The 51,490-nt window shown below is 66.8% G+C and carries 42 protein-coding genes and 3 pseudogenes; 37 read left to right on the top strand and 8 right to left on the bottom strand.

The window, feature by feature from the left end:
- The first annotated feature begins 28 nt into the window (after window positions 1-28).
- The gene (gene serS / locus VKG81_RS02885) at window positions 29-1,288 is read left to right on the top strand and encodes a serine--tRNA ligase (protein WP_324389518.1); all 1,260 of its coding nucleotides are present in this window, start codon (window positions 29-31) and stop codon (window positions 1,286-1,288) included.
- Window positions 1,289-1,296: 8 nt separating this feature from the next.
- On the opposite strand, the gene VKG81_RS02880 is transcribed toward serS, so the two are convergent.
- Window positions 1,297-1,641, bottom strand: a complete 345-nt coding sequence (locus VKG81_RS02880; protein WP_324389510.1) for a hypothetical protein — start codon at window positions 1,639-1,641, stop codon at window positions 1,297-1,299.
- Window positions 1,638-3,188, bottom strand: coding sequence for an MBL fold metallo-hydrolase (locus VKG81_RS02875; protein ID WP_324389508.1), 1,551 nt, complete (start codon window positions 3,186-3,188; stop codon window positions 1,638-1,640). The genes VKG81_RS02880 and VKG81_RS02875 overlap by 4 nt, the downstream gene beginning before the upstream one ends.
- Window positions 3,189-3,265: 77 nt before the next feature.
- Here VKG81_RS02875 and VKG81_RS02870 point away from each other — a divergent pair, with 77 nt between their 5' ends.
- The 3 genes from VKG81_RS02870 to VKG81_RS02860 are packed head-to-tail and all read left to right on the top strand — an operon-like array spanning window position 3,266 to window position 5,639.
- On the top strand, window positions 3,266-4,045 hold the full coding sequence (locus VKG81_RS02870; protein ID WP_324389506.1) for a 1-acyl-sn-glycerol-3-phosphate acyltransferase: 780 nt from the start codon (window positions 3,266-3,268) through the stop codon (window positions 4,043-4,045).
- 6 nt (window positions 4,046-4,051) lie between these two features.
- On the top strand, window positions 4,052-4,801 hold the full coding sequence (locus tag VKG81_RS02865; protein WP_324389504.1) for a lysophospholipid acyltransferase family protein: 750 nt from the start codon (window positions 4,052-4,054) through the stop codon (window positions 4,799-4,801).
- 22 nt (window positions 4,802-4,823) lie between these two features.
- Entirely contained in the window at window positions 4,824-5,639 is an 816-nt protein-coding gene (locus VKG81_RS02860; protein ID WP_324389502.1) for an HAD family hydrolase, read from the top strand.
- 1 nt (window position 5,640) lies between these two features.
- Here the strand turns inward: VKG81_RS02860 and VKG81_RS02855 are convergent, their stop codons facing one another.
- A complete protein-coding gene (locus tag VKG81_RS02855; RefSeq protein ID WP_324389500.1) occupies window positions 5,641-7,272 on the bottom strand; it encodes an N-acetylmuramoyl-L-alanine amidase in 1,632 nt (543 codons plus the stop codon).
- Window positions 7,273-7,376: 104 nt separating this feature from the next.
- The gene (locus VKG81_RS02850) at window positions 7,377-8,312 is read right to left on the bottom strand and encodes a hypothetical protein (protein ID WP_324389498.1); all 936 of its coding nucleotides are present in this window, start codon (window positions 8,310-8,312) and stop codon (window positions 7,377-7,379) included.
- 243 nt (window positions 8,313-8,555) lie between these two features.
- Here VKG81_RS02850 and glf point away from each other — a divergent pair, with 243 nt between their 5' ends.
- From glf to VKG81_RS02705, 29 genes and pseudogenes are all read left to right on the top strand, one after another.
- On the top strand, window positions 8,556-9,752 hold the full coding sequence (gene glf, locus VKG81_RS02845; RefSeq protein ID WP_324389496.1) for a UDP-galactopyranose mutase: 1,197 nt from the start codon (window positions 8,556-8,558) through the stop codon (window positions 9,750-9,752).
- Complete coding sequence (locus VKG81_RS02840; RefSeq protein ID WP_324389495.1) at window positions 9,749-11,677, top strand: glycosyltransferase; 1,929 nt, start codon at window positions 9,749-9,751, stop codon at window positions 11,675-11,677. The genes glf and VKG81_RS02840 overlap by 4 nt, the downstream gene beginning before the upstream one ends.
- Complete coding sequence (locus tag VKG81_RS02835; protein ID WP_324389493.1) at window positions 11,674-12,195, top strand: phosphatase PAP2 family protein; 522 nt, start codon at window positions 11,674-11,676, stop codon at window positions 12,193-12,195. The genes VKG81_RS02840 and VKG81_RS02835 overlap by 4 nt, the downstream gene beginning before the upstream one ends.
- Entirely contained in the window at window positions 12,192-13,106 is a 915-nt protein-coding gene (locus VKG81_RS02830) for a decaprenyl-phosphate phosphoribosyltransferase (RefSeq protein WP_324389491.1), read from the top strand. Before VKG81_RS02835 ends, VKG81_RS02830 begins: the two co-directional genes overlap by 4 nt.
- A gap of 52 nt (window positions 13,107-13,158) precedes the next feature.
- Entirely contained in the window at window positions 13,159-15,093 is a 1,935-nt protein-coding gene (gene zomB / locus VKG81_RS02825) for a flagellar motor control protein ZomB (RefSeq protein WP_324389489.1), read from the top strand.
- Between the two features lie 151 nt (window positions 15,094-15,244).
- The gene (locus VKG81_RS02820) at window positions 15,245-16,204 is read left to right on the top strand and encodes an esterase family protein (protein WP_414685121.1); all 960 of its coding nucleotides are present in this window, start codon (window positions 15,245-15,247) and stop codon (window positions 16,202-16,204) included.
- Between the two features lie 131 nt (window positions 16,205-16,335).
- Window positions 16,336-17,337: an alpha/beta hydrolase family protein gene (locus VKG81_RS02815; protein WP_324389487.1), complete on the top strand. Its 1,002-nt coding sequence runs from the start codon at window positions 16,336-16,338 to the stop codon at window positions 17,335-17,337.
- Window positions 17,338-17,482: 145 nt separating this feature from the next.
- The gene (locus VKG81_RS02810; RefSeq protein WP_414685123.1) at window positions 17,483-18,352 is read left to right on the top strand and encodes an esterase family protein; all 870 of its coding nucleotides are present in this window, start codon (window positions 17,483-17,485) and stop codon (window positions 18,350-18,352) included.
- A 124-nt stretch (window positions 18,353-18,476) separates the two neighbouring features.
- Window positions 18,477-18,893, top strand: coding sequence for a DUF732 domain-containing protein (locus VKG81_RS02805; RefSeq protein ID WP_324389484.1), 417 nt, complete (start codon window positions 18,477-18,479; stop codon window positions 18,891-18,893).
- Window positions 18,894-18,902: 9 nt separating this feature from the next.
- Entirely contained in the window at window positions 18,903-19,913 is a 1,011-nt protein-coding gene (locus VKG81_RS02800; protein WP_324389482.1) for a cutinase family protein, read from the top strand.
- Between the two features lie 206 nt (window positions 19,914-20,119).
- Window positions 20,120-22,021, top strand: a complete 1,902-nt coding sequence (gene fadD32, locus VKG81_RS02795; protein WP_324389480.1) for a long-chain-fatty-acid--AMP ligase FadD32 — start codon at window positions 20,120-20,122, stop codon at window positions 22,019-22,021.
- 27 nt (window positions 22,022-22,048) lie between these two features.
- Window positions 22,049-27,295 (top strand): polyketide synthase Pks13, encoded by a 5,247-nt coding sequence (gene pks13 / locus VKG81_RS02790; RefSeq protein ID WP_324389478.1) that lies wholly within the window; start codon window positions 22,049-22,051, stop codon window positions 27,293-27,295.
- The gene (locus VKG81_RS02785) at window positions 27,295-28,845 is read left to right on the top strand and encodes an acyl-CoA carboxylase subunit beta (protein ID WP_324389476.1); all 1,551 of its coding nucleotides are present in this window, start codon (window positions 27,295-27,297) and stop codon (window positions 28,843-28,845) included. The genes pks13 and VKG81_RS02785 overlap by 1 nt, the downstream gene beginning before the upstream one ends.
- A gap of 5 nt (window positions 28,846-28,850) precedes the next feature.
- On the top strand, window positions 28,851-29,942 hold the full coding sequence (locus VKG81_RS02780; RefSeq protein WP_324389474.1) for an amidase family protein: 1,092 nt from the start codon (window positions 28,851-28,853) through the stop codon (window positions 29,940-29,942).
- A 944-nt stretch (window positions 29,943-30,886) separates the two neighbouring features.
- Window positions 30,887-31,795, top strand: coding sequence for a slipin family protein (locus VKG81_RS02775; RefSeq protein WP_324389514.1), 909 nt, complete (start codon window positions 30,887-30,889; stop codon window positions 31,793-31,795).
- A gap of 474 nt (window positions 31,796-32,269) precedes the next feature.
- Window positions 32,270-33,298, top strand: coding sequence for an NAD-dependent epimerase/dehydratase family protein (locus tag VKG81_RS02770; protein WP_324389472.1), 1,029 nt, complete (start codon window positions 32,270-32,272; stop codon window positions 33,296-33,298).
- On the top strand, window positions 33,295-33,636 hold the full coding sequence (locus VKG81_RS02765) for a hypothetical protein (RefSeq protein WP_324389470.1): 342 nt from the start codon (window positions 33,295-33,297) through the stop codon (window positions 33,634-33,636). The genes VKG81_RS02770 and VKG81_RS02765 overlap by 4 nt, the downstream gene beginning before the upstream one ends.
- 54 nt (window positions 33,637-33,690) lie before the next feature.
- Entirely contained in the window at window positions 33,691-34,566 is an 876-nt protein-coding gene (locus VKG81_RS02760; RefSeq protein WP_324389468.1) for an SDR family NAD(P)-dependent oxidoreductase, read from the top strand.
- A gap of 21 nt (window positions 34,567-34,587) precedes the next feature.
- Window positions 34,588-34,794 carry a hypothetical protein gene (locus VKG81_RS02755; RefSeq protein WP_324389466.1) on the top strand — a complete coding sequence of 69 codons (207 nt, stop codon included), beginning with the start codon at window positions 34,588-34,590 and terminating at the stop codon, window positions 34,792-34,794.
- A gap of 242 nt (window positions 34,795-35,036) precedes the next feature.
- Complete coding sequence (locus VKG81_RS02750) at window positions 35,037-35,702, top strand: HAD-IA family hydrolase (protein WP_324389464.1); 666 nt, start codon at window positions 35,037-35,039, stop codon at window positions 35,700-35,702.
- 72 nt (window positions 35,703-35,774) lie between these two features.
- A complete protein-coding gene (locus tag VKG81_RS02745) occupies window positions 35,775-36,989 on the top strand; it encodes a sedoheptulose 7-phosphate cyclase (RefSeq protein ID WP_324389462.1) in 1,215 nt (404 codons plus the stop codon).
- A 4-nt stretch (window positions 36,990-36,993) separates the two neighbouring features.
- The gene (locus VKG81_RS02740) at window positions 36,994-37,863 is read left to right on the top strand and encodes a class I SAM-dependent methyltransferase (RefSeq protein WP_324389460.1); all 870 of its coding nucleotides are present in this window, start codon (window positions 36,994-36,996) and stop codon (window positions 37,861-37,863) included.
- Window positions 37,864-37,889: 26 nt separating this feature from the next.
- Entirely contained in the window at window positions 37,890-39,221 is a 1,332-nt protein-coding gene (locus VKG81_RS02735) for an ATP-grasp enzyme (RefSeq protein WP_324389512.1), read from the top strand.
- Between the two features lie 16 nt (window positions 39,222-39,237).
- On the top strand, window positions 39,238-40,281 hold the full coding sequence (locus VKG81_RS02730; protein ID WP_324389458.1) for a D-alanine--D-alanine ligase: 1,044 nt from the start codon (window positions 39,238-39,240) through the stop codon (window positions 40,279-40,281).
- Window positions 40,263-41,033, top strand: coding sequence for a TauD/TfdA family dioxygenase (locus VKG81_RS02725; protein ID WP_324389456.1), 771 nt, complete (start codon window positions 40,263-40,265; stop codon window positions 41,031-41,033). The genes VKG81_RS02730 and VKG81_RS02725 overlap by 19 nt, the downstream gene beginning before the upstream one ends.
- A 781-nt stretch (window positions 41,034-41,814) precedes the next feature.
- Window positions 41,815-42,198 carry a hypothetical protein gene (locus VKG81_RS02720; RefSeq protein ID WP_324389454.1) on the top strand — a complete coding sequence of 128 codons (384 nt, stop codon included), beginning with the start codon at window positions 41,815-41,817 and terminating at the stop codon, window positions 42,196-42,198.
- 693 nt (window positions 42,199-42,891) lie between these two features.
- The gene (locus VKG81_RS02715) at window positions 42,892-43,128 is read left to right on the top strand and encodes a type II toxin-antitoxin system prevent-host-death family antitoxin (protein WP_324389453.1); all 237 of its coding nucleotides are present in this window, start codon (window positions 42,892-42,894) and stop codon (window positions 43,126-43,128) included.
- Window positions 43,125-43,550: a type II toxin-antitoxin system VapC family toxin gene (locus tag VKG81_RS02710; RefSeq protein ID WP_324389451.1), complete on the top strand. Its 426-nt coding sequence runs from the start codon at window positions 43,125-43,127 to the stop codon at window positions 43,548-43,550. Before VKG81_RS02715 ends, VKG81_RS02710 begins: the two co-directional genes overlap by 4 nt.
- Window positions 43,551-43,867: 317 nt before the next feature.
- Window positions 43,868-44,129, top strand: a pseudogene (locus VKG81_RS02705) (IS3 family transposase); the annotation flags it as partial.
- 135 nt (window positions 44,130-44,264) lie between these two features.
- On the opposite strand, the gene VKG81_RS02700 reads toward VKG81_RS02705, so the two are convergent.
- Window positions 44,265-45,071, bottom strand: a complete 807-nt coding sequence (locus tag VKG81_RS02700; protein ID WP_324389449.1) for an alpha/beta hydrolase — start codon at window positions 45,069-45,071, stop codon at window positions 44,265-44,267.
- A 68-nt stretch (window positions 45,072-45,139) separates the two neighbouring features.
- Here VKG81_RS02700 and VKG81_RS02695 point away from each other — a divergent pair, with 68 nt between their 5' ends.
- The 3 genes from VKG81_RS02695 to VKG81_RS02685 all read left to right on the top strand — a co-directional run bounded on the left by VKG81_RS02695 (window position 45,140) and on the right by VKG81_RS02685 (window position 47,062).
- Complete coding sequence (locus VKG81_RS02695) at window positions 45,140-45,466, top strand: alkyl sulfatase C-terminal domain-containing protein (RefSeq protein ID WP_324389447.1); 327 nt, start codon at window positions 45,140-45,142, stop codon at window positions 45,464-45,466.
- An 85-nt stretch (window positions 45,467-45,551) separates the two neighbouring features.
- A complete protein-coding gene (locus VKG81_RS02690) occupies window positions 45,552-46,874 on the top strand; it encodes a cytochrome P450 (protein WP_324389444.1) in 1,323 nt (440 codons plus the stop codon).
- A complete protein-coding gene (locus tag VKG81_RS02685; RefSeq protein WP_324389443.1) occupies window positions 46,871-47,062 on the top strand; it encodes a ferredoxin in 192 nt (63 codons plus the stop codon). Before VKG81_RS02690 ends, VKG81_RS02685 begins: the two co-directional genes overlap by 4 nt.
- Window positions 47,063-47,385: 323 nt before the next feature.
- Here VKG81_RS02685 and VKG81_RS02680 read toward each other — a convergent pair.
- The 3 genes and pseudogenes from VKG81_RS02680 to VKG81_RS02670 form a co-directional block, all read right to left on the bottom strand.
- Window positions 47,386-48,838, bottom strand: a pseudogene (locus tag VKG81_RS02680) (DUF1254 domain-containing protein).
- Window positions 48,839-49,449: 611 nt separating this feature from the next.
- Complete coding sequence (locus VKG81_RS02675) at window positions 49,450-50,112, bottom strand: RES family NAD+ phosphorylase (protein WP_414685122.1); 663 nt, start codon at window positions 50,110-50,112, stop codon at window positions 49,450-49,452.
- Window positions 50,097-50,687 carry a DNA-binding protein gene (locus tag VKG81_RS02670; RefSeq protein ID WP_324389439.1) on the bottom strand — a complete coding sequence of 197 codons (591 nt, stop codon included), beginning with the start codon at window positions 50,685-50,687 and terminating at the stop codon, window positions 50,097-50,099. The genes VKG81_RS02675 and VKG81_RS02670 overlap by 16 nt, the downstream gene beginning before the upstream one ends.
- Before the next feature lie 341 nt (window positions 50,688-51,028).
- Here VKG81_RS02670 and VKG81_RS02665 point away from each other — a divergent pair.
- Window positions 51,029-51,490 (top strand): annotated as a pseudogene (locus VKG81_RS02665) (NADP-dependent oxidoreductase); the annotation flags it as partial.

Here is a 51,490-nt window from a genome sequence, read left to right as displayed (position 1 = left end):
GATCCGGCCCGAAAGTAGGGTTGCGGCCGTGATCGACCTGAAGCTGCTGCGGGAGAATCCGGACGCGGTGCGCGAGTCGCAGCGCGCCCGCGGCGAGGATCCCGGGCTCGTCGACGCGCTGCTTCGGGCCGATGCCGCTCGCCGGGCGGCGATCTCGGGGGCCGACAACCTGCGCGCGGAGCAGAAGGCGGCGAGCAGGCAGGTCCGGTCTGCCCCACCCGCCCAACGGCCGGCGTTGCTGGAGCGCGCCAGGCAACTCGCCGCCGACGTGAAGAACGCCGAGGCCGGACAGGCCGGCGCAGAGGCCGCCTTCGAGGCGGCGCAGGCGGCGATCTCCAACGTGATCATCGCCGGGGTGCCCTCGGGCGGCGAGGACGACTACGCCGTGCTCGACACGGTCGGATCGCCGTCGGCCGTCGAGAACCCCAAGGACCACCTCGAGCTGGGCGAATCGCTGGGCCTGTTGGACATGGAGCGCGGCGCCAAGGTCTCAGGCTCGCGGTTTTACTTCCTCACCGGCCGCGGCGCGCTGCTGCAGTTGGGCCTGCTGCAACTGGCGACACGACTGGCGGTGGACAACGGCTTCACGCTGATGATCCCGCCCGTGCTTGTCCGGCCCGAGATCATGGCGGGCACGGGTTTCTTGGGCGCGCACTCTGAAGAGGTCTACCGGGTGGAGGCCGATGATCTCTACCTTGTCGGTACGTCGGAGGTGCCGCTCGCCGGGTACCACGCCGGCGAGATCATCGACCTGTCCGGCGGGCCGCTGCGATACGCCGGGTGGTCGTCGTGCTTCCGCCGCGAGGCTGGCAGTTACGGCAAGGACACCCGGGGCATCATCCGCGTGCACCAGTTCGACAAGGTCGAGGGGTTCGTCTATTGCCGGCCCGCCGACGCAGAGGTCGAGCATGAGCGGCTGTTGGGCTGGCAACGCGAGATGTTGGCCGAGATCGACGTGCCGTATCGCGTGATCGACGTGGCCGCCGGTGATTTGGGTGCCTCGGCCGCACGGAAGTTCGACTGCGAGGCGTGGATCCCGACTCAGCAGGCCTACCGCGAGCTGACCTCGACGTCGAACTGCACAACCTTTCAGGCGCGCCGGCTTTCGATCCGCTACCGGGACGAGCAGGGCAAGCCGCAGACCGCCGCCACGCTGAACGGGACGCTGGCCACGACACGCTGGCTGGTCGCGATCCTGGAGAACCATCAGCAGCCCGACGGCAGCGTCCGCGTGCCCGAGGCGCTGGTGCCGTATGTCGGCGTGCGGGTGCTGGAGCCCAAGGGCTGATGCCGGCCCTATGGGTAGCGCTTGTCCGTCAGCGCGTCGAGCACCTCGAGGAATCGGTCCGGATCCGTGGGCGTGAGCGCGGGCTTCGGCCACGTGCCGGGCACGTCGAGCGTGATCAACGTCGACTTCAACGGCCGGCGCCCGTCCAGCGGCAGCCAGCGGATCAGGTCGGAGGTGCCCCAGATCCGGAACCGCTGGACTAGCAGTCCCAACGGGCTGACGCTGTAGCCCCGCACCGACCGCAGCGGGATGACCTTCGCGGTACCCGACGGAAAGTGATAGCGCCGCAACGTGATCGCCTCGCGATCGAGTTGGATCAGCCCGTCGTCGTAGTACATGTACGGCGTTGTCATGCCCGCTCGCTGCGCAGCTCGTGACCTCTCGATGTCAGGCAGCGGCCCGTCTCCAGGTCCCACTGCCAGCCATGCAGATTGCACGTCAGCGTTTTGCCTTCCACCACACCGAACTTCGACAGGTCAGCCTTCAGGTGCGGGCAGCGGCGTTGTACTTCCCACCCGTCGAGCACCACCGACGCGGTGTCGTCGTGCGCCTCGGCGAACCAGCCGTCGGCGTAGGCGATCCGCTCGTCGCTCAGGCACTTGAAGAACGTGTACAGGAACTCGTTGTAGCCCCCGACCCGCCAGGCCCGGAACCTGGTCGACAGGAAGATCGTGTTGACCCAGTCCGGCTCGTTGTCCCGCAAAACCGTGCGCACCAGCTCAGGCGCGATTGCGAAGCCGTAGCGAAACTTCTCCTCGGCAACGGGCTCCCGCACGGCACGCTTGGGGAAGTCCAGCACCACCGTTTCGGGCCCGAGCCGCAGCTCCACCGGATAGCCGATGCCGTCGCAGATCTGGTCGCTCCGGCTCATGATCGGTTCGAACACCGCCCGCAGCGGCTCCAGCAGCGGCTCACCCGCGGCCGGTGCCCACGACGCCTTCTCCGCCGCCAGCACCGGTGCCATCCGCTCGGCGTAGTCGGCGATGTAGGACGCCTTCTTGGTGGTGAAGAGCGCCTCCACCTCGTCGTCGGGCAGCGGATGACGCAGCGAATCCAACGATGAGCCCGAGAACGACGCCACCGAGCCGGGGATCATCAGCAGCCCCCGGTCGTGGCCGTGGCCGCGCATCTGCTCGAGGAACACCATCTGGTCGGGGAAGATGTTCGCCGCATCGCCGTGATCGTCGTTCAGGTCGCGCAGCTCTGGGTCCAGGAAGCACGGCGGGCCCGCTGACGGGATCACCCAGCTGGCCCCGACGGCAGCGATGTACTGCCTGCAGCGGTCCATCTGCCGCTGACGCTTCTGCCTGCCGAACGCGGCCTTGGCGCGTTCGGGCATGTCGTAGACCATCGGATACCAGATCGCCCCCGAGTACTGCAGCATGTGCACGTCGACCTGACCGAAGTCGGCGTGCACAACGTCGAGATCCACCGGACGGGCGTCGTTCATGTTGAACGCCACCGTGTCTCCGTCGTCGACCACCAGGCTGGAGTCACCGATCGGGCCGTCGGCCGGGGCCCGCAGCGCGATGATCATCACGTCGAGCTCGCCCTTCGGGCCGCCGACCCTGTGCTTCACCGAATCCGTGGTTTCGAGGAACCGGTGAAAGCCGAGGTTCTCCAACTCGCGGCGCAGATCCGGCACCGGATAGTCCGGCAGCAACACGACCGCGTCCTTGTTGACGTGCTCGCCCAGGTTTTTCGGGTCGAAGTGATCGCGGTGTAGATGCGACACGTAGAGGTAGTCGCACTCGCCGAGCGCAGCCCAGTCCAGCTCGCTGTTGTCGGGGAACGGGAACCACGAGCCGAAGTAGGCCGGGTTGACCCATGGGTCGCACAGGATGCTTCCGGCACGCGTGTCGATGCGGAACCCGGCATGTCCGATGCTCGTAACCTGCACGGGCCCGAGCTTAGCGGGAACGCGGTGTCGCCAGCCGCCACAGCCGCTGGCTGGCCACGCCCATTAGTCTCGACGGTGTGGAACCGGTTTACGCGACTGTGATCCAGACCGCCCGGCTGATCTGGCGGTTGCAGGGCCTTACCTTCAAAGTCAGCGGAGTCGAGAACCTGCCCGCCACCGGCGGGGCGGTCATCGCGATCAACCACACCAGCTACTTCGACTTCACGTTCGCCGGGCTGCCGGCCTATCGGCAGGGGCGGGGCCGCAAGGTCCGGTTCATGGCCAAGAAGGAAGTGTTCGACCACAACATCTCCGGGCCGATCATGCGCAGTCTGCGCCACATCCCGGTCGACCGCGGGAGCGGCGCCGAGTCGTACGCGAAGGCCTGCGAGATGCTCGCGGCGGGCGAACTCGTCGGCGTTTACCCGGAGGCCACGATCAGCCGCAGCTTCGAGATCAAGGAGTTCAAGTCGGGCGCGGCGCGGATGGCGCTTCAAGCCGGTGTGCCCATCGTCCCGCACATCGTCTGGGGCGCTCAACGGATCTGGACCAAGGGCCACCCGAAGAAGTTGTTGCGCCCCAAAGTCCCGATCAGCGTCGCCGTCGGGGAGCCGATCCCGCCGACATTGCCGGCCCCCGAGCTGACCGCGCTGCTGCGTTCCCGGATGCAGCACCTGCTGGAACGCGTGCAGGACGAATACGGCCCGTACCCGCCCGGCGAGTACTGGGTGCCGCATCGGCTCGGCGGTGGCGCCCCCACGCTCGCCGAGGCTGCGCGAATGGATGCCGACGAGGCGGCGGCTAAGGCGGCCCGCCGCGCCGACAGACAGTCCGGACAGGCCGGACAACGGGAGTGAGCAGCGATGGCCGAACCGGTCTTTCGGACCCTGGAGAGCCTGGTCAAGATCGCGGTCGCCGCGGCCGGGACGAAAATCGCCTACCACGGCCTGGAGAACATTCCCGAACAGGGCGGCGCGGTTGCCGCGATCAACCACACCAGCTACATCGACTGGCTCCCGGCCGCGCTGGCCGCCCATTACCGTCACCGCCGGATGCGGTTCATGATCAAAGAAGAGATGCGGCAGGTGCAGTTGGTCAGCTACCTGATCAGGCACACCGGCACGATCCCGGTGAACCGCAGCGCGGGGGCGCACGCATACGCGGTTGCCGTTGAGCGGCTCAAAGCCGGCGAGCTCGTCGGCGTCTACCCCGAAGCGACGATCAGCCGCGCCTTCGAGCTGAAGGAGTTCAAGTCGGGCGCGGCGCGCATGGCGCGGGAGGCCCGCGCGCCGATCATCCCGATCATCGTGTGGGGCGCGCAGCGGATCTGGACGAAGGACCATCCGAAGAACCTGCGCCGCAGAAAGATTCCGTTGACCGTTCATGTCGGCGGGCCGCTGTACGCCGACGACTCGGTCGAGCACACCGACGCCGTGCTGCGGGAGTCGATGACGGCTCTCCTGCAACGGGCGCAACAGGAGTACCCGCATCCGGCCGGCGCGTTCTGGGTGCCCCGCCGGATGGGCGGCAGCGCGCCGACGCTGCTCGAGGCCAGGGCGCTCGACGATGCCGAGTTGGCGGAGCGGGCAAGAAAACGGGCGGAGCGCGCGTGATTTCAGCGAGAAGCGTAGGCAGATGAGCCTGCCCGTCATGATCGCCAGCGACGTGGACGGGACCCTCCTCGACGAGGACGAGACGGTCACCGAACGCACCAGGGCCGCGGTGCGCGCCGCGGTGTCCTCGGGAGTGACGTTCGTGCTGGCGACCGGCCGCCCGCCCCGCTGGATCGGGCCGGTCGTCGACGCACTCGGGTTCGCCCCGATGGCGGTGTGCGCCAACGGCGCGGTCGTGTACGACCCGGACGCCGACCGGATCGTCTCGGCACGCACGCTGTCGCCCGAGGTCCTGAGCGAGCTGGCCGAGATCGCCGCCCGTGCGATCCCCGGTGCCGGGCTGGCCGTCGAACGGGTCGGTCGCAGCGCACACGATGCCGCCACTCCACAGTTCGTCAGCTCACCGGGCTACGAACACGCCTGGCTGAACCCGGACAACACCGAGGTGTCGTTGGCGGACCTGCTGAGCGCTCCCGCTGTCAAGCTGTTGATCCGCAAGGCCGGCGCGGGCAGCGCCGACATGGCGGCCGTGTTGCGCAACCACGTCGGCGTCGAGGGCGACATCACCTACTCCACGAACAACGGCCTGATCGAGATCGTCCCGCTGGGCATCAGCAAGGCGACCGGCATCCAGGAGATCGCCGCGCCGCTCGACATTGCCGCCGACGACGTGGTCGCGTTCGGCGACATGCCCAATGATGTGCCGATGCTGATCTGGGCCGGCCACGGCGTCGCGATGGGCAATGCCCATCCCGAGGCGGTGGCCGCGGCCAACGAAGTCACCGCGCCCAACACCGACGACGGCGTGGCCCGGGTGCTCGAGCGCTGGTGGCTGTGACTTACGGCTTCACCAGGGCCGAGAACCGCTCCAGCTGAGCGGGCGGCCCGTCCGGTGAGGGCGGCGGCAGTTCCAGCGCGACCCCGTCGATCACCCGCATCACGTTGGACGTTTCACGGTCGAAGTTCAGGGTGCCGTGCGCGAAGTTCTGCACGATCCACTCGGGCTCCTGGATCTCGCCGCTGGTCGGCAGTCCGAGGGGGCCCCGCTCGAAGCCCTGCCCCGCCCACGCGTCGTAGATCGCGCCGGTCACCGGGGCCGCGCCGGTCTCGGGGGACCAGTAGATCGCCCCGTGATTGAACCGGACGTAGCGGGTCGATCCGTCGCCGGACGTCTCCGGGGTGGTCGGCGCGCCCAGCGGGCCGGTCGGGCCACCGGTGGCCTGCCAGCGGTCGTAGATCGCGCCACCCCGCAACGAGTCGGCCAGATCCTTGGGCCCGACGGGCTGGTTGAACTTGGCCGCGATCTCGCGGATCTCGGGCAGCGCGGCATAGCCCGCGTTGCCCGGGCAGTCGGTGTTGCCGGTGTCGCGGTGAGCGAAGATGGTCGGCAGCGTCGGCCTCGCGCCCGCCGGGAAGAAGGTGAACGGGCCGCCCTCCGAGGTCAACTGCACCGTCCCCTTGGGGTCGACGCCGTCCATCGCGAGACGCCAGCCCAGCAGCCGGCCGACCGAGCGGATCAGCGGCTCCGTCGGCGGCACCGTTTCGAAGTCACCGATCATTGCCACCCCGAAGGTGTTCTTGTTGAACCCGCCGGTGTGAGAGCCCTGCACCGCGCGGGTGATGCCGCCGAAGTGGCCTTCGAACACCTGGCCGTACTTGTCGACCAGTGCGTTGTAGGCGATGTCGCACCATCCGAGCGTGCGGGTGTGGTACGCGTAGATCGCCCGGATGATCTCTGCGGAATCCTCTGGCGAGTAGTCGTTGCTGCCGGCGGTGTGGTGCACGATGGCGGCGCCAACTCCGTTGTCGTACACCGTATTTCCGCACCGCATCGATTCGTCGGCGCCCCACTGCGCACGGCTGATGATGTTCGGCGGCTGCCCGGGTGCGGCGACGGCGGTCGGCGGTGACCACGTGGTGTCGGCCGGAGCCTGCGGGGGAGTGATCAATACCGCGTTGAGGTTCTGCCCGAACGGCGCTTCGACGTTCGCGGGCACATATCCGAGGCTCGGCGCACCGGCTTTCGGTGCGGTGGTGGGTGGTGGGGGACCGCTGGGCGCGCCGGGGCGGGTGATCGCGATCTGAACGTCGGTGGTGCGGCCCACGAACACCGGTTCGGTGCCGCGCGGGCCGCGGTCGCCCTCGGATGGCCCGTCGGATTCGACCGCCTCGGCCTTGTACCACGGTCCCCACGACCCGTCGGCGCGCTTCGCGCGCACCTGCGCGGTCGTGCCGGTCAGATCCGCGGCCGTCAGCGCCACCATCGAAAACGGTGTTGCCTTACTGACTTCGCGGATCGTGACACCGGCGCCTACCCCGGTCAGCGGCTGCTCGGACAATTCCGCCTGAGCCGTGGCGGCGGGACGCTTGTCGTCGCCGCGAGGGATGCCGTCAACCGCCCATGGCAGCAGCACGACAGTCGCCGCGACCGCTGTGAACAGGATCGACGGCGCTGGGCGACGACACGGCACGGCCTGATGTTACGTATGGGACCATTGGTACCGGTGGTGCGACACGCAACGGCACCGCAGAGCCGAGGGGGGCGTGCCCTGCGGTGCCGTTCTTCCGGCAGGTCTTATCCGCTCGCCGGGGGCGGCGGCGGTGCCGGAGCGGGTGCCGGCGCCGGAGCGCCGCCCTTGATGGCCTGCATGATCGACGGCATCAGAACCCCTTTGAGCAGGTCGATGCCTTGGCTGACGCCGAGCTGGTTCGCGGCCTGCGACAGGTCGTTCATCAGGCCGCCCCCGCCCCCGCTCCCGCCCCCGAGGCCGGACGGCGGAGCGGCCAGCGACGGATCGCCGCCGCCCAGGATCGGATAGGTCTGCCCGAGTCCGGGGTCGCCGATCGGCGCGCTGATCGGCACTTCGCCAGGGGCCCCGCCGAGGCCGGGGGCCAGACCCGCCGGGCTGGTCAGCGCCGGGTTGGGGGCCCCGAGCCCAGGCGTCAACCCCGCCGGGGTCGTCAACCCGGGCGCGGTCGGGCTGGTCAGCGCCGGGCTGGTCAGCGCCGGGCTGGTCAGCGACGGGTCGGTCAGCGCCGGCGTGGTCGCCCCGGGTGGAGTAAGACCCGGCGCAGCGGCCGGCGTCGTCAGCCCAGGCGTCGTCAGCCCCGACGCCGGTGGCGTCAAGCCCGGCGTCGTCAACCCCGGCGTCGTCAAGCCGGGCGTCGTCAAGCCAGGCGTCGTCAGCCCCGGTGACGTCAGGCTCCCGGGCGTGGTCAACGCGCTGCCCGGCGTCGACGATCCCATGATGCTGGACGGCATGTTGGGAACAACGATCCCGAACTGCGACAGCCCCTGCTGAAGCGCGGACATCACCTCGCTGGGCAGGTCGGTGATCTGTGCGGCCTGAACGAACTGGTGTTGCTGCGGCGCGGGCTTGTCCCCCGCAAGCGGGAGGTGCCCCCCACCCGCCAGGTCAGACACAGCGATGACTGCGAATGGACTTGCGACGGCCAGGGCGGCGACCGCGCTCATGGCTGTCGAGAGCCTGCGTCGACGTCGGTTCGGCACGGGAAGTCTCCTCAATCTTGACTACATGTCTGCTGGAACGCTGCGTTGGTACGTGCGAATAACCGCCTTGCGCCGGCACCCGCCTATCCCAACGCTTCCGATGGTACTGATGGGACTCATGAGGCTAGAGTGACGAGACCGAATTGTGAGGCAATTGCGACCTTGGCAGGTTGACGACAAGGGTCGTACCCAGCGGCTGCGGCGCGGTCGCAAGTCCAGCGTGGTCGGATACCCTAGCTGCCGATGACAGCTCGTTTTGACCTTTTCGTCGTCGGTTCCGGCTTTTTCGGTCTGACGATCGCTGAACGGGTGGCCACCCAGCTGGACCAGCGGGTTCTGGTGGTCGAGCGGCGGCCGCACATCGGCGGCAACGCCTACTCCGAGCCCGAGCCGCAGACCGGCATCGAGGTGCACCGCTACGGTGCGCACCTGTTCCACACGTCCAACCAGAAGGTGTGGGACTACGTCAACCAGTTCACCGAGTTCACCGGCTACCAGCACCGCGTCTTCGCGATGCACAACGGGCAGGCCTACCAGTTTCCGATGGGGCTGGGCCTGGTGTCGCAGTTCTTCGGCCGCTATTTCAGCCCCGACGAGGCCCGCAGGCTGATCGCCGAGCAGGCCGCCGAGATCGACACCGAGGACGCGCAGAACCTCGAGGAGAAGGCGATCTCGTTGATCGGCCGGCCGCTCTACGAGGCGTTCGTCAAGGGCTACACCGCCAAGCAGTGGCAGACCGACCCCAAGGAGCTGCCGGCGAGCAACATCACCCGGCTGCCGGTGCGCTACACCTTCGACAACCGCTACTTCAACGACACCTACGAGGGCCTGCCGGTCGGCGGCTACACCTCGTGGTTGGAGAACATGGCCGCCGACGAACGCATCGAGGTGCGGCGCAACACCGACTGGTTCGACGTGCGCGACCGGCTACGGGCGGACAACCCCGGCGCCCCGGTCGTCTACACCGGCCCGCTGGACCGCTACTTCGATTACGCTGAGGGCCGGCTCGGTTGGCGCACACTGGATTTCGAGGTCGAGGTGGTGCGCACCGGTGACTTCCAGGGTACGGCGGTGATGAACTACAACGACCTCGACGTTCCGTATACCCGGATCCACGAGTTCCGCCACTTCCACCCGGAGCGTGACTACTACCCGACCGACAGGACGGTGATCATGCGGGAGTATTCGCGGTTCGCTGAAGACGACGACGAGCCGTACTACCCGATCAACACCGAGGCCGACCGGGCGCTGCTGACGGCATACCGGGCGCGCGCGAGGGCGGAGACCGCGTCGGCCCGGGTGCTGTTCGGCGGCCGGCTGGGCACATACCAGTACCTCGACATGCACATGGCGATCGCGAGCGCGCTCAACATGTACGACAACGTGCTGGCGCCGCACCTGCTCGATGGCGTGCCGCTCGACGAGAGCAACAGGGTATGACGGCCGTCAGCCTGCTGGCCCGCGTGATTCTGCCGCGGCCGGGCGAACCCCTCGACGTGCGGAAGCTGTACCTCGTGGAGTCGCTGACCAACGCCCGCCGCGCGCACGCGACGACGCGCACCTCGCTGCAGATCGGCGGCGAATCGGAGGTGTCGTTCTCGACGTACTTCAACGCGTTCCCGGCCAGCTACTGGCGGCGCTGGTCGACGCTGACCTCGGTGGTGTTGCGCGCCGAGTTGACCGGCACGGGTCGCGTCGACGTTTACCGCACCAAGGCAAGCGGAGCGCGGATCCTCGTGGAGGGCCGCGGTTTCGCCGGGGGTGACGAGCCCGAGGTGGTGGAGTTCGAGATCGACCTGGGCCCGTTCGAGGACGGCGGGTGGATCTGGTTCGACATCACCACCGACAGCGCCTGCACGTTGCACGCCGCGGGCTGGTACGCGACCGGGCCCGCGCCCGGCGTCGCGAACGTCGCGATCGGAATGCCGACATTCAACCGGCCGGGCGACTGCGTGAACACGCTGCGGGCGCTGACCTCGGATCCTTTGGTCGACAAGGTGATCGGCGCGGTGATCGTGCCCGACCAGGGCACGGCGAAGCTGCGCGGGCATCGAGGGTTCGCCGAGGCGGCCGCGCCGCTGGGCGACCGGCTCTCGATTCACGACCAGCCGAATCTGGGTGGCTCCGGCGGCTACAGCCGGGTGATGTACGAGGCGCTGAAAAATACTGATTGCCAACAGATCCTGTTCATGGACGACGACATCCGCGTCGAACCCGACTCGGTGCTGCGGGCATTGGCGATGAGCCGGTTCGCCAAGAAGCCGATGCTGGTCGGCGGTCAGATGCTGAACCTGCAGGAGCCGTCGCACCTGCACATCATGGGCGAGGTCGTGGACCGGTCCACGTTCATGTGGACCTCCGCTCCGCACACCCAGTACGACCACGACTTCGCGCGATACCCGCTGAACGACAACAATCCCGACAGCAACCTGCTGCACCGCCGGATCGACGTCGACTACAACGGCTGGTGGATGTGCATGATCCCGCGCCACGTCGCCGAGGAACTGGGCCAGCCGCTCCCGCTGTTCATCAAGTGGGACGACGCCGACTACGGGCTGCGCGCAGCCGAGCACGGCTATCCGACCGTGACGATGCCCGGCACCGCGATCTGGCACATGGCGTGGAGCGACAAGGACGACGCGATCGACTGGCAGGCCTACTTCCACCTGCGCAACCGGTTGGTGGTCGCGGCCATGCACTGGGACGGCGACGTCCGCGGACTGCTGCGCAGCCACCTGAAGGCGACGCTGAAGCACCTGCTGTGCCTTGAATATTCCACGGTCGCCATCCAGAACAGGGCGATCGACGACTTCCTCGCCGGGCCTGAGCACATCTTCTCGATCCTTCAGTCCGCACTGCCGCAGGTACACCGCATCCGGCGCGACTACCCGGACGCGGTGGTGCTGCCCGCTGCCACCGAGCTTCCGCCGCCATCGGGCGTGGTCGGGGCGGTGGGCGAGCCCGCGACGACCGCCGCCAAGGTGGTCCGGCTGGCCCGCGGGGTGTTGCACAACCTGACGAAGGCGGATCCGGCGCACCACGGGCGCCCACAGCTCAACGTGCCGACGCTCGACGCCCGATGGTATTTGCTCTGCAACGTCGACGGGGTCACCGTCACCACCGCGGACGGCCGCGGCGTGGTCTACCGGCAGCGCGATCGCGCGAAGGCGTTCTCGCTGCTGCGACAGTCGCTGCGGCGACAGCGGCGCCTGGCCAGGCGCTTCGACCACATGCGCCGGGCCTACCGCGAGGCCCTGCCGGTGCTGTCCAGCAAGCAGAAGTGGGAGTCGGTGCTGTTTGCCGCCGGCGGGCCGGCGCGCAGCGACTCGGGGATCGGCACCGCCGCGGAGCGCTCCGGCACATGACCGAGACCGCTGCGCCTCATGGCGAAGTCGCCGTGCTGGTAGCCGTGCAGTCGGCGCTGGCCGGCCGCCCGGGTGTGCTCGCCACCGCGCGGGCGATGTCGCGTTTTGGCGAGCACAGCATCGGCTGGGTGGCGGTGTCCGCGCTGGGCGCGGTGCTGCAGCCCCGGCGCCGGCGGGACTGGCTGATCGCGGGCGCCGGCGCGTTCGCCGCGCACGTCTCGGCGGTGGTGATCAAACGCGTGGTGCGCAGGCGACGTCCCTGCCATCCGGCGGTCGCCGTGAACGTCGGCACGCCCAGCGAACTGAGTTTCCCGTCCGCGCATGCCACGTCGACCACGGCGGCATCGGCTCTGCTGGTCCCGCTGACCGGACTGCCGCTGCCCGCGCTTCTGGTGCCGCCGATGGCGTTGTCCCGCTTGGTCCTCGGCGTGCATTACCCCAGCGACGTCGTTGCCGGTGTGGCGGTGGGTGCGGTCGTGGCCAAAGCAGTGGAAAAGCTCTCAGGGAGTACACGATGAGTGAGGAAGCGGCACCGGTCACAGGTCCGCCGAGCAATCTGGCCGCCGGGATCGTCAAGGCGATCCGGCCTCGGCAATGGGTCAAGAACCTGCTGGTGCTCGCCGCACCGCTGGCCGCGCTCGGCGGCGGCATGCGGTACGACTACCGAGACGTGCTGATCAGGGTGCTGATCGCGTTCGTCGTGTTCAGCCTCGCGGCGTCGGCGGTGTATCTCATCAACGACGTGCGCGACGTGGAGGCCGACCGCGCGCACCCGACGAAGCAGTTCCGGCCCATCGCCGCCGGCGTGGTGCCGGAGTGGATGGCCTACACGCTCGCCGCGGTGCTGGGTGTGGCGTCCCTGGCGATCGCGTGGATGGTGACGCCGAACCTGGCACTGGTGATGGCCATCTACATCGCGATCCAGCTGGCCTACTGCTTCGGCCTGAAGCACCAGGCCGTGATCGACCTGTGCATCGTGTCGTCGGGTTTCTTGATCCGGGCGATCGCCGGTGGTGTGGCGACCGATATCCCGCTGTCGCAATGGTTCCTGCTGGTGATGGCGTTTGGGTCGTTGTTCATGGCGGCAGGCAAGCGCTACGCCGAACTGCAGCTGGCCGAACGCACCGGCGCCAAGATCCGCAAGTCCCTGGAGAGCTACACCGGTACGTATCTTCGGTTCGTGTGGACCATGTCGGCGACGGCGGTGGTCCTCTGCTACGGCCTCTGGGCGTTCGAGCGGGACCGCTCCTCGGGGTCGTGGTTCGCGGTGTCGATGATCCCGTTCACGATCGCGATCCTGCGGTACGCGGTCGACGTCGACGGGGGCATGGCGGGCGAGCCCGAGGAGATTGCACTGCGTGACCGGGTACTGCAACTACTGGCCCTGGCCTGGATAGGAACGGTCTGTGCGGCCGTCGCCTTCAGCTAGCGCCACCCGGCGCATTCCCCGGCCGTCGGCGTGGCCGGCGTACCCGTACGACATGACCGTGCGGCTCAGCCTCTGGGTCGGCGTGCTGGCGGTCGCGCTGCTGTTCGGCTGGGGAGCTTGGCAGCGCCGCTGGATCGCCGACGACGGGCTCATCGTGCTGCGCACCGTGCGCAACCTGCTGGCGGGCAACGGCCCGGTGTTCAACGCCGGGGAACGTGTCGAATCCAACACCTCGACGGTGTGGACGTACCTGCTCACGCTGGGCGGCTGGGTCGGCGGCCCGACGCGGCTGGAATACGTCGCGCTGGCACTGGCCCTGATCCTGTCGGTGCTCGGCGTCGTGCTGTTGATGCTCGGGTCGGCGCGGCTGTACGCGCCGGGCCTGCTGGGGCGGCGCGCCGTGATGGTGCCCGCGGGTGCGCTCGTCTACGTCGCGGTGCCCCCTGCCCGCGACTTCGCGACCTCCGGCCTGGAGAACGGGCTGGTGCTGGCATATGTCGGGTTGCTCTGGTGGATGATGGTGTGCTGGTCGCAGGCGCTGCGTGCGCGTCCGCCGGGCCCGGGGGGCAATGTGGTGGGCGCGTGGTTCACCGGCGCGCTCGCGTTCGTCGCCGGCCTGAGCGTGCTCGTCCGCCCGGACCTGGCCCTGCTCGGCGGTCTCGCGCTGATCATGATGCTGATCGCCGCGCGCGGGTGGCGGCACCGGCTGCTGATCGTGGTGGCCGGCGGCCTGCTGCCGGTGGCCTGCGAGATCTTCCGGATGGGCTACTACGGCCTGCTGGTGCCCGGCACCGCACTCGCGAAGGACGCCTCCGGCAACAAGTGGCCGCAGGGGTTCATTTATCTCGCCAATTTCAACCGGCCCTACCTGTTGTGGGTGCCCGCGGTCCTGTTGGTCGTGCTCGCCGTGCTGGTGCTGAGGATGCGTACCCGGCCCTGGTGGATCCGGCGTGCCGCACCGACGGGCTACGGGAGGCTGGCCAGGATGGTGCAGAGCCCACCCGCGGTGGTCGCGTTCATCGTCGTCGGCGGCCTGCTGCAGGGCGTGTACTGGATCCGGCAGGGTGGCGACTTCATGCATGGCAGGGTTTTGCTGACGCCGTTGTTCTGCCTGCTGGCTCCTGTCGCGGTGATTCCCGTGGTCCTTCCCGACGGAACGAAATTCTCACGCGAGGGCGGCTACCTCCTGGCCGGCGCCACCGCCGTCGCGTGGCTCGCCGTCGCGGGCTGGTCGTTGTGGGCCGCGAATTCGCCCGGCATGGGTTCCGACGCCACCAGGGTCACCTACTCCGGCATCGTTGACGAGCGCCGGTTCTACGCGCAGGCGACCGGACACGCCCATCCGCTGACCGCCGCCGACTACCTCGACTATCCGCGTATGCGCGCGGTGCTCGAGGCCATCGACAACACGCCCGTCGGCGCGTTGCTGTTGCCTTCTGGCAACTACACGCAATGGGATGTGGTGCCCGCGATACCGCCACCGCAGCCGGCACCGGGGGTGCCGCCGGACCCGAGGGCGACGCAAAATGTTCCGCATACGGTGTTTTTCACGAACCTCGGCATGCTGGGCATGAACGTCGGGCTCAACGTGCGGGTGGTCGACCAGATCGGGCTGGCAAACCCGCTGGCGCAGCACACCGCGCGAATCGAAGACGCCCGCATCGGGCACGACAAGGACCTGTTCCCGGACTGGGAGGTGGCTCAGGGGCCGTTCCTGAAGCGCCGCCCGTTCCTGCCGCCCTACCTCGACGAGGACTGGGTCGCCCAAGCCGGGGCCGCGCTGAAATGCCCGGCCACTGAGGACGTGCTGAATTCGATCCGCGCGCCGATGGGGCTGCGGCGGTTCGCCTCCAACTTCCTGCACTCCTACCAGTTCACCCGCTACCAAATCGACCGGGTGCCCGAGTACGAGCTGATTCGTTGCGGCTTGAGCGAGCCGCCGTTAAGTGGTACCCCTTACACTGGCTTACCGGCAACGGGGCCGTAGCCGGTCGGCGTCGAGTTAGCTGACCGCTGGCCGCGTTTGGTAACGCCGCAGTCCTGGCGCGGCGATAGCCCAATCGAGTGCCTCGAGCGCTCACCGCGAGCAGTGCCCGACATTGATCACCGGACATGTGAACGGATGGTTGAACCAACTGATGCGTAGAGCCTTGCGCCTCGCTGTCGCGATGGCCGCACTCTTGATGCTGTCGGCGTTCGTGACCACAACCGGCGCAGCGCCGCCGGCCAGGGCGTTCAGCCGCGATGGCCTGCCGGTCGAATACTTTGATGTGCCGTCCCCGTCGATGGGCCGCAACATCCGCATCCAATTCCAGGGGGGCGGCCCGCACGCGCTGTATCTGCTCGACGGGCTGCGTGCCCAGGACGACTTCAACGGCTGGGACATCAACACCCCGGCCTTCGAGTGGTTCTACCAGTCCGGCATCTCGGTGGTGATGCCCGTCGGCGGGCAGTCCAGCTTCTACTCCAACTGGTACAAGCCGGCGAAGGGCAAGAACGGCACTCTCACCTACAACTGGGAGACCTTTCTCACCCAGGAGCTGCCTTCGTGGCTGGCCTCCGACAAGCAGATCTCGACGACCGGCAATGGTGTGGTCGGCCTGTCGATGTCCGGCGGCGCCGCGTTGATCCTGTCGGCGTATCACCCGCAGCAGTTCATCTACGCGGGCTCCCTGTCGGGCTTCCTGAATCCGTCGGCGTTGTTCATGACCCAGGCCATCCGGTTCGCGATGTTGGACGCGGGCGGCTTCAACCCCGATGACATGTGGGGCCCGCCGTGGGATCCGGCGTGGAAGCGCAACGACCCGCTCAAGCAGGTTGCAACGATCGCGAACAACGGCACCCGGCTGTGGGTGTACTGCGCGCCGGGCGGGCAGACGGACCTGGACGCCAACGCCGACCCGAGCCAGCAGTTCAACGCCAACAGCCTGGAGTCGATGGCGATCAAGGGCAACAAGGATTTCGAGGACGCCTACACCAAGGCCGGAGGACACAACGCCACCTTCAACTTCCCGCCGTCCGGCAACCACTCGTGGCCGTACTGGGGAGCCCAGCTGACGGCGCTCAAGCCTGACCTGATCGCCACGTTGAACCGATAACTGAAACCGATAACTGAACCGATAACTGAAAACGTGGTCGGGGGCTCGATTCGCCAAGACCACACCCCGGTGTGGTTGACTACCCAGGGCATCGCGTGCGGTGCGGCTTACCGAAAGGGATGGACAGATTTATGAAGTTCGTTGAGAAGATGCGGGGCCGATGGGCGCGCAGGCTGACGGTTGCCGCCGCGGCGGCTGCCCTGCTGCCGGCCCTTGTCGGCGTCGTGGGGGGCTCGGCGACTGGGGGGGCATTCTCCCGGCCGGGCCTGCCGGTCGAGTACCTGATGGTGCCGTCGCCGTCGATGGGCCGCGACATCAAAATTCAGTTCCAGAGCGGCGGACCCAACTCCCCCGCCGTGTACCTGCTCGACGGCCTGCGCGCGCAGGACGACTTCAACGGCTGGGACATCAACACGCCCGCCTTCGAGTGGTACTACAACTCCGGCCTCTCGGTGATCATGCCGGTCGGTGGGCAGTCCAGCTTCTACAGCGACTGGTACAAGCCGGCCTGCGGCAGCAGCGGCTGCTCGACCTACAAGTGGGAGACCTTCCTGACCAGCGAGCTGCCGCAGTGGCTGGCCGCCAACAAGCAGGTCAAGCCGACCGGCAGCGCCGCCGTGGGCCTGTCGATGGCCGGCTCGGCGGCCCTGGTCCTGGCGATCTACCACCCGGATCAGTTCCCGTATGCCGCGTCGCTGTCGGGCTTCCTGAACCTCTCCGAGGGCTGGTGGCCCACGCTGGTGGGCGTGTCCATGGGTGACGCCGGCGGCTACAAGGCCGCGGACATGTGGGGCCCATCGAGCGATCCGGCGTGGAAGCGCAACGACCCGATGGTCAACATTCAGAAGCTGATCGACAACAACACCCGCATCTGGATCTACTGCGGTAACGGCAACCCGTCCGACCTGGACGCCGGAACGAGCGCGGGCAACCTGTTCAACGCGAAGTTCCTCGAGGGCTTCACGAAGCGCACCAACATCACGTTCCGCGACACCTATCTCGCCGACGGCGGCAAGAACGGGGTGTTCAACTTCCCGGAGAACGGCACCCACAGCTGGGGCTACTGGGGCGCGCAGCTGCAGCAGATGAAGCCGGACATCCAGCGGACGCTGGGCGCGACGCCCACCGCGTAGCGACTGAAAAAAGGCGGACGGCGGCGATCCTCTTCGGGGGTCGCCGCCGTCGGTCGTTTCGGAGCAGGCCCCTGCGGTGATGTGGTTCACTACAACGCGGAGCGGGGTCAGTCGGGACGTGAGGTGGGGTATGGCGCGTGGGTTGATGCTGCGGATGATCTCGGCCGCGATATTGGCCGTCGGGGTGTGGACGGGCACGACCGCCGCCAGGGCCGCCGACGTCGAATATCTGATGGTCCCCTCGGGCGCGATGGGCCGCGACATTCCGGTCGCGTTCATGGGCGGCGGCCCGCACGCGGTCTACCTGCTCGACGCGTTCAACGCGGGCGATACCGTCAGCAACTGGGTGACCGCGGGCAACGCGATGAACACGCTGGCCGGCAAGGGCATCTCCGTGGTGGCCCCGGCCAGTGGCGCCTACAGCTTCTACACCAACTGGGAGCAGGACGGCAGCCGCCAGTGGGAGACGTTCCTGTCCAGCGAACTGCCCGACTGGCTCGCCGCAAACAAGGGCCTGGCACCCAACGGCCACGCGGCGGTCGGCGCCGCCCAGGGCGGCACCGGCGCGATGATGCTCGCCGAGTTCCACCCGGACCGGTTCGGCTACGCCGGCTCGATGTCGGGCTTCCTGTATCCGTCGGCCACCACCGTCAACGGGGCGATCACCGACGGCCTGATGCGCTTCGGCGGCGTCGACACCCGCAACATGTGGGGCCTGCCCCAGCTGGGCCGCTGGAAGTGGCACGACCCCTGGGTGCATGCGGCGCTGCTCGCCGACAACAACACCCGGATCTGGGTGTTCAGCCCGCAGACGCTGACGGCCAGCGACCCGGCCGCGATGATCGGCTACCCCGACCAGGCGCAGGGCACCAACCGGATGTTCTACCAGCAGTATCGGGCGGTCGGCGGCCACAACGGGCACTTCGACTTCCCCACCGGCGGGGATCACGGATGGTCCTCGTGGGGACCGCAGCTGGCCGCGATGTCCGGCGACCTGGTCGCGGCCATCAAGTAGCCGCCGCACGTGGGCACGACGCGTTAGCAAACCGCAACGTCGGCGCACAGGGGCGGCATTCGCGAGCCGGTACCTTGGAGGGGTGCATCCGACGGCGAGGCGGGCGACCCGGTGTTCCACCGCGGTGACCGTCGCATTGGCCGCGACGATGCTGTCGGGCTGCGCGGCAACCGACGGCCTGATGTCGAGCGTCGCGCTGCCGAACGACCGCAGCAGCACGTCGGCTTCCCCCGGCGACGATCCCGACATCACCCCGCTACCGGCGCCGCCCGGCTCGGCAGGCACCGCATCCAGCAAGTTGGTGGTGACCCTGCAGCAACGCGCATACCTGGACGCGCTCGACGCGGCGGGCGTGCACCCGTCCAGTGACCTGAGGGCATTGAGCATCGGCTCCTACGTCTGCCAGGCACGGGCGGCCGGGCAGAGTCCGCAGGCGGTGTGGGACTTCGTGCATCCGCTCGTGGCCGGGGATGTGCACGATTCCGACGTCGACGCCGCCACCCGGAACTACATCCGCGTTGCAACCGACCGACTCTGCTAACAGGAGAACATGGCGAACAACACTCGGCGCGGGCGCCGCCACCGGGTTTTGGGCCTGGCCGCGGCCGGCGCGGTCGTCCTTGCCGTGGCGCTGGTCATCACCGTGCTGGTGGTGATGATCCGGACACCACAGCCGCCGACGGCGCCGATTCCTCCGAACGCGCAGCCGCCGACCACCACCACCGGCCCGAAGAAGGCGCGCCCGGATTCTCAGCCCGCCAGCTGCCCTGACGTGCAGATGATCTCGATTCCCGGCACCTGGGAGTCGTCGGACCAGGACGACCCGCTGAACCCGACGCAGTTCCCGAATGCGTTGCTGCTCAATGTGACTCGGCCCATCACTCAGCAGTTCGACGCCAGTCGCCTGGCGACCTACACCGTTCCCTACACCGCGCAGTTTCACAACCCGCTGTCCAATGACAAGCAGATGTCCTACAACGACAGCCGCTCGGAGGGCACCCATGCCGCCGAGCAGGCGATTTCGGACATTGCCGCCAAGTGCCCGCTGACCAGCTACGTGATCGTCGGCTTCTCCCAGGGCGCGGTGATCGCCGGTGACCTGGCCAATGAGATCGGCAACGGGAACGGCCCGGTCGACCAGGACCTCGTGCTGGGTGTGACGTTGATCGCCGACGGGCGTCGCGAGACCGGGGTGGGCCGGGACGTCGGCCCCAACCCGCCGGGTGAGGGCGCGGAGATCACGCTGCACGAAGTGCCGATGCTGTCGTCGATGGGCCTGACGATGACCGGCCCCCGGCCGGGCGGGTTCGGCGCCCTGAACGACCGCACCTACGAGATCTGCGCGCCGGGTGACCTGATCTGCGCCGCGCCCGAGGAGGCGTTCAACATCACGAACCTGCCGAAGACCCTCGACGTGCTCGCGGGCGGGGCGGGCCAGCCGGTGCATGCGATGTATGCGACGACCCAGTTCTGGTCGCTGGACGGCCAGCCTGCCACGGTGTGGACGCGGGACTGGGCGCAGAACCTGGTCGGCAATGCGCCGCACCCCGACCACGGGTGAGGGTCGTCAAAATTTGGCCGCCACTTCCATGTCGCCTAACATTAAGAAAAAACTAAGAGCAACAGCCGTTCTGAGCCGCGAATAAGCAGGTCAGCGCGCATCCCAATTCCGCGTGGCGGTGGGCTGTACCATCTTGGAGGTTTGGGCTTCGCAGCGCAGAACAGGCGGGCCCGACCGCGAGTGTGCTTCGACAGGAGAGTTACGACGTGGCGGTATTCGTCAACCCGTTCATCGACAAGAAGACGGGACGCATCAGGTTTCCCGAAGGCGCCAGCCTCGTTCGGCACGTCGAGCGCTGGGCAGGCACCCGCGGCGAGCACCTGGTGTACCGGTTCCTCGACTTCTCGACCGAACGGGACGGCGTCGCACGGGATCTGACGTGGTCGCAGTTCAGTGCCCGTAACCGCGCGATCGCCGCCCGGCTGCAGCAGGTCACCCAGCCGGGTGACCGGGTCGCGATCCTGTGCCCGCAGAGCCTCGACTACCTCACCGCGTTCTACGGCGCGATCTACTCCGGCCGGATCGCGGTGCCGCTGTTCGACCCGGCCGAGCCCGGCCACGTCGGCCGGCTGCACGCGGTGCTCGACGACTGCACCCCGTCGACGATCCTCACCACGACCGCATCGGCGGAGGGCGTGCGCAAGTTCTTCCGCAACCGCCCGGCCAAGGAGCGGCCACGCGTGATCGCCGTCGACGCGGTGCCCGACGAGGTGGCCGACACCTGGGCGCGGCCCGAGACCCCCACCGAGGACACGATCGCGTACCTGCAGTACACCTCCGGGTCGACCCGCACCCCGGCCGGCGTGCAGGTCACCCATCTCGGCGTTGCCACCAACATCATGCAGGTCATCACGGCGCTGCAGGTCGAGGAGGGGCAGCGCGGCGTCACCTGGCTGCCGTTCTTCCACGACATGGGCCTGATCACGGTCATGCTGCCGTCGATCATCGGCCGGTACGTCGCGTTCATGACCCCGGCCGCGTTCGTGCGCCGGCCGATCCGGTGGATGCGCGAGCTCGGTGTCACAGGCGACGACCACGGGCCGACGTTCTCGGTGGTGCCGAACTTCGCGTTCGAGCACGCCGCCCTGCGCGGCGTGCCCAAAGACGGTGACCCGGATCTGGATCTGACCAATGTGCTGGCCATCCTCAACGGCAGCGAGCCCGTGTCGGAATCGTCGATGCAGAAGTTCTACCAGGCGTTCGCGCCGTACGGCCTGTCGCCGACGGTGATCAAGCCGTCGTACGGCCTTGCCGAAGCGACGCTGTTCGTGTCGATGACCAACGTGAAGAAGCCGCCGGCGATCATCTACCTCGACCGCCACGAGCTGAACAACGGCAGGCTGGTCAAGGTCGGCAAGGACTCGCCCAGGGCGGTGCCGCAGGCCTCCTGCGGCGAAATCGGCCTCGACGAGTGGGTTGCGATCGTGGACGCGGACACCGCCACCGAGCTTCCCGACGGCCAGGTCGGCGAGATCTGGGTGCACGGCAACAATGTCGGCTCCGGCTACTGGAACCGCGAGCAGGAGACCCAGGAGACGTTCCGCAACATCCTCAAGTCGAGGACCAACCCGTCGCACGCCGACGGCGCGCCCGACGACGCGATGTGGATGCGCACCGGTGACCTCGGCGCGTTCCTCGGCGGGGAGTTCTATGTCACCGGCCGCGTCAAGGACCTCGTGATCATCGACGGCCGCAACCACTACCCGCACGACCTGGAGTACACCGCGCAGGAGTCGACCCGCGCGGTTCGGCCCGGCTTCGTCGCGGCGTTCTCGGTGCCGGCCAACCAGTTGCCGCAGACGGTGTTCGACGACCCGCACGCCGGGCTGAGATATGACAAGGATGACAGCTCCGAGCAGCTGGTGATCGTCGGCGAGCGCGCCGCGGGCACGCACAAGCTCGACCCCGAGCCGATCGCCGACGACATCCGCGCCGCGATCGCGGTGCGCCACGGCGTGACGGTCCGCGACGTGCTGCTGATGCCGGCCGGGACGATCCCGCGGACCTCGAGCGGCAAGATCGGCCGCCGGGCCTGCCGGGCCGCGTATATCGACGGCAGCCTGCGCGGCGGCACCGCTGATGTCGGCGCGTTCGCCACGGATCAGTAGGCACAGCGCTTGCGCGAAGAACAGATGATGACTGAACCCGTTCGCAAACCCGACATGACCGTCGCCGAGATGCGCGCGTGGCTGCGCAACTGGGTGGGCAACGCCACCGGCGTTTCGCCGGACACGATCGACGAGACCACCCCGATGATCGAACTGGGGCTGTCCTCCCGCGAGGCGGTGGCGATGGCGGCCGACATCGAGGACGTGACCGGCGTCACGCTGTCGGCCACCGTCGCGTTCCGGCACCCGACGATCGAGTCGCTGGCGACACGAATCGTCGAGGGCGAGCCCGATGTGGTCGAGTCCGGCGACGACGAGGACTGGTCGCGGGACCGCGAGGTCGCCGACATCGCGGTGGTGGGCCTGTCGACACGCTTCCCCGGCGACATGAACACCCCCGAAGAAACGTGGCGGGCGCTGCTGGACGGCCGCGACGGGATCACCGACCTGCCGCCGGGCCGCTGGTCGGAGTTCCTCGAGGAGCCGCGCATCGCCGAACGGGTCGCGAAAGCCCGTACCCGCGGCGGCTACCTGAAGGACATCAAGGGTTTCGACGCCGAGTTCTTCGCGCTGTCGAAGATGGAGGCCGACAATCTCGACCCACAGCAGCGGATGGCGCTGGAGCTGACGTGGGAGGCGCTTGAGCACGCTCGCATCCCGGCGTCGAGCCTGCGCGGCCGAAGCGTCGGCGTGTACATCGGTGCGTCCAACAACGACTACCAGTTCCTGGCGGTCTCGGACCCGACCGTCGCGCACCCGTACGCGATCACCGGTACGGCGAGTTCGATCATCGCCAACCGGGTGTCGTATTTCTACGATTTCCGCGGCCCGTCGATGGCCATCGACACCGCGTGCTCGAGCTCGCTGGTGGCCGTGCACGAGGGCGTGAAAGCGTTGCGTGCCAAGGAAACCGACCTGGTACTGGCCGGCGGCGTCAACGCGCTGATCACCCCGCTGGTGACCATCGGGTTCGACGAGGTCGGCGGCGTGCTGGCCGCCGACGGGCGGATCAAGTCGTTCAGCTCGGACGCCGACGGCTACGCCCGCTCCGAGGGCGGCGGCATGTTGGTGCTCAAGCGCGTCGAGGACGCGCGACGCGATGGCGACCAGATCCTGGCCGTGATCGCGGGCAGCGCGATCAACCACGACGGCCGCTCCAACGGCCTGCTGGCGCCCAACCCCGACGCGCAGGCCGACGTGCTGCGCCGCGCGTACAAGGACGCCGGCATCGACCCGCGCACGGTCGACTACATCGAGGCGCACGGCACCGGCACCATTCTGGGCGACCCGATCGAGGCCGAGGCGCTGGGCCGCGTCGTCGGCAAGGGCCGTGCCGCCGACAGGCCGGCGCTGCTCGGCGCGGTGAAGTCCAATGTCGGTCACCTGGAATCGGCGGCAGGCGCGGCCAGCCTGGCGAAGATGGTGCTGGCCCTGCAGCACGACAAGCTGCCGGCGTCGATCAACTACGCGGGCCCCAACCCGTACATCGACTTCGACGCGGTGCGGCTCGAGGTGGCCGACACCGTCACCGACTGGCCCCGTTACGGCGGCTACGCGGTCACGGGCGTGTCCGGGTTCGGGTTCGGCGGCGCCAACGCGCACCTGGTGCTTCGTGAGGTGCTGCCGCGCGACGTGATCGAGAAGCAGGCGGAGCCGGAGCCCGCGGTCGAGGACGCCACCGAGACGTTCCCCCGCGAGCAGGAGGTACCCCCGGTGGGTGCCGTGCGCTTCGACGAGTACGGCGATATTGGCGACGTCCCGCCCGCGCAGCAGGCCGAGCTGCCCGGCCTGACCGATGAGGCGTTGCGGCTCAAGGAGATCGCGCTCGAGGAACTCGAGGCATCCGGGCAACCCGCTCCCGCTGTGCCGCTGGCGGTTTCGGCGTTCCTGACATCGCGCAAAAAAGCGGCCGCCGCGGAGCTGGCCGACTGGATGGAGACCCCCGAGGGCCGGGAGTCGTCGCTGGAGTCGATCGGCCGTGCGCTGTCGCGGCGCAACCATGGGCGCTCCCGGGCGGTGGTGCTCGCCCACGATCACGACGAGGCGATCAAGGGCCTGCGGACGGTCGCCGAGGGCAGGCAGCGGCCGAACGTGTTCACCGCCGACGGCCCGGTCACCAACGGCCCGGTGTGGGTGCTGGCCGGCTTCGGCGCACAGCACCGCAAGATGGCCAAGAGCCTCTATCTGCGCGACGCGGTCTTCGCGGAGTGGATCGACAAGGTCGATGCGCTGGTCCAGGACGAGCTGGGCTATTCGATCGTCGAGTTGATCCTCGACGACTCCCAGGACTACGGCATCGAGACCACGCAGGTCACGATCTTCGCCATCCAGGTCGCGCTCGGTGAGCTGCTCAAGCATCACGGCGCCAGGCCGGGTGCGGTGATCGGGCAGTCGCTGGGCGAGGCCGCGGCGGCATACTTCGCAGGCGGCCTGTCGCTGGCCGACGCCACCCGCGCGATCTGCTCCCGCTCGCACCTGATGGGCGAGGGCGAGGCGATGCTGTTCGGCGAGTACATCCGGTTGATGGCGCTGGTCGAGTACTCCGCCGACGAGATCAAGACGGTGTTCTCCGACTTCCCCGATCTCGAGGTGTGTGTTTACGCGGCACCGACACAGACCGTGATCGGCGGCCCGCCCGAGCAGGTCGACGCGATCATCGCCAGGGCCGAATCGGAGGGCAAGTTCGCCCGCAGGTTCCAGACCAAAGGCGCCAGCCACACGTCGCAGATGGACCCGCTGCTCGGCGAGCTGGCCGCCGAGTTGCAGGGCATCGAGCCGCTGCCCACCACGGTCGGCTACTTCTCGACGGTGCACGAAGGCAGCTACATCCGGCCCGGCGGCGAACCGATCCATGACGTCGACTACTGGAAGAAGGGCCTGCGCCACAGCGTGTACTTCACGCACGGCATTCGCAACGCCGTCGACAGCGGGCACACCACGTTCCTGGAGCTGGCCCCGAACCCGGTCGCGCTGATGCAGGTGGGCCTGACGACGGCCGCGGCCGGGCTGCCCGACGCGCACCTGATCGCGACGCTTGCCCGCAAGCAGGACGAGGTCGACTCGATGACCGCGGCGATGGCGCAGCTGTTCGTGCACGGCCACGACCTCGACATCCGCACGCTGTTCAGCCCGGCCGACGGCCCGCAGGACTACGCGAACATCCCGCCGACGAGGTTCCGCCGCAAGGAGCACTGGCTGGACGCGCACTTCTCCGGCGACGGGTCGGTCGTCATGCCTGGCGCGCACGTCGCGATGCCCGATGGCCGCCATGTCTGGGAGTTCAGGCCGCGCGACCAGACCGATCTTGCCGCATTGGTGAGCGCGGCTGCGGTACAAGTGCTTCCGGGCGCGCAGTTGACCGCGTCCGAGCAGCGCGCGGTGCCTGGCGAGGGCGCCCGGCTGGTGACGACGCTGACGCGCCACCCCGGCGGCGCCTCGGTGCAGGTGCACGCCCGCATCGATGAGTCGTTCACGCTCGTCTATGACGCGATCGTGGCGCGCGGCGGCGAGGCCGCGGCGCTTCCTGCCGCCGTCGCGACGGGCGTTGCCGCCGCAGCCGTCACGGAGACGGCTCCGCCGCCGGTCGAGGGGATTCCCGCTGGCGGCGGAGAACAACCGGACGCGGAGATCCTGCACGACAACCTGGCGCAGGGCGCCAACTTGGGTGTGGGTTTTGCGAAGTGGGCACCCGACAGCGGCGAGACGGTGGGTCAGCGGCTCGCGACGATCGTGTCCAGCGCGATGGGCTACGAGCCGGAGGACCTGCCGTGGGAGGTGCCGCTGATCGAACTGGGCCTCGACTCGCTGATGGCGGTGCGGATCAAGAACCGCGTCGAGTACGACTTCGACTTGCCGCCGATTCAGCTGCAGGCCGTCCGTGACGCAAACCTCTACAACGTCGAGAAGCTGATCGAGTACGCGATCGAGCACCGCGACGAGGTCGCCCAGCTCCACGACTACCAGCAGGCGAAGACGGCCGAGGACATCGCCGCCGAGCAGGCGACACTGGTGAGCGGCGCAACGCCCGAGGCGCAGCCGGAGGCGCCACTGCCGCCCCCGCCGACGAACCCGCTCGGGCCGACTCCCCCCGATGCCGCGGCCGCGTCCGTCCCGAACCTCGCCCCGGAAGCCGGTGCGCTCAACCAGAAGGTGGTCGCCGACGCGCTCAACTCCGACGTCCCGCCGCGCGACGCCGCGGAGCGGGTCACGTTCGCGACGTGGGCCATCGTCACCGGCAAGTCGCCGGGCGGCATCTTCAACGCACTGCCCGCGCTCGACGACGACACCGCCGCGACGATGGCGCAACGGCTCGCGGAGCGCGCCGACGGGCCGATCTCCGCCGGGGACGTGAAGTCGTCGCCGACGATCGAGGCGCTGGCCGAGAAGGTCCGCGAGTATCTCGAGGCGGGCCGGATCGACGGGTTCGTCCGGACGATCCGGCCACGCCGGGAAGGCCCGGAAGGGGCGGGCAAGGTCCCGGTGTTCGTGTTCCACCCGTCGGGTGGATCGACGGTGGTCTACGAGCCGCTGCTGAACCGGCTGCCGCCGGACACCCCGATGTACGGCTTCGAGCGTGTCGAGGGCTCGATCGAGGAGCGGGCCGAACAGTACGTGCCGAAGCTCCGCGAGATGCAGGGCGACGGGCCGTTCATCTTGGTCGGCTGGTCGCTGGGCGGGGTGCTGGCCTATGCGTGCGCGATCGGGCTGAAGCAGCAGGGCTGCGACGTGCCGTTCGTCGGGCTGATCGACGCGGTCCGTGCGGGCGAGGAGATCCCGCAGACCAAGGACGAGATCCGCAGGCGCTGGGACCGCTATGCGCGCTTCGCCGAGAAGACGTTCAACGTCACGATCCCCGAGATCCCCTACGAGCAGCTGGAGCAGCTCGACGACGAGGGCCAGGTCAAGTTGGTGCTGGAGGCGGTCAGGCAAAGCGGTGTGGAGATCCCGGGCGGGATCATCGAGCACCAGCGCACGTCGTATCTGGACACCCGTGCGATCGACACCGCCGAGATCCGTCCCTACGACGGGCACGTCACGCTGTACATGGCCGATCGCTACCACGACGACGCGATCATGTTCGAGCCGCGGTATGCGACCCGCAAGCCCGACGGCGGCTGGGGCGACTACGTGTCGGACCTCGAGATCGTGCCGATCGGCGGAGAGCACATCCAGGCCATCGACGAGCCGATCATCGCCAAGGTCGGTGCCCACATGAGCCAGGCGATCAACAGAATTGAGGCGCAAAGCAGCCAACGAACCGAGGTAGGCAACTAGTGACCGCGTCGACCACCGCCGGGAAGCTCGCCGAGCTGCGCGCGAAGCTGGAAGTGGCCGGGGAGCCCGGCGGTGAGGCCGCCGCGGCCAAGCGCGACAAGAAAGGCATCCCGAGCGCTCGCGCCCGCATCCACGCGCTGCTCGACCCGGGCAGCTTCCTGGAGATCGGAGCGCTCGCGCGCACGCCCGGCGACCCGAACGCGCTGTACGGCGACGGTGTCGTCACCGGGCACGGCACCATCAACGGCCGGCCCGTGGGCGTGTTCTCGCACGACCAGACGGTGTTCGGCGGGACGGTGGGTGAGATGTTCGGCCGCAAGGTGGCCCGGCTCATGGAGTGGGTCGCGATGGTCGGCTGCCCGATCATCGGCATCAACGACTCCGGCGGCGCCCGCATCCAGGACGCCGTCACGTCGCTGGCCTGGTATGCCGAGCTGGGCCGCCGCCACGACCTCCTGTCCGGCGTGGTGCCGCAGATCTCGATCATCCTCGGCAAGTGCGCGGGGGGTGCGGTGTACTCGCCGATCCAGACCGACCTGGTGGTCGCCGTCCGCGACCAGGGCTACATGTTCGTCACCGGGCCCGACGTGATCAAAGACGTCACGGGCGAGGACGTCACGCTCGACGAGCTCGGCGGCGCCGAGTATCAGGCCCGCTACGGCAACATCCACCAGGTCGTCGACGACGAGGCCGCGGCCTTCAACTACGTGCGCGATTTCCTGAACTTCCTGCCGGCCAATACGTTCGACGACCCGCCGATCATCAACCCGGGCCTGGAGCCGGAGATCACGCCGCACGACCTCGAGCTGGACTCGATCGTGCCGGACAGCGACAACATGGCCTACGACATGCACGAGATCCTGCTGCGGATGTTCGACGACGGGGACTTCCTCGACGTCGCCGCGCAGGCCGGCCAGGCGCTCGTTACCGGCTTCGCGCGGGTGGACGGCCGCCCGGTCGGGGTGGTGGCCAACCAGCCGATGGTGCTGGCCGGGGCGATCGACAACGAGGCCTCCGACAAGGCCGCGCGGTTCGTGCGGTTCTGCGACTCGTTCAACCTGCCCCTGGTGTTCGTCGTCGACACCCCCGGGTTCCTGCCGGGTGTGGAGCAGGAGAAGAACGGCATCATCAAGCGCGGCGGGCGCTTCCTGTACGCGGTGGTCGAGGCGGACGTGCCGAAGGTCACGATCACGATCCGCAAGTCCTACGGCGGCGCCTACGCGGTGATGGGCTCCAAGCAGCTGACCGCGGACCTGAACTTCGCCTGGCCGACCGCGCGCATCGCGGTGATCGGTGCCGAGGGCGCCGCGCAGTTGCTGATGAAGCGCTTCCCGGATCCGAGCGCGCCCGAGGCGCAGGAGATCAAGCGCAACTTCATCGAGGGCTACAACCTCAACATGGCGATCCCGTGGATCGCCGCCGAGCGTGGGTTCATCGATGCGGTGATCGAACCGCACACCACCCGGCTGCAGCTGCGCAAGGCCCTGCACCTGCTGCGGGACAAGCAGATTCAGCGCGTCCAGCGCAAGCATGGCCTGATCCCGATCTGACGTCCGTGCACCTGCCCGCGGACTACGTGCACGCGTTCGTCGGACCGCCACGGGTGCTGTCCACCGGCGTCGCGAACGGGCCGCTGGCCGGAACCACCCTGGCGGTCAAGGACGTCGTCGACGTCGCCGGTGTGGTGACAGGCGCGGGCAACCCGGCGTATGCGCGCGACCATGAGCCGGCAACCGAGAACGCCACCGCGGTGGCACAGCTGGTGGCCGCCGGGGCGATCGTCGTCGGCAAAACCATCACCGACGAGCTGGCGTACTCGATTGCGGGCAGAAACGTTCACTATGGCACACCGACCAATGTCGCTGCGCCAGGCCACATTCCGGGTGGTTCGTCGGCGGGGTCGGCTGCCGCGGTTGCCGCTGCGCTGTGCGACCTGGGGCTCGGCACCGACACCGGCGGCTCGATCCGGGTACCGGCCAGTTACTGCGGGATCATCGGCTGGCGGCCGACTTTCGGCGCGGTCGCCGACTCGGGGATCGTGCACCTGGCCCGGTCGTTCGATACCGTCGGGCTGCTGGCCCGCGACCCGGCGCTGCTGCTGTCGGCCGCGGACGCGCTGCTCGGGGAGCAGGCCTGGTCCGCACCCGTCACGTCGACCGCCGATGTCGCCGGCCTCGGCGTCGACCTCGCCGAGTGCGCCGAGGCGTTCCGGCTGATCCAGGGCTACGAGGCGTGGGCCGAGCACGGCGCGTGGATCATCAAGGCGCAGACCGACTTCGGCCCGGACATCGCCGAGCGGTTCGCCGCCGCCTCGCAGATCACCGCGGACGACGTAAGGCCGGCGTGGCGTCTGCGGGAAGCGGTGCGGAAAGAAGTGATTGATGCGACGGCGGGTGGACGCGTGCTCATCGGTCCCGCGACGGCGGGTGGTGCGCCGGCGATCGCTGCCGATGCGGGCACCATCGCCGCGGCGCGGTCGGCGACGATGCGGCTGACGTGTGTGGCCGGCCTGGCCGGCGCCCCGGTCGTCGTCCTTCCGCTGGCCCGCGAGGGTCATCTGCCCCTGGGCATCGCCCACCTGGGCGCGCCGGGCTCCGACCGGGCCCTGCTGCACTGGGCGGCCCGGCATTTTCGCTACCCGCAGTAGCGATTAGGGCGTACGGTGACCGCCGAGCCCATCGCTGCAATCGGGCAGGACGGCCGCCACCTGTACACCTGCCCGCTCTGTGAAGCAATGGGCGGGTTGGAGATTCACGTCGAAGGGGCCGGGTCGCCGGGATCCGTGGCAACCGCGACGACACCTTCAGCCACGGCCACCTGTGCCCGAAGGGCATTTCGGCCTGCGACGGGCGTCACAATGCCCAAGATGGCAGGGAGATGGTCGCCGTGCCGGCGCCGCGGCGAGTTAGGTGGCCGTACAGCAAAAACGGACATCCAAACTGTGAGCCCCGGGCCGATCGGCGTCGACGTGGATTCCGTTACAGTTTCGCCGGCCTCGAATACGTAACGGTTCGGCGGCGTTCGCGCGGGTGCGGTCGGCGCTGAGATCGCTGCGCCGGGACGCCGTCGGGGCTTGTGCGATCGGCGAATTCCGAGAGCCGTGGTGCGCCTCGGCGGATCGAGATTTAGCGCGGGGACGAGGGTTGTTGGTGGGCGTAGGCGGCGGCTTGGGCGGTTGTGCGGCGGGCGGTGCCGCGACCCAGGTTTTCCCGCGCCGCGTGGAACTCGCGCAACACCGTCACATCCCCGACGCTACGACGTGCGGCGCGGATCAGACCACGCCCGCATCGCGATCGTGCCTTTGCGACGCGATGAACCCATGCGGATCAGTGCGCTGCGACCGGCAGAACCGTCGACAGCAGCGCGCCGACCGGACACGAGAGCGTGAAGTGGGGTGAGTGGCGACGCGGTCGGCAACGCTGGCCCATCCGCGCTTGTGGTGGCTCCGAATACCTCTCGTGAAGGCCGGCGCAGGACGGGTGATGGGTTCAGCAGAGGATGTGAGGGGACGGGCGCGATGTTGAACGGGATCGTAGCGGCGCTTTGGCAGCCGGGTGAGGCGGCGGCGTCGATTGTGGGGCCACGTTGACTATCCTTTTGGGGCTGGTAACGGCTTTCGGCCTTGCTGCGTTTGGTGTGGGAACAACGTTTCGCGTCATCAAGCAGTTCGAACGAGGCGTTGTTTTTCGTTTCGGTCGCGTGCAGACTACTGTGCGCGGCCCGGGACTGACGATGGTGATCCCGTTCGCCGATCGGCTGCAAAAAGTCAACATGCAGATCATCACGATGCCGGTGCCGGCCCAGGACGGCATCACCCGCGACAACGTGACTGTTCGTGTCGATGCGGTGATCTTTTTCACCGTGGCCGATCCCGTGCGGGTGGCAGTGGACGTGCAGGACTATGTGTCGGCGATCGCCCAGGTCGCCCAGACATCGCTTCGCTCGATCATCGGCAAGAGCGAGCTCGACGACCTGCTGTCAAACCGCGAGGGGCTCAACCAGGGCATGGAGTTGATGCTCGACAACCCCGCGGTGGGGTGGGGGGTTCACATCGACCGCGTGGAGATCAAGGATGTCATCCTGCCCGATTCGATGAAGAGGTCGATGTCGCGCCAGGCCGAGGCGGAACGGGAGCGACGGGCCCGGATCATCACCGCTGACGGTGAACTGCAGGCGTCGGAGAAACTTGCCCAGGCAGCCGAGGTCATGGCCGAAAACCCGGCCGCACTGGAACTTCGGCTGTTGGAGACCCTCGTCGAGGTGGCCGCGGAGAAGAACAACACCCTGGTACTTCCCTTCCCCGTCGAATTGCTCCGATTCTTGGAACGCGTTACCCCGCACCCATCCGGTCACCGGGAAAAGGCGGTCCTGAGGCGTTCCGATCCCAGCGTCGCTACAAACGGCGAGTTGTTGATGCCGGCCCGACCAGAGATCTCCGATGGCCAGGTCGCCGATGGCGCCGGCGGCCTCGAGGCGAGACGCCCCCACTCTGAGACTTGACGGACATTGGGTCGTGCATTTCGTGGTTGATGGGCCAGGTCGATGGGTGATGGACCTGCGGACGGCGGGAACTACACACGACTTTGCTGCAGCCAACCGCCGCGTCGACCGATTGGACGTCGACGAACTGCGGCAACTCGCCAATAAGAACGTTAAGTCCCTGACGCAACATGACACTGGAGGCGAAAGAAATATCCGATCTGGATCCTTCGACTGGTCCCCAAAGTCAAGGCGCGAAGCAGTGGCGCGAAGTTCCGACGGTCGGCAGTCTAAGGGGTGTGTCGGCGATCCCGCCGACATGACCCGGCGCGGCGGGCTGCTCGGGTTTGGGAACGAGTGCGTTGGGCATCCGCGCCAGATGACGGACTAGGTGACGGGCGTGCACCGTGCGCGTTCCGCGTCAGGACAACCTCAAACACGCAGTGACCCGACGGACGGCCATGGGCACCGTGACAATGTTGCTAGGTCCAGTCCATGACGTCTGAGCGACGAAAAATCGTCGTGACCGGAGCCTCGGGCAATGTGGGCACCGGAGTGCTGCGGGCACTCGCCACCGAGCTGCCCGATGACGAGGTGGTCGGGGTTTGTCGGCGGCCGCCTACCAAAGGGCAGGTTTACCAACGGGTGCATTGGTACCGGGTTGATCTTTCTAGATCCACCGCGTCCGTCGACCTAGGACCGGCGATGCAGGGAGCCCATGTTGTGATCCATCTGGCGCTGGCCGTCCAGCCGATACGCGACACCCGTTATCTCTACCGGACGAACGTGTTGGGAACTCGAGCTGTGCTCAACGCAATGGCCGCCGCCGGAGTCAAGCAGTTGATCTACGCGTCCAGTCTGGGGGTGTACGCCCCGGGGGCTGTCGAACCGGTCAATGAGAGCTGGCCGGACTCGGGTCAGCAGACCTCGGTCTACAGTCGGCACAAGGTGATGGCGGAGAGGCTGCTGGATCGGTTCGTCCAGGACCATCCCGACGTCGCGGTGGCGCGATTCCGTCCCACTCTGGTGGTGCAGCGCGAATCAGCGTGGGAAATCCGGTCGTTGTACCTGGGACCACTCGTGCCGCGCGTCCTGCTGAAGCTGCTGCGTAGTCGGCGGCTGGCAATTCTGCCCTTACCGTCAGGCATTGCCTTGCAATTTGTCCACGCCGATGACATTGGAGATGCTGTGGTGCGGCTCTTGCAGCGCCGCGCGGAAGGGTCGTTCAATCTAGCGGCCGACATTCTGGACGTACACGCCCTAGCCGGGTTGGTCGGCGCACGCTCGGTCGAGGTGAACCCGCGATTATTACGGACCGTAGTGAGCGCCCTGTATGCCGCGCGTCTGGTGCCGGTGTCGCCGGGCTGGTATGACGTGGCGATGAAGTCCCCGCTCATGGACACCTCCCGGGCCCGCAACGAGCTGGGCTGGCTACCGACGCGGTCCTCGGCCGAAGGCGCGCTAGAACTGCTCGACGGGCTGGCCGAGGGTTGTGTCGGCGAAAGCGCGGCTATGGGCGGATGAGCAGAACATCAACCGCCCCAAGACATCTCGTCGGGTCGGTGCACGACGTGACCCTGATCCTGTGGTCCGCGGTGACACTGGCCCGGGCACTGGGGTTTCGCTGGGCCAGGACCGCGGACACAGCGATCGTCGCGGCCAACCTCGTCTCTGGGATCCCGGCCGCGCTCGAGCGGCTGCGGACAGGGCGACGGGACCCGGTTGCTCTCATCGCACCGGTTGCCGTCGCCGCGGCCGTCGCGACGACTCTTCGCGGTGGATGGGCGCCAGTCGCGGCCCTTTCAGTCCTGCATCTCGTCGCCGCCGCCGAACGCCGACGGGCCGGCGCCATGACTGAGTGAGCAAGTCCGACACACATCGTTATCTTTGGCCTGCAAGGAGGTGACCGGTAGACGATGGCAAATATCGAACGGCAGACACGCACCAGCTCCCAGGTAGTGGTGGTGACCGGTGCGTCCAGCGGAATCGGGAGGGCGACCGCGTTGGCCTTCGCCGCCCAAGACGCACGCCTTTCACTGGGCTCGCGATCCGAGGACGCACTGCAACGGGTGGCCGACGAGTGCCGAAGGGCAGGCGCGGCAGAAGTCTTAATCCAAGCCACCGACATCGGCGACGTCGAACAGGTGCAGGCACTGTTCGACACCACAATGGCCCGGTTCGGGCGGGTGGACGTTGTTGCGCAGTGCGCGGCGGTCACGGCCTTCGGTCGATTCGAAGACATGCCCGTCGACGTCTTCGACAAAGTGGTGCGGACAAATCTCATTGGAGCGGCCAATGTGGCGCGGTCAGCCCTGACCCACTTCCAGTACCGCGGCAGCGGACATCTGGTGCTGCTCGGGTCCCTACTCGGCCAGGCCGCGATGCCCTACCAAATGGCCTACGTTGTCAGCAAGTTCGGGGTGCACGGAATGGTCCGCGCGTTGCGACAGGAGAACCGCCACCTTCCGGGTGTGAACGTGCACGGGGTCTACCCGGGGCCGGTGGACACCCCGATGTCGAGCAACGCCGGCAACTATTTTGGCCGCGAGTCGCGTGTTCCGCCGACCGCGGTCGGCCCCGACAAAATCGCCGCTGCGATCGTAGGCGCGACGACACGCGGGCACTCGACCGAACGCCATGTCGGATGGGTCAATCGGCCAATGGTGTTGGCCTACCGACTGGTCCCCTGGATCTTCGACGCGATCGTTGGGCCGATGGTCCGGGCGCTCACGTTCACTGGGCAGCGGACCGAAACCAGCACCGGCAACGTCATGAAATCACCAGCCCCTTGATCCCCTGCTTTGCCCTCAACCATGTCGCAGCTGTTCGGGCAGGTCACCGACCAGGGCCACACGGTGCTCGGCCACGCCGCCGCCGACGTCGACGACGTTCAAGAGGCGTCCCTGCGCGCACTGTCGGCCACCGAGCGCACCAGCCTGCTCAAAAGCCTGAAAAAGTGCCTGCCAGCAACCCGGGCAGCAACAGCGGCGCTGACGGCGACGGAACACAAAGGACCATAGGCGTTTTGGCTGAAACCCCAGAGCTGATCACCGCCTTGACGTCATGCGCACCGACATCTGGCCCGCCTCGGCGGACGCTCACCTCTTACCAGTTAGTGACCATTTAGTTCGCTTCTGGTAAATCCGTCCAGTGGCGAACGTTCAGGCCAGTACTGTACTCTTTACGGGTTATAGGGGCTTCGCTGAAGTCCGTTGACGCGTGACCGACCACCTGACCTGCCGTCCTCACGGGAAGGAACTTCATGTCAGCCGTTCTCTTCGGATCCATCAGCACCCTCGCCGACACGTCCGAACTGCAGCGCCGCGCCTTCAACGAGGCATTCGCGGTGCATGGTCTCGACTGGACCTGGTCGCGTGACGAGTACATCTCGATGCTCGATTCCAACGGTGGCGTCCAGCGCATCGCGGACTACGCCTCCTTACGCGGTGAGGATGTCGACGCCGCGGCGGTGCACGCGACGAAGTCCCAGATTTTCCAAGAACTGCTCGGCACGTCGTCTGTCGTGCCGCGACCAGGGGTCGTCGACACCGTTGACGAAGCCAAGAAGAAATGCCACAAGATCGGATTCGTCACCACCACGTCACTGGGAAACATCAACGCGCTGCTGGCCGCGCTCAAACCCCACATCAGCGCCGAGATGTTCGACCTGATTGTCGACGGTGACTCCGTCAAGCGCCCGAAGCCTGATCCGGCGGCCTACGAGTTCGCCTTGGATCAGCTCGGCGAGGACGCTGACAGTGCTGTGGCTATCGAAGACAATGTCGGTGGCGTCGCGGCAGCGGCCGCCGCCGGTGTGAGGTGCATTGCGTTCCCGAACGCGAACACCGTCGGCGGCGACTTCAGAGCTGCGGACGAGCTGGTGGAGACCCTCGACGCAGGCCATGTCCTCACCTTCATCGTCTCCTGACGACCTTCATCGTTTCCTTACGCGGGCCCGCAGGCCCCTACCACTCATCGGCCAGAATTGAGGAGAACCACAATGGGCAATCTCCGGGCGGAGGTCACGGCCAGCGACAGGGCTTTCCATGTCGAGGGTTACGAGAAGATCGAGTACGACCTGGTGTACGTCGACGGTGTCTTCGCACTCGACAGTCCCGATCTCGCCGAGAGCTACCGTCCATACGGGCGCGCCCTGATGGTCGTCGACGAGACCGTTTTCGAGATCTACGGTGAGGCGATCCGGGCCTACTTCGATCACCACGACATCGCGCTGACGGTCGTGCCGGTGCAGATCGGGGAGACCGCCAAGTCGTTGGCGACCTTCGAGCGGTTTGTCGGGGAGTTCGACGCTTTCGGCCTCGTGCGCACAGAGCCGGTTCTGGTCGTGGGTGGCGGGCTGACCACCGATGTCGCTGGATTCGCCTGTGCCAGTTACCGTCGCAACACCCCGTACATTCGAATCCCGACGACGTTGATCGGCCTGATCGACGCGAGTGTGTCCATCAAGGTGGCGGTCAACCACGGTAAGCACAAGAACCGTCTGGGCGCCTATCATGCGTCCCAGAAGGTGTTCCTGGACTTCTCCTTTTTGAAGACGCTGCCGGAGGATCAGGTGCGCAACGGTATGGCGGAGCTGATCAAGATCTCGGTCGTCGGCAATGCCGAGATCTTCGCCTTGCTGGAGGAGCACGGGGCGGACTTACTGCGGACCCGCTTCGGCCACCTCGACGGAACTCCCGAACTGCGGGCAGTCGCCGACCGGCTCACCTATCACGCCATCGCCACTATGCTCGAGCTTGAAGCGCCCAACCTGCACGAGATCGACCTTGACCGCGTGATCGCGTTCGGTCACACCTGGAGTCCGACGTTGGAGCTGACTCCGCCGACACCGTTCTTCCATGGGCACGCCATCAGTATCGACATGGCGCTGTCGATATCGCTCGCCGAGCAACGCGGGCATCTGTCGGCCACCGACCGCGACCGTGTGCTCGATGTGATGAGCGCGCTGGGGCTTGCTCTTGACAGCGACTATCTGACGGCCGAACTGCTCTCGCAGGCGACCGTGTCGATCCTCAGGACCCGTGACGGACTGCTCCGGGCCGCGGTGCCGGATCCGATCGGCCGGTGCCGCTTCCTCAACGATGTCACCACCGAAGAGCTGGCCGACACGCTGAGGCTGCACAAGAAGCTCTGCCGCGAGTACGACCGCGGTGGCGCTGGTGTCGACATGTTCGCCGCCCCGTCGCCGGCCTAGACCCGTGAACGACGTTGCAGCGGTGCAAGTCAGGGCGCTTGCGGCACCTCGGCCGGTCACACCGTCGACCATCCTGGCCGACGAACTGACGCAGGTGTGTCGACAGCTCGACGAGGCGCCCGGAATCGACAGCGAACTGCTGGCCCGGCTGCGGCGAGCCCGCGACCTCGCGGCGGGGATCGATCCCTATGTCGCCCAATGCACCACTGCCGAGTCACCGGCTTTGGCCGAGCTCGCCCGACGCACCCGCGAGACGGATTGGGCTGGCCACACGTCGGCTCGACGTCCCGGTCGACTCGAACAGGAGATGCTGTCCGGACACGTCGAAGGTCAGGTCCTGAAGTTTCTCGTGCGCCTCGCCCGCGCCCGGCGGGTTCTGGAGATCGGGATGTTCACCGGCTATTCGGCGCTCGCGATGGCTGAGGCACTCCCCGACGACGGGACCGTCCTCGCGTGCGAGATCGACTCGGCCGTCGCCGACTTCGCCCGCGAGTGTTTCGCCTGCTCGGCGGCCGGTCACAAGATCACCGTGGCGGTCGCGCCCGCGATGGACACGCTGAGGCGACTGTCGGCCGAATACGAAGCCACCGGTGGGGCCGGGTTCGACTTCGTCTTCATCGACGCCGAAAAGCCCAGCTACCTGGGCTATCTTGAGTTCCTGCTAGACAGCACTCTGCTCTCGCCGGGTGCGATCATCGCGGTCGATAACACCCTGCTGCAGGGTGAGCCGTACTCGCGGGCCGCCGACATCTCGACCAACGCGGCGGCGATCGCCTACTTCAACGCGGCTCTGACCTATGACGATCGTGTCGAACAGGTGTTGCTCCCGGTGCGCGATGGTCTCACCCTCATCGCGCGAATATCGCCGCGATGACAGCCCCGGCCTCGGCGCCGGTGTACATGGCGGCATCGCCTCGAGCACCCCGCCTGCGGGACGCCAACGCCGGTCGCACGCTGGCCGCGCTGGGCGGCCTGATGATCAGCCTTCCCGTGGACCTCGTACTCGTCGGGTTGGCGCTGGCAGCGCGATCCCGTTATCAGGCGCCACGGCCAGATCCGGGTTCCCGGCGGACCGTATTGATCACTGGCGGCAAGATGACCAAGGCGTTGCAGCTTGCCAGGTGTTTTCATGCGGCCGGCCAACGGGTGGTGCTTGTGGAATCGGCCAAGTACCGTTTCACCGGTCACCGGTTCTCCAGGGCCGTCGACGCGTTCCACTGCGTTCCCGAGCCCACCGCGCAGGGCTATGTCGACGCCCTTGTCGAGATCGCCCGACGCGAGCGCGTCGACGTGTTCGTCCCGGTTTCCAGTCCCGCCGCGAGTCGGCACGACGCGGCGGCCGGGTGCGTGCTCGCCGAGTTCTGTGATGTGATCCACGGTGATGTCGACACGGTGCGAAGGCTCGACGACAAAGTCGAGTTCTCACGCATGGCGGCCTCGTTGGGGCTTTGCGTTCCTGATTGGCACCGAATCACCGATCCGCGCCAAGTCGAGGAATTCGACTTTCCCGAAGGACGGACCTACATCCTGAAGAGGATCTCTTACAACCCGGTGGGTCGCATGGACCTCACCAAGCTCTCCGGAGCGACGCCCGAGGCTAACGCGAAGTTCGCACGTTCACTGCCGATCTCCGCGGAAGATCCATGGATTTTGCAGCAGTTCGTTGCTGGCCGGGAGTACTGCACGCACGGCACTGTCCGCGACGGCCAACTTCAGGTGTACGGCTGCAGTCGGTCGTCAGCGTTCCAGATCAACTACGAGAGTGTCGACAAACCTGAAATACGTTCCTGGGTCGAGTATTTCGTAGGTGCACTCAACCTCACCGGCCAGGCATCGTTCGACTTCATCGAGGCCGGCGACGGGCATGTGTATGCGATCGAGTGCAATCCGCGCACGCATTCAGCCATCACCATGTTCCATAACCACCCGCACGTCGCAGCAGCGTATCTCGAAGCAGGTCATCACACGATCACACCCCGCGCCGATGCCCGACCGACGTACTGGATCTATCACGAACTCTGGCGCCTGCTCACTCAGAGCGATCGGGCCAGCAGAATCGCGACCATCCTGCTCGGCAGGGATGCGATCTTCAGCTGGAGGGACCCCCTGCCCTATCTCATGGTTCACCACCTGCAGATTCCGTCTCTGCTGGTCGCCAATCTCCGGAGCCGCCGCGGCTGGACGCGCATCGACTTCAACATCGGCAAACTCGTCGAGATGGGCGGGGAATGAGTTGTCGAAATCGCTGGTGAACGTCCTGCATCTCGTCGGCTCCGCGGTGAACGACTTTCTCGCCGACCTGTCACGCCTGTACGCCGGTGCCTGCTTGGACGCGCTCGACGACCCCGATCGGTATGCAATGCATCTCGCCTATGTCTCCCCGGACGGCTCGTGGCGGTTCCCGGCGAACCTCAGCGCCGAAGCCCTCGCCTCAGCGCCGTCGCTTCCGCTTTCCGATGCTCTCGTCCGCCTAGCCTCGATGCACATCGATGTGGTTGTGCCGCAGATGTTCTGTTTTCCGGGGATGACCGCCTATCGGGCGTTGTTGGATCTGCTCGGCATCCCCTACCTCGGCAACCCGCCGGAGGTGATGGCGATCGCCGCAGACAAGGCCAAGGCCAGAGCGATCGTGGCGGCCGCCGGTGTCGCGGTGCCTGCCGGCGAGGTGTTACGTGCGGGCGGCCGATCCGGGTTGCCGCTGCCCGTGGTCGTCAAGCCGGTCGGGGCGGACAACTCCGACGGGGTGTCCTTGGTCCGTGATCCCGAAGAGTACGACGACGCGATCAACCTCGCTTTGGCCTATGGTGGTGCGGCGTTGGTCGAATCCTATGTCGAACTCGGCCGCGAGGTTCGATGTGGCATCGTGGTTCGCGACGGCGACTTGGTGTGCCTGCCACTGGAGGAATACGCGGTGGACCCAAAGACCAAGCCGATTCGCAGCCGAAGCGACAAGCTCTCCCGCACCGCAGACGGGGATCTCTATCTGGTCGCCAAGGATGCCACCCGGGCGTGGATCGTCGCGGACGACGACCCGATCAACGAACGGGTCTTTCAGGTGGCACGGCGGTGCCACGTGGCCCTCGGCTGCCGGCACTACAGCCTGTTCGACTTCCGCATCGATCCCGAGGGCAACCCCTGGTTCCTCGAGGCGGGTCCGTACTGCTCGTTCGCGCCTACCAGCGTGATCCCCGTGATGGCCGCGGCTTCAGGCCTGAGCGTCGGCGAGCTGTTCGCAGTGACACTGTGCGAGCTCAATCAGGAAAGGGCGCTGTCGTGCAGCACACCGCACTGACGCCGGTCGGAGCTCGGGTTACGGGCCTGGGTGTGGGCGCGCTCGGCGACTCGGAGGTTCACAATCTAGGGCACCTGCTCGCCGAGCACGGAGTCGCTGTGATACCCGGCAATGATGTCGATGACAACGAATTCCTCCGATTTCTGCGCAGTTTCGGGGAGACGGTCTTCACCGTGGGGGAAACTGCGGTACCGGGGTTCCCCGACCTGAACATCGTGAGCAACGTCGGCCGGACCACGCCGCCGCGGTCGACGTTCCATGTCGACACTAGTTATGTGCGACGTCCGCCGGCATTTACCGCCCTGCGGGCAGTCGCAATTCCCGAGCGCAGCGGCCAGACACTATTCACCAATCAGTACATCGCTTACGAAACCCTGCCCGCCCGTGTCCGCGACGATCTCAACGGCCGCACGATCACCCACGTGGTGACCGGCCTGAGTTTGGATGAGGGCGAGGAGGTCTCGGCGGTCCACCCCGTCTTTCGCCGCCACCCGGTCTCAGGGCGGACCTCGCTCTATCTGTCCACCCCGAAGCGTTGCGCTGAGGTGAGCGGAATGTCACCGCACCTGGCCGCCGAGACAATCGCCTACCTCTTCGAACACTCGACACGCGAAGACAACGTCTACCGCCACACCTGGTCGCCCGGCGATGTCGTGATGTGGGACAACCGATGTGTCTTGCATCGAGCTGACCACACCGATGTCGTCGGCGATCGCGTTATGCACCGCGGCATGGTTGCGGCGTGCGACTGAACGTCCCACCATCGCGCCGTTCCGCCTTGTGAATCCCAGCGTTCCTGTTCAGCAGCGCCGTGTGCGCGCAAGATTCCTTGTCTCGCAAGCTGCATCAGGCGACGGCGCGAAGATGACGCTAGTGAAAGGGGGCACTCACGCGGGGGCCAGGGTGCCCAGACGATCGCCCTGGAACCGCTGAGTGGTCGGGAAGCTCGGGCACTGATTAGCGAACTGTTGGGGCCGGACCCCAAGGAAGTCCCGGGGTCGACGGACCGGTTGTGGGCCCCGTCTCCGACAGAGCTGGAGCCCAGAGTGACGGATCTGACGGAGTTCAAGACAGTTACTGAATCCTTGAATGCTGCGCCGGCGGCGATTGGCGCTCCAGTCGTCGGTACCTCATCGGATACTGCCCCCATGACGGCAGACACCTGGACAACGCAGCGACCTCCTCGTACTTCGGACGGTCGTTGACATCTACGACAGAACCGGCCACTACCTCACCCGCGCTCGCGAGGGTTCACAGAGCCGCCTCCAAACGTCCTCGACGCGCTCGCCTGGTACACGCCCATCCACTACTTCGGCCTCGGTAGCGAGCACGTCGTCATGCCGGAGTGTTCGTCACTTGGCGAATCGTGGCGCCGAACGATCGTGAGGTGAAGCGCGGAACGATCGTCAGGTGAAGTCGGTGCGGTAGGGCAGGTGATCGCAGGCAAGTGGGTTGCTCGACGCACGCTTGACGGACGGCGCACGATTCGCCGTTTCTTCACAGCCGCAGTGGCCGAAACCTACCCTTAATGCCATGACCGGAATTGTGCTGCGGACAATCGCGCTTCTGGGATCGTGGGCGATCGGACTGCTGGTGGCGGCGTGGATTGTTCCCGGTGTTTCGGTGTCGGTGTCTGGGTTCATCGTCGCCGTGGTGCTGTTCTCGGTAGCTCAGGCCATGCTGTCCGTGATGATCTTGAAGCTGCCCCGTGAGACTGCAACGCTGCTCCTTGGGGGCACCGCCCTGGTATTGACCCTCGTCGCGCTGGTTCTCGCCTCGGTAATCACTCACGGGCTCACCATCCGCGGCCTGGCATCCTGGGCGGCCACAACGGTTCTGACGTGGCTGGTGACAACGCTCGTGGCGATTTTGCTGCCCGAGCTGTTCACCCGTGATGGGGCCGGCTCGTCGACCTGACCGCATCGAGGAGCGGGCGGATTCGGTCACCACTGGGGTAGCCTGCGCCAGGGTCGATATTGAATGCGATGAGATGGTCACGCGCACAGCAGGATTAAAATCTCACATGACGCTTGTTGGATAGCCGTAATCCCTAGAAGTGCTCAGGGTCACCCGGCCCGGGAAACCGTCACCATCTGGGCGGTCGCCCGCGACACCGGCCTTCGCGTCATCCTGGGCACCAGCCAACGCAAGCAGCGTCGCTCGGTGCGACCGTCACCAAGCAAGGACGGTGAGCGGAGGATCGTCAACGTCGAGGTCGTGGTTGATCGTGGGCGTCGGCATTCCGCGTGAATGGCCATCGCTGCAGAGTGAAACAGTAGGCGGTTCAACTAACCGCAGGTGACGCGAAGCAACCGGTGCAGTGGTCGCGGCGCCGGCGGCAGTGCCCCGACGTGGCGCAGAATGCTCCATCGCGACTCCTGGCTCCTGGGTCTTCGGTCTCAGTCTCCCAAGGCCTGACAGGAGGGTGCCTGCGTAGTCCACTACCTGATCTTCGATCTGTTCGAGGCGTCACTCCTGCCCGGTAGGGAACGCCATACGCGTTGTCCGGCTACTGAGGTCAGCGTGACGACACGGTGGTGACATTTGCCCGACTGTGCGCCGTCGACTTCGGCCTTTACGGCACTGTCTCACCGGTGATACAGTTGGCGGATGGATAGCGTGACGGTCCGGGATCTGCGCAACCATGGGGGAGAGGTTCTCGAGCGGGTGGCGCGCGGCGAGACCGTGGTGGTAACCAAGGATGGACGCCCAATCGCCGAATTGCGACCGCTTCCACGCCCGAGCGTGGGTCCAGCCGAGTTGATAAGGCGTCGAAGGAATTTGCCCGATGTTGATCCCACGAAGTTGCGCGCCGAAATCGACGCCGCCGTTGACCAGACGCTATGACTGAGGCACACCACCAGCGTGGCATCCTCGACACATCAACCGTCATTTTGTTAGGCCGCCTCACCGATCCCTCAGTGCTGCCTGACGAGGCGCTGGTCAGCGCGATTACCTTGGCAGAGTTATCCATGGGGCCACACGTCGCGCGGTCCGACGCTGAAAGGGCAGCGCGCCAGGCCCATCTGCAGCAGGCCGAAGCCGACTTTGATGCAGTCGGATTCGATAGCGATGCGGCGCGCGCGTTCGGCACCGTGGCCGCCGCGGTGCGCAAGTCGGGTCGAAAGCCGGCGGCTCGAGCCTTCGACGCGCTGATTGCGGCCACGGCCATCGCGCATGATCTGCCGCTGTTTACCTGCAATCCGGCCGATTTCGAGGGGATCCCTCGACTGGACCTACGAGCCGTTCCGCATCCCGATAGGGCCTGAGTGTCACGCCCCAGTTGCTGATTCGTCCCCGGGGGAGTGGGCTATCCACTGACGTCACGGTGACAAATTGGGCATTGCCGGGCCGCAGACTGTTTGGGCCGCAACGACTTACGATAGGAGGGCATGGCGTGACAGGCAAGCCGCGAAGCTAGTCGTCCCAGGCTACGCGTTGGCGCTGCGGCTTCCTCCTAGCTGGTGCTGCAGGCGTTCCTTCCTCACGCAGACTGGTCGCGCATTCGCACCCGCCCATTGGCTATGGATACATCCACCGGTTGGCTATGGATACATGCACCGGCCCGGCCAGCTCTGACATGTGCCAAGAAGGCCTCTGTGTGGGGGTGCGGCGGCGCCGCAAGCGGGCTGGGTCGGCCACACACCCGCCGGTGCCGCGCGCGGATGCCCCAAATGTGCTGTGCGCGGCCTGACTTTCAATGCGACTCCACCACCGACGGCCGTCCGATCAAGATCCTCTCCGCCGTCGATGAGCACGCCCGCGAATGCCTTGGCGGCCTGGTGGAGAGGTCGATCACCGCCGAGCGGCTCGCCGCCGAGCTTGAGCGCATCGTCACCCTCCGCGGGACCGCGCCGCCTACAACCAGCACCGGCCACACTCGGCATTGGGCTATCGGTCCCCCGCGCGCTACGCGGCGACCCGCACCCACTGAACCGGGCTTTCACACCACCCAGACCAGTTCCATGGGGGCCGGTCAGTGGTTAAAACCCTTTGGCCGCAAACCAATTTAACGCGAAGTCGGCAACGTCTTTCCAGCCGCTGTCGAATGTGAGGGAGTGGCCGCGCCCGTCGAAGACGTGAAAGTCTGTGTCCGCTGGTTCTTTTGAGTAGATCCCGAATACTTCCTTCGTCACCTTCAGCGGGACGGTGTGATCCTCGGTCCCCGACGTCAGCAGCAACGGCCCGCGCTCGGCGTTACGAGTGTCGACCTTGGCCGGTGAATGACGGGAAAAGTTCGCGCCGGCCACCTCAAACACCGGTCGGCCCGGACCAGGAATGGTCCACGCCGCGTACAGCGCGTCGGACTCCTCTTCGGTGAGGGTGTTGCCGAACGCGTAGTGAAATTGCTTGGCCGTCAACGACACGGTGCGGTGTTTGTTCGCGGGGTTGCCGATCACCGGGAACCCCGACCTAAGCTGCGCCAGCGGCAGCGCCTTGACCCCTCTGATGGGTGCCGGGTCGATCGCGACGGCAGCGGCGGCCAGACCGTTAGCGAGCAGCACCTGGGCGATGAGACCGCCAAACGAGTGACCTACCAGGATGGGCTTGGTCTCGGGTGTGCCGATTACACCGGCGTAGTGGTCGACTATCTGCTCGATGCCGACATTGTCAAGGGCGTCGGCGTGTTCGCGGGTTTCGGCCACAGTGGGTGCGTCGCCGGGCCAGCCGGGCGCCGACGCGGTGTAGCCGCAGCTCTCGAAGAGTTCCAGCCACGGCTGCCACGCAGCGGAGTGGATCCATAGTCCGTGAATGAAGATGACCGGGTTGGGCTTGGTGGATGAACTCACTATCTGCTCGTGTGGACACTGATGTTGGTGCTAGAGGAATTGCGGGTCGACTGCGATAGCGGCCGACCATGCTAGGTCGCCTGCTCACGTGCGGAGGGGAGCGCCGGCAGCAGCTGTCCTTGGTTGTTGTTGACGCCGAAGCGAACTACCGTCTGACATTGCGCAATGGCGTCTTGGTCTACGTCAAACGCGCAGCCGACCCGTCCACCGCGGGGGCGACAGTTAAGCTCGCTCAACAGAGCCCGACTGCTCGCGCTGGCGCTCGGCGCGGCAGGCTCACCCGGCATCGGGGCGAGCGGTTGACCGACACGCCCTCACGCCGCTGCACACGGTGCTTCAAAAGCCCGATCCGAACTTCAACATCGTCACACCCTGATGAAGTGACAACTCTATGATCATTTTTAATCTGGCGTTTACATTCATGGCTGGACTGGAAACGCAGTTCGACCACCTTCGCGCGATTCCGACCAAGGAGGCGCAATGACTATCGAGACATCTAAGGCTTCGTCCCCGACGAGCGCGGAACGCCGTGCCGCTCGGCCCTACAACGAGACCGATCTGTCGTCGACCGCGTTTTGGTCCTCGACGGCCGCCGAGCGGGAGAAGACGTTCGCGCATCTTCGCGCGACGAGCCCGGTGAGCTGGCACCGGCCGGTGGAGGGCCTTCTCGTCGAAGACCCCAACGACCAGGGGTTTTGGGCCGTCATGTCCTACGCGGCACTGGTCGAGGTCACCAAGCGACATGTCGACTTCCTCTCCGGTGAGGGCATTGTGATGGAATCGCTGCCACAGGAACTGCTCGATATCGGACAGGGATTCATCGCGCTGGACCCACCGCGACACACCAAGATCCGCCGGCTCCTCACCGCGGCGTTCACGCCGAAACAGATCAAGCTCATCAACTCGCAGGTTCGCGCCAACGCCAAACGGGTCGTTGACGACCTCGCTCCCAAGGGCGAGGCAGATTTCGTCCCCGAATGTGCGGCGCTGCTGCCGATGCACAACATCTGCGACATGATGGGCGTGCCCGAGGACGTCCGCCGCAAGGTCGCCGACGAAGCCCGCTACGCGGGCGGGTGGAGCGACCCCGAGCTGATGGGGGATCAGCCCCCGATCCCTCGCCTCTTCGAGGCGATGGGCTATCTGCGCGAGGTCGCCAGAGACCTCATCGGCAAACGCCGCAATAATCCCGAGCACGACCTGCTGACCAACTTGGCCGAGGCCGAGGTGGACGGGGAGAAGCTCACCGACGACGAGATCGTCTCCTTCTTCGGGCTGCTCACCATCGCGGGAAACGACACCACCCGGCAGAGCAGCAGCCACGCGATGAAGGCGCTGACCGATTTCCCCGAGCAGCGTGCGTGGTTGATGGAGGACTTCGATGCCCGCATCAAGAGCGCGGTGGAGGAAATGGTCCGCTGGGCGACCCCGATCATGACGTTCCGTAGGACAGCCGCGCGTGACTGCGAACTCGCCGGTCAGCAGATCACCCAGGGCGACAAGGTGGTCATGTTTTACGCGTCGGCGAACTGGGACACGAAAGTCTTCACGGATCCGGAGAAGTTCGACCTTTCCCGTCACCCAAACCCGCACGTCAGTTTCGGCGGCGGCGGCATCCATCACTGCCTGGGTAACCAGCTCGCCCGCACGCAACTCGCCGTCCTGTTCGACGAGTTGCTCCACCGCCTACCCGACATCGAGGTGTGCGGTGAACCGTCCTACACGGTGAACACGTTCTTCCACGGGGTGAACCATCTGCCCGTCCGGTTCACCCCGTCACGCCGAGAAGGAAACAACGGATGAAGATTGTCTTTAACGGAACCACATGCGCCTCGATCGGTATGTGCGAGGCGGACGCCCCGGAGTTCTTCGAGGTCGGCGATGACGGCGCCCTGCATATCCTCAACTTCACACCCGCGGACTGTCACCGCGCCTTGATCGAGGAGGCTGTCGCCGACTGCCCCACCGGATCGTTGAGCATCCAGGACTGACCCGCGGAACGCACCCTTGCGGCCGCGAGATGGCGTTCTTGACCATGTCGTCCCGCAGCGACGTTTCTACCCCCTCCCCTGCTGCGGTTGTTTGATGAGTCTGTCCTGTTCAATGTTGTTGTCGCGTAACGCCACTCGAGGTCGAAGGCGTTCACTGGCGGGTGGTCGAATTTATCGGACCGTCGTCACGATGTACCGCGTCTGCGTCCGTCATTCGTCCTCCGCTCTCGCGCGTAGCAGCCATGACGAGTCCCCGATGGTCCATCTGCTTTCGGTGCCCGTGACCTGCGCGAAGGGCGCCACCACGCCGGTTGGACGCGCGGCTAGGCCCTTTGTGGTTGCGGCGCGGTCCATTGGCCGTCGAGGGCTTCTTGTTTGGGCCAGTAGAGTCGCTCGATCAGGCGGAACGGTCCCGTCGGTGCGGGCAGCCAGTTGGATTCTTTGTCGGGGCCTGGTGATTGGTTCTGGATGTAGAGGGTGATGCCGCCGTCTGGGTCTTTGGTGAGGGTTGGCAGCATGGGTGAGTTGATCAGGTAGCGGTTGATCGGGTTGGCGACCAGCAGGCTGGATGGCAGCTCGTACATGGTCAGTGACCAGAAGGCGTTGACTGGGGGCAGCTGGCTGGGTGGGAATCGGTAGGTGTAGTTGTTGGCCCCGGTCAGCGGTGCGCCGGTGGAGTCGGTGGAGAAGATCGGGTAGAACGCCTCCTGCTTGGTGTTGCCGTAGATCCCGAGCACCGCGCCGGCGATCCGGTAGAGGTAGTTGTCGCCCAGCATCTCGCGGGTGCCGAAGACATCGCCCGAGTTCAACTGGCCGGTGTCGATTTTGTTCGTCTTCAGCGTTTGGAATTCGGCCCAGGCGTCGGCCATTCCGCCCTCGACGGCGGTGCGCATCTCCGGGGTCAGTGTGTCGGGGTTGAAGGTGCCGTCGGGGCCGATGCCGATGGTGGCGAAGCGGTCCCGCAGGTCCTTCTCGGATGGCAGCGTGGGCGTGTAGCGCAGCACGAAGTTGAGGATGTTGAAGAACTGCGGTGAGGTCTTCTGCTGGTCGGGTGTCAGCGGTGTGACGAAGTCGATCACCGGCGCTGGCGCAGGTGCCGGCTGGTTCAGGAACGTTGACAGGGGTTGGACCTGGTAGCCGGCCTGGATCTTGGTGACGTTGGCGAGGTCGTCGGGACCGAACAGCTGGGTGCGGTAGAGAGCGAAGACCAGGTCGGTGTCGGACTGGATGACGTCGTTGATGCCGGCGGGTTTGTCGCCGTGCCAGCCGGGCCCGGCAAGCAGGTACCTGCCGCCACCGTTGCCGGTGGTGCGGCTGCCGGAGTAGGCGAAGTTGTAGGTGTAGGCGTCGATGAACTGGACCGAGTAGTAGCGGCCCGCCTCGATCGGTGGGATGGTGAGCACTAGCGGTTCGGCCCGCAGGTCGGCGCCCAGGAACGAATAGGGTGTGTCGGAGTTGGGTGTCTGGATGGCGGTGTCGGCGGGTGTGAAGACCCGGGCGGTGTTGTGGATCTGGTTCCAGGCGCCTTTGTACTCCGGGCCCTGCTGGTTGACGAAGTAGGAGTACTGGATGCGGTAGTTGTCCACCATCGGGAAGCCGTAAATGTAGGCTTCCCTGGCGATCTCGCGGGCCTGGGCCGGGGTGACGCTGGCCCCAGCCGGCGTCGACGTCGAGGTCATCTCATTCCTTTCGGTTGGTGCCGCAGCCCGCGAGGGCACCTAGCAGCACGCCGGACGCGGCCACGGCGATCACTGTGCGTGCCGCACCGACGTTCATTACCGTCTCGATCCACCCTGATGAGAAAGCCTGTACTGAACCCGAAGCTCCCCGACACTGGCCAGACTCTGCCGTCGCCCGCCATCCACGGGTAGGGCCTTTCGGCACCCACCGGGCGCCGGGAGACCCTCCCCCGAGACCGGTGTCGGCGAGCGGTGGGTGTGGAATGCACCACGACGAGCACTGACGCCGACTGTAATACGTCGGCCCTGCTGTCCTTCGACTCCTGCTGTCGCGCAGTCTTTTAGTTCTTTCTCCGGCCAAGTCGCGCGGACCGTAGTAGGGGTCCGCCGACGCTCTCCAACTCTCTCGTCGACTGGGTGGGCCGAGTACGGCTACCGCCAGATTGTGGTTTTTTAGACAGAAAGACTGGCTGAAAACCGTAGAGTTCGAATTTTAGTTGTCGCACCGCAGGTAGAGGCCGCTCTTGTGCGACAAATAGAGTGACCGAGGACAAACGGACAGCGCAGCGGTCACGAGAGAGCGTAAAAGCCGGCTTGATCGCTGAGCGCACACTAAACCCGCGGGTGCGCCGAGGAGCGCGTGGGGAGGGGTCTGGTTGGCGCTACCGGCTCGGACGGACCAGCGGCCGAATCAGGGGGCAGTTAGAGTTAGATTACCTGGTAGCCGAGCCGCCGGGCGGCGCCGGCCAATCGGCTGGCGAGCTCGGGGTGGGTGAGGGGAAGCGATAAAAGCGGGCGCGCTGGCATCGCGGATTGAGCCGGCGGGTAGAGTGCGGTGCAGACGTGGCCGGCGAACCGGCCGTTGTAGCGCACACCGTCGAGATCGGGAAACGCCTCGACGATGGTGCGTGCCCAGTGTTGGGTTTTCGTGTGCGGGGCTGTCGAAATCGCGTAGGTTCCTTCTGCTCTTGTCACCCACGCCCCGATGCTGTCGGCGGCCAGGTCGAGGAGTCGAAGTTCGCGGGTGAAACGCAGCCCGGTCAGGAACGGTCGCTCACGCACCCGGTCGATGGTGCGGTCTGCGTGGAACGCCTCGCCGAGGGCTGCGTCGGGGGTTGATGCCCCGTACCAGACGGTGTGATCGGGGTGATCGCCCGTCGGCTCTGGGTGTGGGTCAAATCGTGATACTGGCCCGAAGTGCCGAAACTGGTTCCATGCCAGGACGAAAGCGCCTTCGGTGCGATGCACGCGCCACCATACCTCTCTCGGGGTGACGATGCGCAGCTCCTCGTCGCGGATTCCAAGCTGGCGAAGGTCGGATGGCGGCGGGGGATCAGGCAGGGGAGCGTCAGCTCTCACCTGCTGGCCCAGTCGGCTGCCTGAACCATGCGCAGCACGGGCTCGACATCCCCGCCGCTGCTCAGCCACCGCAGTGGCGTCTCGGGGCGCCCGTCGAGCTGAAGATCGGACTGCGGGGTGCGCAGGAATCCCGCGACAGCGACCGGGTGCAGATCGGCTGGCAAAGCCGGGAACACCTTGTCCAACCCACGAATCTGCTTGTAGGGCTTGCCCGTGGCCTTGTTCCTCTCAAACTGCAGCGCGGGAAAGACCCAGGCACCGTTATCCTCGATCGCCCACAGCGTGCGGGCGATGCGGCGCTGCCGGACCCGCGATTCGTTCACGTCAAGCGCCTCGGCCACCTCGGCGGCCGAATACGCCCTATTGATCAGCAGAGCGGTGTGAGCCACGATGTCGGCGGCGACCTCTTGATACGCCTGGGGATCCCGGGTGAAGCCCGATTCGTCGAGGAGGTGCGCCTCGTCGACGGACAACGACGCGGCCCACGGCCGGATCGCGGGCAAGGTTTTCAGCGCAGCCACCAGATCCGCGCGCTGCAGGCCGAACCGCTCCTCGAGCAATCGGTCCAGTTCATCTGATGCGGGCATAGCACCTACACGCTCCCAATCGACGAGTAACGCCTACTAACGCTAGACTATGATCGTTAGCCGCGTCAATTGGCTGGACCACACACGGGGGACACGGGCTCCGTCCATCAACCCGTGCGGCGCTGCACCGTCAGTGGCGATCCTTCGGGCGCGAACGACGTTGTGCCGCAACGTAATAACGGAAACGGCGATCTTTTACCCGCCATTCTGGCCCTACTGACTGATCCGTGGGTGTGTGGTTCGGTCGGGTAGGGCGGGGCGGGCGGTGGCCGCCGAGGGCGAGCATGGCTCTAGCGCGCCGGTCCCGCGGGCCGGCGAACCACGTCCGGTACGGTGCGCTCATGCCCGATCGAAACCGCCGCTTCCTGCTCCGCGAGCGCCCCTCCGGGCGCATCGGCCCGGACACCTTCGAGCTCAGCGAGGCGGCGGTGCCCGAGATCGGGGACGGCGAGGCGCTCGTACGCGTCGACTGGATCTCGCTGGACCCGACCAACCGTGCGTGGATCAACGACACGCCGACGTACCTGCCGCCGGTCGGCATCGGCGAGGTCATGCGCGCGCTCGGGCTCGGTGAGGTCGTCGCGTCGAAAAATCCGAACTATGCGGTCGGCCAGAGCGTGCAGGGTCTCGTCGGCTGGCAGGAGTACGCGGTCGCGTCGGATGCGATGCCTTTGCTGCCGGTCGACGTCGCCGAGGGCGTCTCGCCGAGCGCCTACCTCGGCGCGCTCGGGATGACCGGGCTCACCGCATGGATCGGCATCCGCGACATCGGCAAGCCGCAGCCGGGCGAGACGGTCGTCGTC

Source organism: Mycobacterium sp. (assembly GCF_035314905.1).
In the GTDB taxonomy this organism is placed as follows: domain Bacteria; phylum Actinomycetota; class Actinomycetes; order Mycobacteriales; family Mycobacteriaceae; genus Mycobacterium.
This window is presented reverse-complemented; position numbering and strand designations above follow the sequence as displayed.

Bases quoted from the DNA above. Each gene is read 5' to 3' on its own strand.
- glf (WP_324389496.1), top strand. From the start codon at position 8,556: ATGACAGCTCGTTTTGACCTTTTCGTCGTCGGTTCCGGCTTTTTCGGT.
- VKG81_RS02720 (WP_324389454.1), top strand. From the start codon at position 41,815: ATGACCGGAATTGTGCTGCGGACAATCGCGCTTCTGGGATCGTGGGCG.
- VKG81_RS02880 (WP_324389510.1), bottom strand. From the start codon at position 1,641: ATGACAACGCCGTACATGTACTACGACGACGGGCTGATCCAACTCGAT.
- VKG81_RS02690 (WP_324389444.1), top strand. From the start codon at position 45,552: ATGACTATCGAGACATCTAAGGCTTCGTCCCCGACGAGCGCGGAACGC.
- VKG81_RS02685 (WP_324389443.1), top strand. From the start codon at position 46,871: ATGAAGATTGTCTTTAACGGAACCACATGCGCCTCGATCGGTATGTGC.
- VKG81_RS02745 (WP_324389462.1), top strand. From the start codon at position 35,775: ATGGGCAATCTCCGGGCGGAGGTCACGGCCAGCGACAGGGCTTTCCAT.
- VKG81_RS02695 (WP_324389447.1), top strand. From the start codon at position 45,140: ATGCTAGGTCGCCTGCTCACGTGCGGAGGGGAGCGCCGGCAGCAGCTG.
- VKG81_RS02735 (WP_324389512.1), top strand. From the start codon at position 37,890: ATGGCGGCATCGCCTCGAGCACCCCGCCTGCGGGACGCCAACGCCGGT.
- VKG81_RS02830 (WP_324389491.1), top strand. From the start codon at position 12,192: ATGAGTGAGGAAGCGGCACCGGTCACAGGTCCGCCGAGCAATCTGGCC.
- VKG81_RS02755 (WP_324389466.1), top strand. From the start codon at position 34,588: ATGTCGCAGCTGTTCGGGCAGGTCACCGACCAGGGCCACACGGTGCTC.
- VKG81_RS02815 (WP_324389487.1), top strand. From the start codon at position 16,336: ATGAAGTTCGTTGAGAAGATGCGGGGCCGATGGGCGCGCAGGCTGACG.
- VKG81_RS02835 (WP_324389493.1), top strand. From the start codon at position 11,674: ATGACCGAGACCGCTGCGCCTCATGGCGAAGTCGCCGTGCTGGTAGCC.
- VKG81_RS02760 (WP_324389468.1), top strand. From the start codon at position 33,691: ATGGCAAATATCGAACGGCAGACACGCACCAGCTCCCAGGTAGTGGTG.
- pks13 (WP_324389478.1), top strand. From the start codon at position 22,049: ATGACTGAACCCGTTCGCAAACCCGACATGACCGTCGCCGAGATGCGC.
- VKG81_RS02840 (WP_324389495.1), top strand. From the start codon at position 9,749: ATGACGGCCGTCAGCCTGCTGGCCCGCGTGATTCTGCCGCGGCCGGGC.
- VKG81_RS02865 (WP_324389504.1), top strand. From the start codon at position 4,052: ATGGCCGAACCGGTCTTTCGGACCCTGGAGAGCCTGGTCAAGATCGCG.
- zomB (WP_324389489.1), top strand. From the start codon at position 13,159: ATGACCGTGCGGCTCAGCCTCTGGGTCGGCGTGCTGGCGGTCGCGCTG.
- VKG81_RS02810 (WP_414685123.1), top strand. From the start codon at position 17,483: ATGCTGCGGATGATCTCGGCCGCGATATTGGCCGTCGGGGTGTGGACG.
- VKG81_RS02710 (WP_324389451.1), top strand. From the start codon at position 43,125: ATGACTGAGGCACACCACCAGCGTGGCATCCTCGACACATCAACCGTC.
- VKG81_RS02860 (WP_324389502.1), top strand. From the start codon at position 4,824: ATGAGCCTGCCCGTCATGATCGCCAGCGACGTGGACGGGACCCTCCTC.
- VKG81_RS02820 (WP_414685121.1), top strand. From the start codon at position 15,245: ATGCGTAGAGCCTTGCGCCTCGCTGTCGCGATGGCCGCACTCTTGATG.
- VKG81_RS02715 (WP_324389453.1), top strand. From the start codon at position 42,892: ATGGATAGCGTGACGGTCCGGGATCTGCGCAACCATGGGGGAGAGGTT.
- VKG81_RS02750 (WP_324389464.1), top strand. From the start codon at position 35,037: ATGTCAGCCGTTCTCTTCGGATCCATCAGCACCCTCGCCGACACGTCC.
- VKG81_RS02670 (WP_324389439.1), bottom strand. From the start codon at position 50,687: ATGCCCGCATCAGATGAACTGGACCGATTGCTCGAGGAGCGGTTCGGC.
- VKG81_RS02770 (WP_324389472.1), top strand. From the start codon at position 32,270: ATGACGTCTGAGCGACGAAAAATCGTCGTGACCGGAGCCTCGGGCAAT.
- VKG81_RS02765 (WP_324389470.1), top strand. From the start codon at position 33,295: ATGAGCAGAACATCAACCGCCCCAAGACATCTCGTCGGGTCGGTGCAC.
- VKG81_RS02800 (WP_324389482.1), top strand. From the start codon at position 18,903: ATGGCGAACAACACTCGGCGCGGGCGCCGCCACCGGGTTTTGGGCCTG.